Origin of the sequence: Roseateles flavus (genome assembly GCF_039872765.1) — a bacterium.
Lineage (GTDB): Bacteria > Pseudomonadota > Gammaproteobacteria > Burkholderiales > Burkholderiaceae_C > Roseateles_B > Roseateles_B flavus.
In genome coordinates, this window is the sequence record NZ_JBDPZC010000001.1 from 728736 (window position 1) to 785045 (window position 56310).

The following is a 56310-nucleotide window of genomic DNA, read 5'->3' on the forward strand; positions in this document are numbered from 1 at the left end:
GCCGCCTGGGCGAGGGCAAGCTGCTGATCACCAGCAGCCACGGCCTGCAGTTCCTGGTGCCGGACCGCTTCGCGCTGGACCGGCATTCGAGGAAGCTGCTGGAGCGATTCCTCTGACCGGGGCCTGAACGGGCGCCCGCGCAGCCGGCGCCTCAGCAGAACACGCGCGCCGCGGCGCTGAGCCGCTCGGTGCGTTCCTTGAGCTCGCCCGAGGCCGTCACCGACTGCTGCACCAGGGCCGCGTTCTGGCCCGTCATGTGGTCCAGCTGGGCCACGGCCTGGCTGATCTGCGCCAGGCCCTGGGCCTGCTCCTGCGTGGAGAGGCTGATGCCGGCGATGAGGACCGCCAGGTCCTTCACCTCCTCGACGATGCCCTGCATGGTCTGGCCGGCCTCGGTGACCACATGGGCCCCGGCACTGACCTGCTCGGCGCTGCTGGCAATCATGCCGCGGATCTCGCGGGCGGCCTCGCCCGCACGCTGGGCCAGCCCCCGCACCTCGCTGGCCACCACGGCAAAGCCGCGGCCCTGCTCGCCGGCGCGGGCCGCCTCGACGGCGGCGTTGAGGGCCAGGATATTGGTCTGGAAGGCAATGCTGTCGATCAGGCCGATGATGGGCGCGATGCGCCGGCTGGATTCGCTGATGCCGTTCATGGTCTGCACCATGGTGGTCATCTGCTCGCCGCCCAGGCGCGCATTCTCCCGGGCCTCGGCGATCAGCTGGGCCGCCCGCGCAGCGGAGGCGGCATTGGCGCTCACGGCGGCGCTGAGCTGGTCCATGGAGGCGGCCGTCTGCTGCAGCTGGGCGGCGGCCGCCTCGGTGCGTGCATGCAGGTCCTGGTGGCCCACGCGCATCTCGTGGCTGGCGGCGTCCATGCCGCGGGTCTGGTGCTGGACATCCCCGCTCAGGGCCTTCAGGTTCAGCCCGACCTGGTTGAGGGCGCGCAGGGCCTTGCCCAGGGCGTCGCTGCGGGCGGGCTGGCGCATCTCCTCGACCCGACCGGAGGCCAGGGCCTGGACCTGTGCATTCAGCTGCAGCACGGGGCGCACCAGCTGCCATTCCTGCCAGGCCGAGGCCAGCAGGGCCAGCAGGCCGCTGCCCATCGCGAGCAGCAGCAGGGCGCTGCCGCCCAGTCCGGCCAGCGCGGCAGCCGCCAGGCCGCCCAGCCACAGCGCGGCCAGTGGCAGCAGGCAGCGGGCGCGCCAGGACAGGGTGTGGGCCAGGGCCGCGGGACTGAACCGGGTGCGCGGCAGCACCCAGCCCTGGTGCAGGCGAGGCGTCCGGGCACTGCCCTTGCGCAGGGTCGCGTAGAGCGCTTCCGCAGCCTGCACCTCGCTCGCCTGCGGCCGGGTCCGCACGGACACATAGCCCAGCAGGCGGCCCTCGCGCTGCAGGGGCGTGACATTGGCCTTGACCCAGTAGTGGTCGCCGTTCTTGCGCCGGTTCTTGACGATGCCGCTCCAGGCCTGGCCGGCCTTGAGGCTTCGCCAGAGGTCGTCAAAGGCTTCGGGCGGCATGTCCGGGTGGCGGACAAGGTTGTGGGGCTGGCCCAGCAGCTCCTCGATGCCGAAGCCGCTGGCCTCGCTGAAGGCCGCATTGGCGTAGGTGATGCGCCCCTGGGGGTCCGTCACCGACATCAGGGTGGCATCGTGCGGGATCTCGTGGACTTGCTGCGTGACAGGCAGGTTCTGGCGCATGGGACTTCCTTGGAAGGCGCCATGCTAGGCAGCGCTCTGCCCGCACTCCATGATCTGGTGCAAGTTTCCAGAGGCAGACCACGGCCCCGCGTGGCTGCGCCGTGGCGCAGGTCACGCTTGGCCGGGCAGGGCGGGGGCGCCTTCAGTCCAGCCGGAAGACGGAGATCGCCTCCGACAGCTGATGCGCCTGCTCGCGCATGGACTGCGCCGCCGCCGCAGATTCCTCCACCAGGGCGGCGTTCTGCTGCGTCATCTGGTCCAGCTGGGCCACGGCCTGGTTGACCTGCTGGATGCCGTCGCGCTGCTCCGCGGAGGCGGCGGCGATCTCGCCGATCAAGTCGGAGACCCGGCTGACGCTGGCCGTGATGTCCTGCATGGCCTGCCCGGTCTGCTGCACCAGCTCCGCGCCCTGCTCGACATTGCCCATGGAGGTGCCGATGAGGGTCTTGATCTCGCGCGCCGCCTCGGCGCTGCGCTGGGCCAGGGAGCGCACCTCGCCGGCCACCACCGCGAAGCCGCGGCCCTGCTCCCCGGCGCGGGCGGCTTCCACGGCGGCATTCAGGGCCAGGATGTTGGTCTGGAAGGCGATGCCGTCGATCACGCCGATGATGTCGCCGATCTTGCGCGAGCTGTCGGTGATGCGCTGCATGCTCTGCGTCACCTGGTCCACCACCTGACCGCCGCGCTGGGCGGCCTGGGCGGCCGAGACGGCCAGCTGGTTGGCCTGGCGCGCGGTGTCGGCGGACTGGCTGACGGCGCCGTTCATCTCCTCCATCGAGCTGGCGGTCTGCTCCAGGTTGGAGGCCGTCTGCTCGGTGCGGGCGGAGAGGTCGTGGTTGCCCTGGGCGATCTCGCCGGCGGCCGTGTTGATGGAGTCGCCGGCGGCGCGCAGCTGCGCCATGGTGCCCCGCAGGGCGTCGACCATGTGCTGCAGCTGGCCCAGCAGGCTGGCCTCGGCAGCGGAGCCTGCGCTGCCCCGCAAGTCGCCGTCGGCCACGGCCCGCATGGCGGCGATGGCTGCGCTGGGCTCGCCGCCCAGCTGCTGCAGCACGCTGCGGGTGATGGCCCAGCCGACCAGGCCCACGCCCGCCAGGACCAGGGCTCCCAGGCCTAGGCGTCCCAGGGCAGCGCTCCAGACCTGGCTGGTGACGTCATCGAGGTACAGGCCGGAGCCAACCATCCAGTTCCATTCCGGAATGGCCATCACCAGCTGCAGCTTGGGCACGGGCTCGGTCTTGCCGGGGCGGGGGAACTGGGTCAGCACGTAGGCGCGGCCGTCGCGGCTGGCCCGCATGCTGTCCACCAGTTGCTGGATGATGTCGTTGCCGGCGCCGTCCTTGACCTTGCCCACCATGTTCTGGCCGATCCAGTCCGGCTTGGTCGGGTGCATCACACTGACGCCGTCCAGCGTCCAGGCGTAGAAGTACTCGGTCTTGCCGTCGGCGCCGCCGTAGCGGGCGCTGCGGATCACCTCCTTGGCGATGGCCTGGGCCTCGGCCTGGCTCATCTTGCCGCTGGCGGCCTGCTGGCGGTAGTTCTCGACGACCTGGTGGACCGACTGGACCGCCGTCTGCAGCATCTCGCGGCGGCTGCCATTGATTTCGACATGGGTCTGGTAGATGGTGAGCAGCAGCAGCACCAGCACGCCCAGCATGGCGCTGACGGTGAGCAGGGCGATGCGGCGCCGGAAGGACCATTGGTTCAGCATGAGAGTCTCCTGTCCGCTCCTTGCCGTCGAGTGCGGCGTCCTACCGAGCGGTCGAATAAGTGTGAGCTACTTTCGTATTTGCTTGAAATGTTGAGAACGGTTGCATCGCCCATGCTGCGACGAATTGCACAGCGGCGCTAGAATTGACGTTTACGTAAACGTAAACTGGCACCCGGCGCCGATGATGCTGGGCGCCGGCCTGGACGCGCCCCCGAAGCCCGGCGCGCAGGCGTTCGACAACTTGCCTCGGAGACTGAGATGAACCTGCCCGGCCTGAATTTCCAACTTGGTGAAGACATCGACGCGCTGCGCGACGCCGTGCGCGACTTTGCGCAGGCCGAGATCGCCCCGCGTGCCGCCGAGATCGACCACAAGGACCAGTTCCCCATGGACCTGTGGCGCAAGATGGGCGAGCTGGGCGTGCTGGGCATCACCGTGCCGGAGCAGTACGGCGGGGCCAACATGGGCTACCTGGCTCACATGGTCGCGATGGAGGAGATCAGCCGTGCCAGCGCCTCGGTGGGCCTGTCCTACGGCGCGCACAGCAATCTGTGCGTCAACCAGATCAACCGCAACGGCAACGAGGCCCAGAAGCAGAAGTACCTGCCCAAGCTGATCAGTGGCGAGCACGTGGGCGCGCTGGCCATGAGCGAGCCGGGCGCCGGCTCCGACGTCATCAGCATGAAGCTCAAGGCTGAAGACAAGGGCGGCTACTACCTGCTCAACGGCACCAAGATGTGGATCACCAACGGCCCCGACGCCGACACCCTGGTGGTCTACGCCAAGACCGAGCCCGAGCTGGGCGCGCGCGGCGTCACGGCCTTCCTGATCGAGAAGGGCATGAAGGGCTTCTCCATCGCCCAGAAGCTGGACAAGCTGGGCATGCGCGGCAGCCACACCGGCGAGCTGGTCTTCGAGAACGTGGAAGTGCCGGCCGAGAACGTGCTGGGGGCCGTCAACAGCGGCGCCAAGGTGCTGATGTCCGGCCTGGACTACGAGCGCGCCGTGCTGACCGGCGGCCCGCTGGGCATCATGCAGTCCGTGATGGACAACGTGATCCCCTACATCCACGACCGCAAGCAGTTCGGCCAGAGCATCGGCGAGTTCCAGCTCATCCAGGGCAAGGTCGCCGACATGTACACCGTGCTGCAGGCCGCCCGCTCCTTCGCCTACACCGTGGCCAAGAACCTGGACATGCTGGGCACGGACCACGTGCGCCAGGTGCGCAAGGACTGCGCCTCGGTGATCCTGTGGACCGCCGAGAAGGCCACCTGGATGGCCGGCGAGGGCGTGCAGATCTTCGGCGGCAACGGCTACATCAACGAGTACCCGCTGGGCCGCCTGTGGCGCGATGCCAAGCTGTACGAGATCGGCGCCGGCACCAGCGAGATCCGCCGCATGCTGATCGGCCGCGAGCTGTTCGCCGAGACGATGTGACGCCCGCCCGGGGCCCCGGCAAGGTCCCGGAACGAAGTCAGCCTTGCCCAATGGGCAGGGCTGGTCCGCCCCACGATTCGACAATGCGGCCATGAGCACCGAACTGCAAGAACTGCTGGACAGCAACAAGCGCTGGGCCCTCGACACCGAAACACGCGAGCCCGGCTTCTTCTCCCGTCTTCTCAAGCAGCAGACGCCCGAATACCTGTGGATCGGTTGCGCCGACAGCCGCGTGCCGGCCAACGAGCTGGTCAACCTGCTGCCGGGCGAGCTCTTCGTGCATCGCAATGTCGCGAACGTGGTGGTGCATTCCGACCTCAACTGCCTCTCGGTGATGCAGTTCGCCGTCGATGCGCTGAAGGTCAAGCACATCATCGTGGTGGGCCATTCCAACTGCGGCGGCGTCAAGGCCGCGCTGCTGGACCAGCGCGTAGGCCTGGTCGACAACTGGCTTCGCCATGTGCAGGACGTGCGCAACCATCACATGGAATGGCTGGAAAGCCTGGACGAGCGCCAGCGCGTCAACGCCCTGTGCGAACTCAATGTGCTGGAGCAGGCCCGCAATGCCTGCCAGACCACCGTCGTGCAGGACGCCTGGGCACGCGGCCAGGAGATCGTGGTGCACGGCTGGGTCTACGGCCTGCACAACGGTCTGCTGGAAGACCTCCGCATCACGGTGGGGGCGCCCGAGCAGCTGGCTTCGGCCTTCCAGAAGGCCTTGACCGCGGTCAAGAAGCGCTACGAAGCGGCCCGCGTAAGCTGAGCGCCTGTCCCTAGCCCGCCCCAGCCCCGCCATGTTTCCCCAGCAGCTCACCGACTCCCGCGCCCACCAGATCGCGCAGGCCCTGCTGGGCGGCTTCAACAAGCACTACCGACTCTTCCGCGCCACCACGGCCGAGGCCAAGAAGCGCTTCGAGCGGGCGGACTGGCACGGCCAGCAGCGGGCGCAGGCGCAGCGCATCGAGTTCTACGACAAGCGGGTGGACGAATGCGTGGAGCTGCTGGAGCAGCAGTTCCAGGTCAGCCAGCTGCCCATGGCCGTGTGGCAGCAGGTCAAGCTGCACTACATCGGCCTGCTGACCAACCACCTGCAGCCCGAGCTGGCCGAGACCTTCTTCAACTCGGCCTGCACGCGCATCCTGCACCACGCCTACTTCCACAACGACTTCATCTTCGTGCGGCCCGCGGTCTCGACCGAGTACATCGAGAACGAGGAGCCCGCCGCCACGCCCACCTTCCGCTGCTACTACCCCACGCGGGAGACGCTGCGCGAGACGATGATCCGCATCGTCCACAACTTCCAGCTGGCGCGCGACTTCGAGGACCTGGGTCGCGATGTCGACGGCGTCCTCAATGCCGTGCAGCGCGAGCTGGGGCTGTTCCGCTGGCGGACCAATTTCCAGATCCAGGTGCTGTCCAGCCTGTTCTACCGGAACAAGGGCGCCTACCTGGTCGGCAAGATCATCAACGGCTTCACCGAGACGCCCTTCGCGCTGCCCATCCTGCACAACCAGCGTGGCCTGCTGGAGATCGATGCCGCGCTCTTCGGCGAGGACGACCTGTTGATGCTCTTCAGCTTCGCCCGCGCCTACTTCATGGTGGACATGGAGGTGCCCAGCGCCTACGTGCAGTTCCTGCGCTCGCTGATGCCGCGCAAGCCGCGGGCCGAGCTCTACAGCGCCATCGGCCTGCAAAAGCACGGCAAGAACCTCTTCTACCGCGACTTCCTCAACCACCTGCGCCACTCCAGCGACAAGTTCCGCATCGCCCCCGGCATCAAGGGCATGGTGATGCTGGTCTTCGACCTGCCCAGCTACCCCTTCGTCTTCAAGCTGATCAAGGACTACTTCCCGCCGCAGAAGGAGACCACGCGCGAGCTCATCCAGAGCAAGTACCTGCTGGTCAAGCAGCACGACCGCGTGGGCCGCATGGCGGACACCCTGGAGTACAGCAACGTCGCCTTCCCGCGCTACCGCTTCGAGGAAGAGCTGATCCGCGAGCTCAAGACCTTCTGCCCCAGCCTGATCGAGGAGAAGGGCGACGACCTCATCCTCAAGCACGTCTACATCGAGCGCCGCATGGTGCCGCTGAACATCTACATCCAGGAGGCCACGCCGCCGCAGCTGGAGCATGCCGTGGTCGAGTACGGCAATGCCATCAAGGACCTGGTGGCTGCCAACATCTTCCCTGGCGACATGCTCTGGAAGAACTTCGGCGTGACCCGCCACGGCAAGGTGGTGTTCTACGACTACGACGAGATCGAATACCTCACCGACTGCAACTTCCGCAAGGTGCCCACGCCGCGCACCGAGGAGGAGGAGCTGTCCGGCGAGGTCTGGTATGCCGTCGGCCCGCGCGACGTCTTCCCCGAGACCTTCGGCCCCTTCCTGCTGGGCCATCCCGGCGTGCGCGAGCTCTTCATGCGCCACCACGCCGACCTGCTCGATGCCGGCTTCTGGCAGGGCCACAAGGAGCGCATCCTGGCCGGCCATGTGCACGACGTCTTTCCCTACGAGGCGCACAAGCGCTTCCAAGCCCAGCGCGCAGGCGCAGCGGTGCTGGCCCCGCCGGCCGATCCGCTGGACCGCGAGCTGCCCATCCAATAACCCCTTGAGTCCATTCCAGGAGAGCCTCCATGTCCGACTCCATCGTCATCGTCTCCGCCGCCCGCACGCCCATCGGTGGCCTGCTGGGTGACTTCTCCAACCTCGCCGGCTGGGAGCTGGGCGCCGTGGCCATCAAGGCCGCCGTGGAGCGCGCCGGCGTGCCCGCCGATGCCATCCAGGAAGCCTTCATGGGCAACTGCCTGATGGCCGGCCAGGGCCAGGCCCCCGCTCGCCAGGCCGTGCTGAAGGCCGGCCTGCCGCAGTCTGTCGGTGCCGTGACCCTGTCCAAGATGTGCGGCGCCGGCATGCGCGCCGTCATGTTCGCGCACGACACCCTGAAGGCCGAGAGCGCCGACATCCTCATCGCCGGCGGCATGGAGTCCATGACCAATGCCCCGCACCTGATGTTCGCGCGCAAGGGCGTGAAGTACGGCGCCGCGCAGATGTACGACCACATGGCCCTGGACGGCCTGGAAGACGCCTACGAGCGCGGCAAGGCCATGGGCGTGTTCGCCGAGCAGTGCGTCAGCAAGTACGCCTTCAGCCGCGAGGCGCAGGACCAGTTCGCCATCGCCTCCACCGAGCGCTCCAAGAAGGCCAACGAGGACGGCAGCTTCGCCTGGGAAATGGCCCCTGTGACCCTGGCCGGCAAGGCCGGTGACGTGGTCATCAGCCGGGACGAGCAGCCCTTCAAGGCCAAGCTGGACAAGATCCCCGGCCTGAAGCCCGCCTTCAAGAAGGACGGCACCATCACCGCCGCCACCTCCTCCAGCATCTCCGACGGGGCTGCCGCCCTGGTGCTGATGCGCGAGAGCACCGCCGCCAAGATGGGCCTGACGCCCGTCGCTCGCATCGTGGGCACGGCCGTGCATGCCAACGCCCCCGAGTGGTTCACCACGGCCCCGGTCGGTGCCATCCAGAAGCTGCTGGCCAAGAACGGCTGGGACGCCAAGAGCGTGGACCTCTGGGAAGTCAACGAGGCCTTCGCCGCCGTGACCATGGCCGCCATGGCCGAGTTCAAGCTGCCGCACGAGATCGTCAACGTCAACGGCGGTGCCGTGGCCCTGGGCCACCCCATCGGCGCCTCGGGTGCCCGCATCCTGGTGACCCTGCTGGGCGCGCTGAAGCACCGCGGCCTGAAGCGCGGCGTGGCCTCGCTGTGCATCGGCGGCGGTGAAGCGACGGCCGTGGGCGTCGAGATCCTGTGAATCTCGACGCAGGCCGTCGTGCCGTGGGCGGCGAGCTGATCTGAAACTGAGGGTCGGGTCTTGCCCCCGGCCCCACGAGGCGCGGCTGCCGGCTGGGTCCGGCCCGCGCCTTCCTTTTGGCGCCCGTCGAGGCGACCTTCATGAAGCATGTCCTGATCATCGGTGCCTCCCGCGGCCTGGGCCTGGAGTTCGTGCGCCAGTACCGCGAGGCGGGCGACCGCGTCGTCGCGACGGCCCGAAGTGACGAGGGCCTGGCCGCCCTCCAGGCCCTGGGCGCCAAGGCGCTGCGGCTGGACGTGGCCAGCGTGGCCAGCTGCGCCGGCCTGGCCTGGCAGATCGACGGCGAGGCCTTTGACGAGGTCGTGCTCAATGCCGGCGTCTTCGGGGCGCGCACCGACGGCCTGGTCACCCCGGCGGAGGCCGACTTCGACCAAGTCATGCACACCAATGTGCTGGGCCCCATGCGCCTGCTGCCGCAGCTGCTGGACAGCCTGGCGCCGCAAGCGCGCGTGGCGATGATCTCGTCCATCATGGGCTCGCTGGCATTGAGGGAGAACAGCCATGGCTGGCTCTACCGTGCCTCCAAGGCCGCGCTGAACTCGGTGATGCGGGACGCCGCCCTGGAACTCGCGGGCCGCGCCATCTGCGTGAGCCTGCATCCCGGCTGGGTGCGCACCGACATGGGCGGCGCCGGCGCCGACATCGACCCTGCCACCAGCATCGGCGGCATGCGCGCCTTGCTGGCCCGGCTGCAGCCGTCCGACAATGGCGGCTTCTTCAATTTCGACGGCCAGCCCCTGGCCTGGTGAGGCGCTCACGAGGCGCCTCGTCCTCGTTTCCCGACGATCCACGGATCTCCCGATTTCCCAGCCCCCCGGAGTACCCCTCTCATGCTGCTCAGTGAAGACCATCGTGCCGTGCAGGACGCCGTGCGCGCCTTTGTGCAAGACCAGATCGCGCCCAAGGCGGCCGAGTGGGACAAGAGCCATCACTTCCCGGCCGAGGAGCTGAAAGGCCTGGCCGCGCTGGGCTGCTACGGCGTGGCCGTGCCCACCGAGTACGACGGCGCGGGCCTGGACTACCTGGCCCTGGCCATCATCCTGGAAGAGATCGGCGCGGGCGACGGCGCCACGTCCACCGTGGTCAGCGTCAACAACTGCCCGGTGTGCTCGATCCTGATGGCCTTTGCCAACGAGGAGCAGAAGCAGGAGTTCCTCAAGCCCCTGGCTCGCGGCGACATGCTGGGGGCCTTCTGCCTCACCGAGCCGCATGTGGGCTCCGAGGCTGGCGGCCTCAAGACCACGGCCGTGCGCGATGGCGACGACTACGTGCTCAACGGCGTCAAGCAGTTCATCACCAGCGGCAAGAACGGCGACGTGGCCATCGTGATGGCTGTCACCGACAAGGCCGCCGGCAAGAAGGGCATCAGTGCCTTCCTGGTGCCCACGAAGACGCCGGGCTACACGGTGGCCCGCATCGAGGACAAGATGGGCCAGCACGCCAGCGACACCGCCCAGATCCTGTTCGAGAACTGCCGCATCCCCGTGCGCTACCGTCTGGGCGAGGAAGGGCAGGGCCTGAAGATCGCGCTGTCGGGCCTGGAGGGCGGCCGCATCGGCATCGCCAGCCAGAGCGTGGGCATGGCCCGCGCGGCCTTCGAGGCGGCGCTGAAGTACAGCAAGGAGCGCGTGGCCTTCGGCGTGCCCATCTTCGAGCACCAGGCCATGCAGCACAAGCTGGCCGACATGGCCACGCAGATCGAGGCCGCGCGCCAGCTGATCTGGCACGCCGCCAGCCTGAAGGACGCCGGCCAGCCCTGCCTGAAGGAGGCGGCCATGGCCAAGCTCTTCGCTTCGGAGATGGCCGAGAAGGTCTGCTCCGCGGCCATCCAGATCCACGGCGGCTACGGCTATGTCAGCGATTTCCCTGTCGAGCGCATCTACCGCGATGTGCGCGTGACCCAGATCTACGAAGGCACTTCCGAGGTCCAGAAGATCCTGATCGGGCGTGCCCTGGTCTGAACGGTGAGGGGCACGCGCGGGGAGCGAAAGCCCGGGCTGCGCGCGCAAGGGAAATGGCCTAAGGTCGCGGCATGAGTGAATCGCCCTTTGCCGGGCGGCCTGCCCCGGCCCGCCCGCCCCTCCAGTTCTACTTCGACTTCTCCTCGCCGTATTCCTACGTCGCCTCGGAGTGGGTCAATGCCGTGGCCGCGCGCCACGGCCGCACCGTGCAGTGGCATGCCATCCTGCTGGGCGTGACCTTCCAGGCCGCCGAGCTGAAGCCGCCGGTGGCCCATCCCATCAAGCGCGACTATTCGCTGCGGGACTTCGAACGCTCCGCCCATTTCGCGGGCCTGCCTTACCGGCAGCCCGAGCACTTCCCGATCGCCACGCACAACGCGGCGCGTGTCTTCTGGTGGCTGCATGACACCCAGGGTGCACAGCAGGCCGTGAGCTTCGCGCGGGCCGGGCTGCGGGCCTACTTCACCCGCGGTGTGGTGCTCAGCGACGCGGCCCAGCTCAGGGCCCTGGTGACGGAGCTGGGCCTGGACGCCCAGGCCGCCGAGGCCGCCTGGCAGGACGAGCATTGGAAGCAGCGCCTGCGCGCGGTGAACGAGGCCGCGGTGGCCGCGGGCGTGTTCGGCGCGCCCTTCTTCCTCATCGACGGCGAGCCCTTCTGGGGCAATGACCGCCAGCCCCAGATCGAGCGCTGGCTGGCCAGCGGGCCCTTCACCCGCCTCTGAACGCGAAGCCAGGAAAAGGAACGGCAGCCCGAGGGCTGCCGTTCTTGCCTGGGCCGGGGGCCTTCAGCCCTTGGCCTGCCGCCGGGCCTCCAGGTCGGCCCAGAGGTTGTCCGCCATGCGCGTGGCCTCGCTGCGCTGGGACTCGTTGAGCTGCTGGTAGTCCTTGGTGCCCACGAACCAGTCGGCGCTGAGCGTGTCGCCCGAGCGCCGCGCGACCAGGTTCCAGGCCGCCGCATCCAGGGGCCGCTTCTCCAGCAGGTAGGACTCCGAGATGATGGCCGCCGCATGCAGATTGCCTCGCACATAGGCCTGGCGCAGCGCTTCGCGGGCGGCCTCGCGGTAGGGATAGCCGGGCTCGTGCTCGGGATCCTGCGGCTTGCCGTCCAGCGCGAAGAGGTAGCGCTCGGCCAGGTGCGTGAGCGCCTGCCGGTCTCCGCCGTTGGCCGCCTGGCGCAGCTCGGCCAGGCTCATCTGGTAGTAGCGCTGGTCGATGTGATAGCCCAGCTTGCGCAGGGCTTCAGCTTCGGCGCGCTGCTGCGGGGTCTCGACCTGGATGTCGGGCGGCGGCATGCCGGGCACCGTGCCCGGCGAGCCGCCCTGGCCCGCGGCCAGCCAGACCTGCTGACCGTTGGCGCCGGCGCCCTGCGCCTGGGCGCCGCTGGCCGGCATGGGGCGGAACAGGTCGGCCAGACCGGTGTTGAGCCCCGCATTGCGCTGGGCCGCCTCGGCCTTGGCGCGAGCCTGGGCTTCCTCGGCGCGCGCCGCCTCGCGCTCGTCCAGCCAGTGCCAGCCGGCCAGCGTGAGCCCGGTGGCCGCCAGGGCAGCCAGGACCAGATGCTTGGGGCTCATGACCGGGCTCCTTACAGGCTCAGGCAGCGGCTCAGGCCGTTGGCGTAGCCGTAGCGCGCGTAGTAGTCACGCTGCGAGGGCGAGCCGTGGGTGGAGTAGTCCGCCGCGGCACGGGCCGAGCGCACGGCCGACTCGATGAAGGCCGGATAGCCCAGCGAGGTCTGCGCGTACTTGGCGAAGGTGCCGGCCACGCAGTCGGCCTGGAGCTCCTGCATGGGGGCCTGCTTGTAGATGCCGCGGGTGAACTGGATGCTGTGGCCCCACTCGTGCGCGATGATGAACTTGGCCACGTAGTTGCCGTAGCTGTTCTCCTGACCCTGCAGGAACCTCACCCCCACGCTGATGGTGTAGGGGCCGCAGGCCACGGCATTGCCGGGGATGCCCTCGCCGCAGGCATTGCGGTCCACGTACACGGTGGGCCGTGCATAGCCGCCCAGCTGGCCGCGGATCTCGGTGGCCGAGTTCTGGATGTAGGTGTTGTTGACGGTGGCGGCCTGGGCTCCCAGTGCTCCCAGGACCAGCGCCGCAGCGACGCCCAGGGTGCGGGCGATGGGGGACTTCAGAAGTTTCGTGTGCATATCTGCCTCGTACAGATGGATGGATGGTTCAGGCCTTGCGGCCCGGCTTGTTATGGACGCGCATGCCGCACAACTTCTGCACGCGCGATCCGGAGTGTGGTGGCCGCCGGGGCCGATGGACTCGGGGTTTGCCTGCAGACATCCGGCGCAACCCTATTGGCAGTTCTTCCAGGGTGGCCGCCCGTTCCCACGGGCCCTGCCGGGGTGGCTCAGCGCTTGAGCGAGGCCGCCGGCGCCAGCAGCCGCTGCCACACCAGGGGATGCCACAGGCCCCGCTCGCGCAGCGGCATGCCCTCGGGCAGGTCCGGGTTGGGCAGGCGGAACCAGAGGCGCTTGTCGAGCTGGGCGCGCTGCAGCTGCGGGCCTAGATGGGCGTCGAACAGGGCCGCGAAGCTGCCGTCGGCCAGGCTCTGCGCCCAGCCCTCACGCAGGCGCCGGGCCAGGGCGGGCTGGCGGGCGTTGACGAAGAAGCCGTAGACGGAGGGATAGGCGAGGCACCAGCGGTCCAGCACCAGGAGGTCCGGGTGCGCCTCGACGATGGCGTGCGCTTCATCGGCGGCCAGCAGGAAGATGTCGAAGCGGCGCAGTCGCAGCATGGCCGGGAAGGCCTCCAGGGTCTGCACGGCCTCCAGCTTGAAGCCATTGCCGGCCAGCACCCGCACATCGGGCCAGTGGCTGACCTGGCCGTAGCGGTAGGTCCGCAGCGCCATCGGGTGACGCAGGCCCTCGAACTCGCCGCGTCGCTCGGCCAGCACCACCGGCAGGCGCACACCGTTGACACCGCGGCGCAGGCAGATGGGAATGCTCAGGCCGGCGTCCTGACGGCTGCGCGAGCACATGCTGGCCCAGACGTCGAGGTCGCCAGCGCGGAGCTGGGCCAGGGCGCGGCTCTGCGTGGTGGCACTGCCGTCGGCCCGCAGCGCGTAGGGGCCGTGGCTGGCCAGAGTGCGGTCCAGCAGCAGGCGCAGGACCTGGAGGCGGTAAGGTGGCGTGGACTCGTCACCATCGGCCATGTTGTGCCGGATCAGCAGGGGCGGCTGCGCCTGCGCGCCGGGGGCCATGCCGGCAGCGCAGGCCGCCAGCAGCAACTGGCGCCTGAGCGGGACAGGGCAGGGGTGGGCGGTACACGGCATGGCGAGGACTTCCGGCCGGCAGCATAGCCCGTGCCCGCCGCCTGCCGCCCGTGCCGAGTCAAGGGACTGCGGACTTGTACCGCCCCCCGTGCAGCGGCGTGCGGGCTTCGCGAGCCGGCCTGCCTTCGCGGGCGCATGCCGCGAGGCGTCAGCATGCGCCCGCGAAGGTCCGGCCTGCGTCGGGGCCGATAAACTGCGGGGTCTGCCAGGGCACACCAGAGGCCCATGCCATGTGGCGACGCGTCCAGGGCACAGCGGAGTGCATGCGCCTGCAGTGGGTCAAGACCTGGCCCTGCAGGCCGATGGCACGCAGTCAACAGCAACAAGACATTGGGGGGAATCCATGCAAGAAGGCAAGGCATCGCCGTGGGCGACGGCCGGGCTGGCATTCGCCAGCGCCTGGGTCATCGGCGGGCTGCTGTCCGCCTGCGGAGGCGGCGGTCCGTCTGTGGACACGACGCAGCAGCTGTCCCTGCAGCTGCAAACGCCATCGCTGCCCAGTGGCAGCGTGCAGGTCCGCGAATGGCGGCTCGTCAACGAGGGGCCGGCGGAGGTCGCGGAGGTCTTCGTCGCCGTCAGCGATGAAGCCCGGGTGCGCCAGGTGCGATGGGATTGCGAATCCACCGCGGCGGCCGTGCGCTGCGAGGTCCAGTCCGATGGCCGCCTGCGTGTGGCGAAGCTGGGCGCGGGGGCCCGCGTGAGCCTGCGGCAGTCGGTGAAGACGGAGGCGGGGCTGAGTGCCGAACTGCCCTTCGAGGCCCACCTGCAGGGTGGTGGCGGCAGTGTGGCCACCAGCCGGCACATCACCCGGTGGCGTTCCTTTGACCTCGCGGTCACGGCCGGTACACCGGTGGAGGAGATGCAGGGCGAGACGCGTGTGCAGCACTACGAGTTCACCTTGCGCAATGCGGGGCCGGACGATGCACTCGACGTGACGTGGACGCATCAGCCGCTGCCGAAGATGCAACTGCTCGACCTGAAGTGTGCAGGCTCGGAACAGGGCTTGTGCCCGTCCTCCATGACGCCGCAGGCGGCGCTGGCGCGTGTGCCCAAGGGCGCGACGGTGCAGCTGCGAGCGACTTATGCCGTCGAGCCTCAGGCCTCCAGCGGGGTCTGGTCCAGGGTCGAAGCGGCCGGGGAACTGCGCACCGACAACAACGCGCTTGCGCTGGATGTCGCTGGCCGTGAGATGCCCGCCTTCCAGGTTGTCAGTTTCGGGGGCCAGCGCATGGCTGCCTTGATCCACTGGAGAGGGACTGGGATGTCCTTGCAGACCGGCGATCAGGTGCAAGCGGTCGACGTCAAGGCGGACCTGACAGGCGCGGTGTTCCAGTACTGGGACATCAAGACGCCCACGGGCGTGCAGACGCACGCCATGCCGCTGGTCATCAGGAGTGATGTGCTGCTTGCCAGTCATGAAACCCAGGGAGGCGCCGAGATGTATGTCGGCCTGCGCAACCCTGTTCGCTCGCTGGACGCACTGGAAGGGGCTGTGCTGAACCTCCTGGGCACGGAGGTCGGCCCAGTCGGGCAGTTGCTGGGCGCCCAAGCCAGGCAAGGAAAGTTCTCCGGCCAGCAGTTCACCTTGTGCCAGGGCGATGCCGGGATCTCCGTGGACGCTTGCCCGGCATCGCTTCGAAAGACGTATTCGGTGAGCCTTGTGGGCGACGAGCTTGAGTTGTTGTCAGGGACCGAGGTGATCCACGCGCGGGCAAGCAGGCTGCGCAATGGAAGCATCCTGCTGTTTCGCTCCGAACGGGATCGGGCGACAGGGGCGCAGCACGTGTGGCTGGGGCTGTCCTACGTGTCCGGTCTGCCCGACTGGACTTCAAACTGCACCAGCAACGACAACCGGGGCTTGGCCCTCGGAAACTTCGTCAGCCCAGATCGACTGGGGCTCGACATTGGAAGCTTTGCTGACAAGGGCTGGGTCGATGGCCGCCGCGGCAGCGTGACCGTGAGCAGAAGCTTGGGCGTTGGCATTCCGCTCATGTGGAAACTGCGCATGCAAGAGGACCCATCCATCAACTGGCAAGTCACCGAGGGCCAACTGGACGGTCTGGCCACTCCAGGCCTGGCGGAAGGTGTCTTGCAGGTGGATGAGGGCCACTACCTGATGGACCCCGCTGCCGCATTCCGCCAGAGTGGCAAGGTCTGGGGTGCCGTGAGCGACTGCCGCATGGTGCTGTTGGGCCAGCCCGGCAGTGCCCTGGCAGGGCGCTGGACGCTGAAGCTGTAAGCTCCGGCGCACCAGCAGACAGGCGCTCCTGAGCGCCTGCCGTCGGGCTCACAACTCCGCCACGCCCTTGATCCGGATCGGCGCCGCGCTGGCCACCGGGCCGGCGTCCTGCACCTTGCCCTGCAGCCGGTCCAGCAGGTCCTTCCACTGGGCCCGTGCCGTCACCACATTGGCCAGCTTCACATGGCCATAGCCGCGGATCTTCTCCGGCAGGCGCGCCAGGGCCAGCATCAGCTCGTAGCGCGGCTTCTCCAGTCCGGGCTGCAGCAGCGGCAGGATCTCGCGGCGCAGCAGCTGCTCGTAGTCGGCCAGCAGCTGGCGCTCCATGCGGCGTTCCTCGGTCTTGCCGAAGATGTCCAGCCAGCCGCCGCGCAGGCCCTTGAACCTGGCCAGTACTTTCAGCGCCGAGAAGGTCCAGCTGCCCAGCTCGATCTTCTTCGCGCGGCCGTCGGCGCCCGGCTTGGAGACCAGGGGCGGGGCCATGTGGAAGGAGAGGCGGTCGAAGGACTGGAACTGCTCCTTCAGCGCCTGCTCGAAGCGGCCGTCGGTGTAGAGGCGGGCGACCTCGTACTCGTCCTTGATGGCCATGAGCTTGGCCAGGTAGCGGGCCACGGCCTTGGAGAGCCGCTCGCCCTGGCCCAGCTCGCCCAGGCGGCCTTCGGCCAGGCGGATCTCCTGCACGAGGGCGAGGTAGCGCTGCGCGTAGGCGGCGTCCTGGTAGTCGGTGAGGAAGGCCAGGCGGCGGGCGATCAGGCCGTCCTCGCCATCGAGCTTGTCCTGGCCCAGCAGCAGCTGCACCGGCGTGCCGTCGGGCTGGCCGGCCAGGCGGCGCAGGGCTTCGGGCGCAGCGATGGCCAGGCGGCCCAGCGCGAAGGCGGTCTTGTTGCCGTCCACGGCCACGCCGTTGAGCTCGATGGCGCGCATCAGGGCCGCAAAGCTCACCGGGATCAGGCCGCGCTGCCAGCAGGCGCCCAGCATGATGATGTTGCTGGGCATGGTGTCGCCCATCAGCGTCTGGGCGATGGACTGTGCGTCGATCGTGTCCAGCAGATCAAGCTGGCCCCCGACGGCATGCTGCATCTTCGCGAGCAAGCCCTGACCCTGCAAGCTGGCATCCGGGTTGCGCACGAAGGCCGCGGTCGGCAGCTCATGCGTGTTGGCCAGGATCACGGTGCGGCCGGGCTTGACGGTGCCCAGCGCGTCGGGCGAGGCGCCCACCACCATGTCGCAGGCCAGCAGCACGTCGGCCTGCTGGGTGTCGATGCGGACCTGGTTGAGCAGGTCCTGCGTCGGCGCCACGCGCACGAAGGACAGCACCGAGCCGCCCTTCTGCGCGAAGCCCATGAAATCGAGCACCGAGGCCTGCTTGCCTTCGAGGTGCGCCGCCATCGACACGAGCGCACCGACGGTCACCACGCCGGTGCCGCCCACGCCGGTCACGAGCATGTCGAAGGGGCCCGTCCACTGCCAGGCGGCGGGGGGCTGGATGGCGCTGATTTCGCGGGCGAGGTCGGCGGCGGTGAAGCCCGAGCCGACCTTCTTCTTCAGCTGCGCGCCATGCACCGAGACGAAGCTCGGGCAGAAGCCGTTGACGCAGCTGAAGTCCTTGTTGCAGCTGCTCTGCTCGATGGCGCGCTTGCGGCCCCAGTCGGTCTCGACGGGCACGACGGAGAGGCAGTTGCTGGCCTGGCCGCAGTCCCCGCAGCCCTCGCAGACGGCCTCGTTGATGAAGACGCGCTTGGGCGGGTCGTAGAACTCGCCCTTCTTGCGGCGGCGGCGCTTCTCGGCGGCGCAGGTCTGGTCGTAGATCAGCACGGTCACGCCCTCGATCTCGCGCAGCTCGCGCTGCACGGCGTCGAGGTCGGCGCGTGGATGGAAGGTGGTCTTGGGCGGGAAGAGGCTCTCGTGGCCGAGGTACTTCTCCGGCTCGTCGGACACCACCGCCAGGCGCTTCACGCCCTCGGCCTCCACCTGGCGCGCGATCTGGGGCACGCTGGTCGTGCCGTCCACCGGCTGGCCGCCGGTCATGGCGACGGCGTCGTTGTAGAGGATCTTGTAGGTGATGTTGGCCCGCGCGGCGATGGCCTGGCGGATGGCCAGGTAGCCGGAGTGGTAGTAGGTGCCGTCGCCCAGGTTCTGGAAGACGTGCTTCTCGGTGGTGAAGCGGCTGTGCGCGGCCCAGTCCACGCCCTCGGCGCCCATCTGGATCAGGCCGGAGGTGCCGCGCTCCATCCAGCTGGCCATGAAGTGGCAGCCGATGCCGGCCAGCGCGCGCGAGCCCTCGGGCAGCTTGGTGCTGGTGTTGTGCGGGCAGCCCGAGCAGAAGTAGGGCTGGCGGCGCACGCCGTCGGCTTCGTTGGAGAGCAGGCAGGGCGTGAGGAAGTCCACCACGAGGTGGCGGCGGTCCAGGGCTGGGTTCAGGCGGGCCAGCCAGTCGGCCACGGTGGCCATGATGCGCGAGGGGCGCAGCTCGCCAAGGGCCGAGAGCACGGCGGCCCCGTGTTCATCGGTCTTGCCGACCACACGCGGGCGCTGGGCATCGGGCAGGTGGTACAGCAGCTCCTTGATCTGGCGCTCGACCACCGGGGCCTTCTCCTCGATCACCAGCATGTCGGTGAGGCCCTGCGCGAACTCGCGCATCCGCGTCGGTTCAAGCGGGAAGACGAGGCCCACCTTGTAGACGCGCACGCCGGCCGCGGCCAGGGCGTTGGGGTCCAGGTCCAGGCGGCGCAGCACTTCCATGAAGTCGTAGTGCGCCTTGCCCACGGTCACGATGCCCAGCGTGGCGCGCGGGCTGGTGACGATGTGCTTGTCGATGGAATTCAGCTTGGCAAAGGCCAGCACGGCGTCCAGCTTGTGGGCCAGGCGCGATTCCAGGTCCAGCGAGGGCAGGTCGACCTGGCGGATGTGCAGGTTCGTCGGCGCCACGTAATCGACCGGCAGCTCGAAGTCCAGCGGCACGCGGTCCAGGTCGACGGTCATGCCGGACTCGACGACCTCCGAGATGGCCTTGAAGCCCACCCAGGCGCCCGAGAAGCGCGACAGCGCCCAGCCGTACAGACCGAACTGCAGGTACTCCGCCACATTGGCCGGATGCACGATGGGCATGCTCCAGGCCTGCAGGGCGAGGTCGCTCTGGTGCGGGGTGGAGGAGGAGACGCAGCCGTGGTCGTCGCCACAGACCACGAGCACACCGCCCTGTGTGGAGGTGCCGTAGACGTTGCCGTGCTTGAGTGCATCGCCCGAGCGGTCCACGCCGGGGCCTTTGCCGTACCACATCGCGAAGACGCCATCGACCGTGCGCTTCGGGTCCAGCGCCACGCGCTGCACGCCCAGGCAGGCGGTGGCGGCGAGGTCTTCATTGATGGCGGGCAGGAAGTTCACCTGCGCGGCCTCGAGGAACTTCTTCGCCTTCCACAGCTGCTGGTCGACCATGCCCAGCGGCGAGCCGCGGTAGCCGGAGACGAAGCCGGCGGTCTTCAGCCCGTTGCGCTCGTCCAGGGCCTTCTGGGCCAGCAGCAGGCGCACCAGGGCCTGGGTGCCGGTCAGGAAGACCTGGCCGCTGCCGGCGCTGAGGTTGTCGGAGAGCTTGTAGGGGCGCAATGCGGGGCCGGCGGGCTCGGCAGGGCTCGCGGTTGGGGTGAGTGCATCGGACATGGGCGTCTCCTGGCGCGGGAATCTTTGAGGGAAAACTGCGCGAGATTTTTGGCGAGCCCAGGCAGTGTTTGTTTCTTCAATTCCCCCTGTCAAGCGGGTGGGTGAGAGAATTCATCTCAAGGAGGCTCGCTATGGAGTCAGAACGTTTCGATCGGGCCACGCGCCAGATTCTGGAGGCCCTGCAGGCCGATGCGCGGCTCTCCACGCAGGCCCTGGCGGAGCGAGTGGGGCTGTCCGCCACGCCGGTCTGGCGGCGGGTCAAGGAGCTGGAGGACAGCGGTGTGATCCGCCGCCATGTCGCCCTGGTGGACCGCGAGAAGCTGGGCCTGTCGATCTGCGTGCTGGCCAATGTCAGCCTGGTGCGGCACAGCGAGGGTGCGGTGGAGCAGTTCGAGCAGCTCGTGCAGACCAGCCGCGAGATCATCGAATGCCACGGCATCACCGGCGAGGCCGACTACGTCATCAAGGTCGTGGTCCCCGACATGAAGGCCTACGACCAGTTCCTGCAGAGCAAGGTCTTCAAGGTGCCCGGCGTGGCCAGCGTGCGCAGCAATGTGGTGCTGCGCGAGGTGAAGTACGAGACGGCGCTGCCGGTGATTTGAGCGCGGTCCCGGGCGGGCGGCCGCTCCCCGCCGTCCCGGGGTCAGGTGGTGCCACTTACGATTCCTTGCCGTTCCTGCGGGCAAGGCGGGGCAGGCCCCTGTCCAATCGAGGCTGAAGGCAGTTCGGCCATTTCTGGAGGTGTCGCATGTTCACGGTCTACGGTCTTGCGGGGCGGGTCGTCAGCGGGGATATCGAGCAGCTGGCGCGCTCCGACGCCGTGCAGTCCCTCGCGCGGGTGCGCGCCGCGACGGCGGTCGGGCGCGGTGCCGAGGTGGCCGGGGCAGCGCTCGAGCGTGTGCAGGCCGGGGGGCCGACGCCCTTCGGCGGCCTGCCGGCCGGCATTCGCCAGGCACTGGCCCAGTATGAGGAGCCGCCCAGCCGCGAGCAGCCGCTGTCGCAGGTGCGAGCGGTCATGAGCAGCCCGGCCTTCTGCCTGCCCCTGCAGATGAGCATCGACGACGCCTGGCAGGCCCTGCAGCAGCGCGGCCTGAGCCAGGCGCCCGTGCTGGGCGCGGACGGGCGCCCCGTGGGCCTGCTGCTGCGGGGCGAGCTCCTGCCGCCTTCGCTGATGGGCTCGGCCGACCTGCCCAATCCCTGGCACTGGCAGCACTTGCTGACCGAGACGGTGCAGGAGCACATGCTGTCGCCGGTGCCCTGCGCGAGCCCGCAGACCTCGCTGCGCCAGCTGGCGCGCCTGCTGCTGGAACTGCACCTGCCAGGCCTGCCGGTGCTGGATGAGGCCGGCGCGGTGCAGGGCTTTGTGTCCCGCAGCGATCTGCTCAAGGCCCTGGTGCACGAGCCGCCGCTGGACCTCTGGGGCTAGTCGGCCTGGCCGCCGGCCCATGCGCGGCCGTGCATGTTCCACGCCCTGCGATGATTCGGAATGCAAACGGTTGCTGTCCGTGAAATGCGCCGCTGCGCTGGCGCTTGACGATATGTAACTGGTTTGTAACCATTCGTGGGCGCATCTGAATCGAGTCAGTTCCTGAAGTCTCGGCAGTCCCTGCCGGGAGTCAATGAAATCGTTTGACTCTGATGCATGCATTGATTGGCGCCGCGGATACATGTGGCCCGTCCCAGGGGAGTAGTCTGGAGACCCGCACCATGCGAGAAAACTTTCCCGTCACCCAGCAGGAATACCCGTTCCCTGAGGGCGTGACGCTTCTGTCCACCACGGACGCCAGCAGCCACATCACCTATGCCAACGGGGCGTTCGTGGAGGTGAGCGGCTACAGCCGCGAAGAGCTGATCGGCCAGGCGCATAACCTGGTGCGCCACCCCGACATGCCCAAGGAGGCCTTTGCCGACATGTGGGCCACGCTGCGGGCGGGCCTCTCCTGGACTGCGCTCGTCAAGAACCGCCGCAAGGATGGCGACCACTACTGGGTGCGCGCCAATGCGACGCCGGTGGTGCGCGGCGGGCGCGTCACGGGCTATATGTCCGTGCGCACCAAGCCGGAAGCGGCCGAGGTGCGGGCCGCCGAGCAGCTCTACCGGCGCTTTCGCGAAGGGCGTGCGGGCGGACTGCGCTTTCACCGCGGGCTGCTGCTGCGCAGCGGGCCGCTGGCGGCACTGAATCTGTTCCAGACTTTGTCGGTCCGTGGCCGCGTGATGCTGGGCCTGCTGATGGCCCTGCTGCCTGTGGGCCTGGGCATCGCCCTGGGGGCCACCGCCTGGGTGCAGGCCCTGCTGGTGCTGCTGGGGCTGCTGCCGGCCTGGGCCTGGATGGAGCAGCAGCTGGTGGCGCCGCTGCGCACCATCGCCGAGCAGGCGCAGACGGTGGCCAGCGGCCAGCCCGGGCGCATGCGGCAGCTGGACCGCCTGGACGACATCGGCATGATTCTTCGCTCGGTGAACCAGGCCGGGCTGAACCTGCGCTCGGTGGTGGATGACGTGTCCGGGCAGGTCGATGGCCTGGCCCAGGCCAGTCGCGAAATCGCCGAGGGCAATCTGGACCTCAGCGCCCGTACCGAAGCGCAGGCCAGCAATCTGCAGCAGACGGCCAGCTCCATGGAGCAGATGACGGGCACGGTCAAGCAGAGTGCCGAGAATGCGCGGACGGCCAGTGGTCTGGCCAACCAGGCCCGCGAGGCGGCCGAGCGGGGCGGCGACATCGTCACCGGCGTGGCCGGCACCATGCAGCAGATCACCCATGCCAGCCAGCGCATTGGCGACATCATCGGCGTGATCGATGGCATCGCATTCCAGACCAACATCCTGGCGCTCAATGCCGCGGTGGAAGCCGCGCGGGCGGGTGAGCAGGGGCGTGGCTTCGCGGTGGTGGCCTCCGAGGTCCGCAGCCTGGCCCAGCGCAGCGCGGAGGCCGCCAAGGAGGTCAAGCGCCTGATCGCCGATTCGGTCGAGAAGGTGGAGGCCGGCAACGCCCAGGTGACGGGTGCGTTGGGCGCCATGCAGGGCATCGTCGACCAGGTGCGCCAGGTCACGACCCTGATCGACGAGATCTCCACCGCCACGGGCGAGCAGAGCCAGGGGATCGGGCAGGTCAATGGCGCGGTCACGGAACTGGATCGCATGACCCAGCAGAACGCCGCGCTGGTCGAGCAAAGCGCCGCGGCCGCCAGCAGCCTGCGCCTGCAGGCCGAGGCCCTCACCGAGGCCTGTGCCGTCTTCCAGGCCTGAGCCTGAGCCGGGACCTGCGCCCGGTGGCGGCCCTCAGCGCCGCTGCCGGGCCTGCATCCAGCCGGGGTACTCGGCGGCCGGCATGGCCACGGCATAGAGCCAGCCCTGGGCGGAGTGCACGCCGATATCGCGCAGGAAGGCCTCCTGGGCGATGGTCTCCACGCCCTCGGCCACGATGCTCAGCCGCAGCTCCTTGGCCACGCTGACCACGGACTTCATCAGCGCCTCGCTGCGCTCCTGCTCGGGGCCGGACTTCAGGAAAGAGCGGTCCAGCTTGATCACGTCGATGGGCAGGCGCGCCAGCATGGCCAGCGAGGAGAAGCCGGTGCCGAAGTCATCCAGGTAGACCTTGAAGCCCAGCTGGCGGCACTCCTGCATGAAGGCCGCGGTGCGCTGCTGGTCGCCGATGACGCTGCTCTCGGTCAGCTCCACGTCCAGCAGGCCATGGGCCGCGCGCTGGCATTCCGAGAGCCAGCGAAGCAGGTCGGCGTCCTGGAACTGGCGCGCGCTGATGTTGACCGCGATGCGCGTGGGCAGGCCCTGGGCGCGCCACTGCGCGGCCTGCGAGGCGGCACTGACGATGACCCAGCGCCCGATGGCGGCGATCTGGCCGTTGTCCTCGGCGCGGGCGATGAAGAGGTCGGGGCGGATCAGCCCGCGCTTGGGATGGCGCCAGCGCAGCAGGGCCTCCACGCCCAGGCAGTGCCCGGTGCGCAGGTCCAGCTTGGGCTGGTAGTGCAGCTCCAGCTGCTGCAGCTCCAGGGCCTTGCGCAGGTGATGGTCCAGCCACAGGCGCTCGCGGGCGCGCTGCTGCATGCGGGGGTCGTAGACGCGCTGGGTGCGGCCGCCGTCCTCCTGCGCGCTGTGCAGGGCGGTGTCGGCATTGCGCAGCAGCTCTTCCAGTTCGGCGCCATGCATGGGATGACAGGCAATGCCGATGCTCACCGGCACCACCAGCTCCGTGCGCTTGAGGCTCAGCGGCTGGGTGAAGCGCTGCAGCACCATGCGGCCCAGGCGCTGCATCTCCTCGATGCCACCGGGGCCGGGCATCAGCACCATGAACTCGACGCCCAGCGAGCGGGCCACCACGGCCGGCGCGGGCAGCAGGGTCTTGAGTGCGCTGGCGACGGCGACCAGGACCTCGTCGGCGCCGTCGGGCCCGAAGTTGTCGCGCAGCAGGCTGAAGTCGCGCGGCTTGATGGCCAGCAGGCCGAACTCCTCGCGGCGCTCGATCAGGCTCAGCAGCCGCTCGCGCAGGGCGTAGCGGCTCATCAGGCCGGTGAGCTCGTCCTCGTAGACCAGGGTGTGCAGGACTTCGTTCTGGAGGTCCTGGCCGTCGCTGCCGGACTCGGCGCCGCTGTCAGGGCCGAGGTCGGTGCCGCACAGCACCAGCTGGCGGCGGGCCGGGCCGGCGCTGTGCAGGCGCTGGATCTGCCACAGGTAGCGGTGCTCGCCCTCCGGCGTGGGGCAGCTGAGCTCGTCCTGCCACAACGGGTCGGGCTGGCTGGCGGCCTTGGCGAGCTGGTCCAGCAAGGGGGCAGGGAGTGAGCGCAGGCTGTTGACCGCGCAGCCCCGCAGCTGGCTCGGACGCAGGCCGGTGAGCATGCCGAAGCCGGCGTTGGCCTGGCTGATGCGGCCCTGCTCATCCACCAGTGCCAGGGCCAGACCCAGCAGCTCGCTCAGCGCGTGGTCCAGCGGCCCGGCATCGCGCGGGAGGCGCTCGGAAGCGATGGGGGAGGGACTCATGTACCGCTGGATGTCCGTGCTGGCCGATGTGTCTGCAGTATCGCCCGCGATGCAAAGGCGATGTGTGTGATTTGTCGTGCAATTGCCGGCTTTCAGGGGGGCGGGCGCGGCTTGTCGCACGACTACCATGTGCCCCTGCGGCCACCGGCACTGGCGTGCGCCGCTTCAGGGAACAGCAACAACACGGTCATGTCAGAAGTTCAGAACCGTCCGGCGCCCGCCGTCGACCCCTCCTTGCACAGCGAGCTGAGCGCCGAGGCCTTGCGTGTGCTGCACAAGGTGGTCGAGGAGCTCCCCGATGCCTGCGAGCGCCTGCGCTACGTGCAGCAGATGACGGAGCAGGCGGCCGACAAGGTCTTGAGCCTGGTCGAGAAGGCGCAGGAGGACGCCGGCGAGGTGGGCAAGAAGGGGCAGGACCTGGCCGAGGCCCTGGAGCGCCTGGCCTCGTCCGAGGACATGAGCGTGGACCGTGCCCGGGCGATGATGCGGCTGTGCGCGGCCTACGCCCGCCAGGCCGGCGGCTTTGCCGAGCGCGAGCAGGCCTTGCACACTGAGCTGATGCTGGCCCAGGGCTTCCAGGACCTGTCGGGGCAGGTGATCAACAAGGTCATCGGCATGCTGGACCGGGTGGAGAGCCCGCTGCAGCAGTTGCTGTCCAGCTCCGAGCCCCCGCTCGTGGCCGAGGAGGCCTGCGTGGGCTCCAGTGCGACCCTGGAGGGCGTGCAGACGCCCGACAAGGCCCTGAAGCAGGACGACGTGGACGACCTGCTGGCTTCTCTGGGGTTCTGAGCGGGCGCCTCACCCCCTGGGTCTTCAGGCCAGGGCTGGCGTCTGCCAGTGGCGGGGCTGCAGGCCGTAGTAGTCCGCCAGCAGGGCGTAGAGGCGCGGATGGTGCTGTGCCATCAGCTCGCCCTGCTCGAAGAAGCTTTCGCTGGCCACGGCGAAGAACTCGGCCTCGTCCGTGGCGGCATAGGGATCCAGCAGGCAGGGCAGACCCTGAGCGAGGGCCTGTTTGAGCGCCTGGAATTCGACCTGCATCACCGCGGCCCAGTGCGCATGGGCTTCGCGGCTGCCCAGGGGCGGCGCTCCATTGGCGCGGCCGTTGGCCTGGTCCAGCTGGTGGGCGAATTCATGGATCACCACATTGCGGCCATCGTCCGGTACCCGGGCGCCGGCCACCACGTCCTGCCAGGACAGGATCACCTGCCCCTGCTGCCAGGATTCGCCGCTGAGCCACTCGCGCCGCTCCATCTGCACGCCGGCGCCGAGGTCATGCACCCGCTGCAACGCGAAGGCCGCCGGGTAGAGCAGCACCTGGCTCAGCTGGGGATAGACCCCCCGCGCATGGCCCAGCAAGGGCAGGCAGGCCTGCGCCGCGATGAGCACCTTCATGGCGGTGCTGACCTTGAGGCCCCCGCAGCCGATGATGGGCTTTTCCGCGACAAAAACCTGCACCAGCTGCTGCAGCCGGCGTTGCTGGGGCGGCGTCAGGCGGCGGTACAGGGGCCACTCGCGGCGCAGCAGGCTGCGCCAGGCGGCGGGAAACGGCGCCTGCATCCGGCGCTGGCGCTGCTGCCGGCGCCACCAGGGAGGCAGCAGGAGCAGGCCCAGGGCGAACAGGCCCAGGAGACCGAGGAGAAGCAGCGACATGAGGGCCCCGGGGAAATGGCGTGGAAGCCTGCAGATGGGGTCGCCCGGCGACTCTGCAAGCCCGCACCCCGGGCCGGCGCGAAGGCGTGTCAGCGTCGCGTGGGCCGGCGGCGGCCGGGACGTCCTGCGATATGTGCGGCGTCGTCGCCACACTTTGTGACAGCTGCGGGCTTTTGGGGGCTTCCACTAGGGGGGTGATCCGGGCCTGCTGCCAGAATTCGGCCCAGGCGCCTTTGCGCGAGCCTGTCCTTGCCTGCCTGTCATCTGTCTTGCACATGAGTTCGGCACACTGGCGGGCGGCACGGGGCGAGGCCGGGCGCCTGTGCGCCTGACCGGGTGGCGAGCGGGCCGCGGCTGCTGCGGGCCGCAGGCCTGACCCGCCGGACCCGTTGTTGTCGGAGTGGCTCCTGCATGCGGTTTTTTGTGCTGAGTCCTGTGAGCGAAAACGTTTGGCTTCCTGAGAAATCGAGAAGTAAAACGTTTGCGCTTGATTTGATTTCTGTTGTGTGCACTTGACTCGCCGGTCGGCATGGGCTTGGGCGGGTCTCCGGATTTTTTCATTCTTCCTTGAGGAGTTGTCGGCATGAACGACTTGCATTGGTCTCGCTTTTCCCGCACGGCGCTGAGCGTCGCGGTGGCCATCGTGGCTGCCGCCCCGGCGCTGGCGCAGAACACCACGGCTGCCGTGGGTGGGCGCGTGATGTCGCCCGATGGCAAGCCGGTCGCGGGCGCGACCGTGCTCATCGTGCACACCGAGTCGGGCTCGACCAACACCATGGTCACGGATGCCGAGGGCCGCTACTCGGCCCGCGGCCTGCGCGCCGGCGGTCCCTACGTCATCACCGTGACCAAGGGCAGCGACAGCAACCAGCGCCAGGGCGTCTTCCTGGCCCTGGCTGAGACCACTGCGATCGACCTCACCGTCGGCCCGGCCCAGAACCAGCTGGCGCAGGTCACGATCTCGGGCTCCAGCACCAAGATCAACTCGGCCACCATGGGCTCCGGCACCAACCTGACCGGTGCTGATCTGGCCCAGCAGTTCTCCATGCAGCGCAATCTGCAGGACTACGCCCGCCTGGATCCCCGCATCGCGCAGACCAACAAGGAAAACGGCGAGATCTCTGCCGCAGGCCAGAACAACCGCTTCAACTCCATCACGGTGGACGGCGTGTCCATCAGCGACACCTTCGGCCTGGAAGCCAACAACCTGCCGACGATGAAGCAGCCGGTGTCGATGGATGCCATCGACTCGGTGCAGATCAACCTGTCCAACTACGATGTCACGCAGAAGGGCTACACGGGCGCGAACGTCAATGCGGTGACCAAGTCGGGCACCAACACCTTCAAGGGCACGGCCACCTACGCCTACCGCGATCAGGACTTGGCCGGTCGCCGCTGGAACCGTCCGCCCACCGACACCTTCACCCGCCTGACCCCGTTCAAGGAAAGGCTGTACGGCTTCACCCTGGGTGGCCCCATCATCAAGGACAAGCTGTTCTTCTTCACCGCCTATGAAGAGCAGCACAACTCCATCTCCTCGCCCGCCTACGGCCCGGCCGGCTCGACGAATGCGACCGCGGTGAATATCACCCAGGCCCAGATCACTGAAGCCCAGAAGATCATGAAGGACGTCTACAAGGTGGACGCCGGCAGCCTGGACAACGTCAGCGGCCTGGAACTGAGCGTCAAGGACGTGCTGGTCAAGCTGGACTGGAACATCAACGACAAGCACCGCGCCAACGTTCGCTACACCAAGACCGAGCAGAACGAGCCGACCCTGCCGGGCTTCAGCACGAACCAGCTGGCGCTGAGCTCCTACTGGTACCGCGAGCGCAAGACCATCGAGACCGTGATGGCCCAGCTGTTCAGCGACTGGACGGAGGACTTCTCCACCGAGCTGAAGGTCTCGAACCGCGACTACGAGAAGGCCACGCTGAGCGACACCAACCTGCCGCAGATCAACCTGGTCTGGACCAATGGCAGCAGCCGCACGCTGAATCTGGGCACCGAGCGCAGCCGTCACCTCAACAATCTGAAGACCAAGACGCTGGACGCCTACTTCGCCGGCAACCTGTTCGTGGGCGACCATGAAATCAAGGGCGGTGCCGACCTGTCGCGCAATGAGATGTTCAACGTCTTCCTGCAGGACGCCCGCGGCAACTACACCTTCTCCGGCAACGGCGCCCCCGGCTCTGCCACCGACCCGCTGACGCTGCTGCGCAATGGCACGCCGACGTCCTACTCGGTGCAGCTGCCCTTCGCCGGCAAGTCGATCGACGACTCGATCGCCAACTGGACCCTGACCAACATCGGCTTCTTCCTCCAGGACACCTGGAAGATCAACAAGAAGCTGAACATCACGGCCGGTGTCCGCGTCGATCAAGTCAAGACGGACGACCGCCCGGTGGCCAATGCCGCCGCCGCGCTGCCCGTGATCCCCGGCAATGCTGCGACCAATGTGCGCCAGTCCGGCGGCTTCGGCCTGGACAACACCGCCAACGTGGATGGCCAGAAGCTGGTGCAGCCCCGCCTGGGCTTCAACTACCAGCTGGACACCGTGGACCAGCGCAAGTCGCAGATCCGTGGTGGCGTGGGTCTGTTCCAGGGCGCGGCAGCCAATGTGTGGCTGACCAACCCGTACCAGAACGTCGGCGCCACGGCGATCTACAACTGCGGCACCGGCACCACGCCGTGCCCGGCCGGCCTGCGCTTCAACCCGGACGGCTCCAGCCAGCCTTCGCTGACGGGCTCGCCCCAGGCCAACGTCGACTTCGTCGAGAAGGGCCTGTCGCAACCCTCCGTGTGGAAGCTGAACCTGGCCTGGGACGGCCAGCTGCCCTGGTACGGTCTGGAAGCCGGCGTGGAATGGCTGCACACCAAGGTCAAGCAGGGCCTGTACTACCAGCACCTGAATCTGGGTACCGTGACTGCTTACGCACCGGACGGCCGCGAGATGTACTGGAACGCCGCCGGTCGCAGCGAAGCCTGCTGGACGGCCGGTACGGAGTCGGTGAACTCGTCCTGCGGTTCGCGCTTCAAGGCGCTGGCCAACGCCAACTACAGCAACGTGCTGCTGGCGTCCTCGACCAACAAGGGCGACGGCGACACCCTGACCCTGCAGCTTTCGCAACGCGTGAACAGCAACCTGCGCTGGTCCGTGGCCTACACGCGCACCGCCGCGACGGAAGTCAGCCCGCTGGCCTCCTCGGTCTCGAGCTCGAGCTGGAACAACCGTGCCAACTTCAATCCCAATGAAAACGTGGCGGCCAACTCGCAGTACCTGATCCGTGATCGCATCAGCGCTGCCGTGAACTTCAGCAAGGCCTTTGTCGACAACTACAAGACCACGCTGGGCGTGTTCTATGAAGGTCGTGCCGGCAAGCCCTACAGCTGGGTCTACCGCAATGACATGAACGGCGACGGTCGCTCGCGCAATGACCTGATGTACATCCCGAAGGGCCCGGGCTCGGGCGAGGTGGCGTTCCGCCTGCCGGGCCAGACCGTGGCGGCCTCCGGCGCTGCGGCTGAAGCGGCCTTCTGGGACGTGGTCAACGGCGACAAGTCCCTGCGCAATGCCAAGGGTGGCGTGGTCGGTCGCAACGCTGCCTTCGCGCCCTGGGTCAACAACTTCGACCTGCGCCTGTCGCAGGAAGTGCGCGGCATCACCGCTGGTGGCAAGGGCGTGATCACCCTGGACATCATGAACGTCGGCAACCTGCTGAACCGTCGCTGGGGCCAGGTGTCCGAGGCTGCATTCCCGTCCACCCGCAGCTTCGTGAACTTCGCCGGCATCACGCCTGACGGCAAGATGGTGTATGCCGTCGCCACGCCGGATCCGCTGGTCACGCCGACCGATGCCGCCGGCCGTACCCGCCTGGCGCAGTGGGGCATGAACCTGACCGCCCGCTACGAGTTCTGATCCTGTGGGCCGGCAGCCGCCGGCCCATGCTCAGCGCATCGGCAAGGCCGCAGCTCGCAAGGGCTGCGGCCTTTTTCCATGGCCGCGCCCTCAGGGCTGGGGCGCCCTGGGCAGGCCCAGCGTACGGATCGCCGCATCGATGGCCTGCATCGTGGCGTCCGGGGTCTTCTTGCTGCACATCATGTGGCGCTGCAGACCCGCCGGCAGGTCCGGGAAGTTCAGCGCCCCGAGCTTCTTGCTGACCTCGCCGTGGCGGGTCAGCCAGAGGTAGTCCTCGCGGTCCATGAACATGTAGTCGGCACGGCCGGCACCCAGCATGCGGGTGAGCTGCACGGGCGTCACGGTGGCGCGCAGCGGCGGGGGCGTCTGCTGGCGGATGAGGGCATCGAGCTCGCCGCCATAGGAGATGCCGTCGACCACCGCCATGTGCAGCGTGGGGTCCGCCAGCAGGCTGGCCAGGCTGCGATGGGCGCGCACCGCGGCCGCGGAGCGCGGGCCGACCAGCACCACATGCGGCAGGTCCTGGGACATGGGCAGGCTGAAGCGCGCGTAGGCCTCGCGCTCCGGCAGCTTGTACCAGCCGGGAGAGCACAGGGGGCGGTCATTGGCCTGCAGTTCCAGCTGGATGCGCTTGAGCGGGGCCTCCTCCATCTGCACGGCGATGCCGGCGGTCGACAGCACCGAACGCGACTGCTCGATCAGCAAGCCCTTGGGCTGGCGGTCCTCGGTGTATGAGTAGGGCGGCTTGTCGCGGTAGAGCAGGGTCAGCGGGCGATCGTCCTGCGCCAGGGTCGGACGCGCGAGCAGCAGCAGTCCGGCGAGGGCGAGGGGGCGACGGGCGAGCTTCATGCGTCCTCTTCTTCGACCGCGTCCCAGCTGTCCCGGCTGGATCGGCCCTTGCGCGCGGCCTTCTTCTCCTGGGCCAGGCGTTCGCGCTCGGCATCGGCGATGGCGGCGGTGGCGGCCCAGGACTTGAACTCCTCGGGCGTTTCCAGGGTGATGCGACCCAGCACGCCCTGGCGGAACTCGTACATGAGGATCTCGGCGGCTTTCTGCATGTTGACGCGGCCACCGCCCAGCACGGCGCCGCGCTTGCGGCCGATGGCCTCCAGCAGCTCGTCGTCCTTGAGGGACTCGATGGAGCCTTCGAGCCGGTAGCGCGCCTGCAGCAGCGGCGCGTAGTTCAGGCGCAGGTAGTCCAGCAGCTCCAGCGCCACCTCCTCCTCGTCCAGCGCATTGCGCCCGACGGCGCCGCTCGCGGCAAGGTTGTAGCCGCTCTCCGGAATGCTGATGCGCGGCCACAGCATGCCGGGGGTGTCGAAGAGGTAGGCGTCCTGGTCCAGCGTGATCCGCTGCTCGACCTTGGTGATGCCGGGTTCGTCCCCCGTCTTGGCGGACTTCTTGCCCACCAGCGTGTTGATCAGCGTGGACTTGCCCACATTGGGAATGCCGCAGATCAGGATGCGCAGGGGCTTGCTCATGCCGCCGCGCAGCGGTGCCAGCTCGCGGCAGGCGGCGACGAGGGCCTTGGCCGGCGCCTTGTTGCCGGCGTCCAGCGGCAGGGCGCGGATGCCGGGCAGGGCGTTGTAGTGGTCCAGCCAGAGCTGGGTGCGGGCGGGATCGGCGAGGTCCTGCTTGTTCAGCAGTTTGAGGCTGGGCTTGCCATCGGTCAGCGAGGCCAGCAAGGGGTTGGCGCTGGAGCCGGGCAGGCGCGCGTCGATGAGCTCAATGACGACATCGATGCCCTGCTTCATGCGCTCCTTGATGGCCTTGCGCGTGGCGTGCATGTGGCCCGGAAACCATTGGATGGCCATGCTGAGGTGTCTTTCCTGTGTCGCGGTACGGGGGGGTCTGGCCGCTATTGTCCCGTAGCCGGGAGAGGGGGCGGGAGTCCTTCGCTCGCGTATGCCGGAGCGAATGCCGTGGCCCCGACGTGCAGCGGCGCTTCCCCCTCGGTGGGGCGCAGCGGCGCCTGGCGGGGCAGGTCCAGGATGAAGCAGGTGCCCTGGCCCGGGCTGCTCTGCACGCGCAGCCGACCGCCGAAGAGCTGCTCGACGATGTTGTAGCTGATGGACAGGCCCAGTCCCGTGCCCCCACGGCCGAGCTTGGTGGTGAAGAAGGGCTCGAAGACCCGGTGCAGCAGCTCGGGGGCGATGCCCTGGCCGTCGTCGGCGAATTCCAGCGCCAGCCAGCCAGAGTCGGTGCTGCGCGCGCGGATCGTCATCACACCTTCGCGGGAGCTGTCCTCGAAGGCATGGAGCAGGGCATTGTTGATGAAGTTGCTGAGCACCTGGCCCAGGGGGCCGGGGTAGGCGTCGATCTCCAGCCCGGGCGGGATGTCGATCTCCACGCGATGGCCCGCCTTGCGCACCACGCCCATCATCGTGGCGACGACGTCCGTGACGGTGAGGGCCAGGTCGAACACGCGCCGCTGCTCGCTGGTGCGGTCCACGGCCACCTGCTTGAAGCTGGCCACGAGACCGGCCGCCGTCTGCAGGCCGCGGTGGATCAGCTGCGCCGCCTGCCGTGCGTCGTCGAGGTAGCGAACCAGGCTGCTGCGGCGCAGGGCGTTGGCGCTCATGGCGGCCTCGATCTCGTCGGTCTTGTTCTGCAGCGTGCCCGCCATCAGCAGGGAATTGCCGATGGGCGTGTTGAGCTCATGGGCCACGCCCGCCACCAGGGCGCCCAGCGCCGCCAGCTTCTCCTGGGCGGCCAGCTGCTTCTGCGCGTCACCGAGGTCGCTGTAGGCTCGGGCGTTGTCCAGAGCGATGGCGGTGTAGGCGCTGAGCGTGCGGAACACCAGTCGCTCCATCTCGCCGTAGGCATTCTGCAGCGGCGACTGGATGGTCATCACGCCCAGCACGCGGTCCCCCACGGTCAGCGGCGCGAAGAGCGCGCTGAGGGTGCGCATGGTGCCGGGCACCTGGCTGGGGTCGGACCCGTCCGGAGCCAGGGCCACCAGCAGCTCGCGGCGCTCGCGCAGCGCGCGAGCCGCGTTGCTCTCCTCGGCATCGAGCCTGATGCGGTGGGGCGGCAGGTGCTGGCCGTGCTCCACGTCGAAGACCGAGCTCATGGTGAGCCCGTCGGCGTCGATCAGGTAGACGGCGATGCTGCGCGCATCCAGCAGGGCATGGACATGGCGCTCTAGCACCGCGAACACCGAGGGCGCGTCCAGCTTGGTGGTGATCTCCTGGCCGATGGCCCCCAGGCGCGCCAGCGTGCCGCTGGTCTGCTGAGCCATCTCCGCCCGCTGAGCCTCTGCATGGGCCAGGGCGCGGTGGTGGGCGGACTCTGCCCGCTCGCTTTCCGTCATGTAGCGCAGCTGCATGGCGAGCATGCGCCCGGTGACGTCCTGGCCATGCATGCGCTCGCGCAGCGCGCCGGCCCGCACGGCCGCCTGGTAGGCCGCCTCGAAACGGCCCAGGTCGGCATTGGTCTGGGCCTGCAGGTCCAGCAGCTCGATCGGCGGAGCGTAGTGCTGGATGCCGGAGGCGGCGGCCAGGGCCTGGTCCAGGTGCCCGGCGGCCTGCACCAGCTGCCCGGCATCCGGCTGCTGGCGGTGGCGCTCCCGCGCGATCTGGGCCAGGACCATGTGGGCCATGACCTGGAGGTCGCCGACCTGCGCGTGGCGCGCGTCGTCCAGGCCGGACTGGGCGACCTGCTGGGCTTCGTCCAGCCGGCTCAGGCGCATCAGGGCCAGGGCGCGGCTGCGGCGCAGGTCCATGGCCAGGTCCCGGGACTCGGCGCGGGACTCCAGCGCATCCAGGCGCTCCAGCGCTTCGGTGTACTGCTGCTGGTCGAGCGCGAGTTCGGCCCGGTAGCGCAGTGAGATCGCGTAATAGCGGGAGGCCTGCAGCGGCCGCAGGGTCTGCTCGGCTTCGTCCAGTCGCTGCCGGGCCAGGTCCAGCCGGCCCAGGTGACGCAGCGCCTCGCCCACCTGGCTCTGGCAACTGCCGACGGCGCTGGGCCAGCCCGTGGGCAGGGCCAGGTCCAGTCCGCGCTGCACCCACTCCAGGGCGGCGTCATGGTCATTGAGGCTGGTGAAGGCGTTGCCGATATTGCCGGCCGCGATGATGGCCAGGTGCAGTTGCCCGCTGGACAGGGCCAGCTGGTGGCAGCGCACATAGGCCTCGATGGCCTGGGCGTAGTCGCTGCGCCGAAAGGCGCGGGTCGCCCGCAACTGCTGCAGCGCCGCCTGCACATAGGCAGGACCGTCGGAGGCCTGCTGCAGCCGTGCGTCGATGTCTGGTTCGGGCTCCTGTCCGCGCAGGACCTGCAGGCGTGCCAGCACGGCGCGGTAGTAGGTTTCGCGCGCCTGATCGCCGGCCTGCCGCGCCCACTCGGCGGCTCGGCGCAGGCACTGGTCGCGTTCGGCGAAGTTGCCCGTGCCGGTGGCGATGCCGGCCTGCACGCCCTGCAGGTCCGCCGCCAGAACGAGGCTGGGTGCGTCCTGCTCCGGCAAGCTTGCCAGCAGCGCCGAGGCTTCCGGAAGGCGGGCCTGCAGGCGCAGCAGGTCGGCCTGGGTCAGTCGGGCAAGCCAGTGCTCCTGCAGGCTCAGGGCTTTCCCGCTCCTCTCGCTTTCCCGCGTGGCGATGGCAAGACAGTCCTGGGCCTGGTGGCTGTCTCGCTCCCGCAACTGCCAGGCCAGGTGGATGCAAGAAGACGTTTCAGTGGGCAGCAGATGCAAGACGCCCTGGGCATACCAGGGCTGCAAGGCATCGTCTGTGTCGTACAGGGCGTCGAACTCACCGGGCATGACACGCGGGACCTGTGGGCTGCGAAAGACCTGCATCTTGCCTGAGTCCACCGCCCCCGCAAACGTATGCCGCAGGGGGTGGCTCCCCCTGCGCGGCGCAAGCCGGTGATCTTTGGCGAATCGTGCCCGGTCCGACCGCCTGTCGCCCGCTTGTGCGATTTGCGATTCGAAGGCGGCGCAGCAAGCGGGGGAAATATGGATGTCAGATTTGACAGGTAGCCCCGCTAATAGCGCTGGCTAGCATCCGCTCCCACCTGCTAGGCACGGCTGTTGGAGGTATGGCGGTCGCGTGGAGCAAGGGCGCCGACAAGGCGCCCGGATGCGAGCTATCCCTGGTCGATGGCGCGTATTCCGGACTTGTCGGCAAGGCTGGGCGCCCTCACCCAGGCGCTCACGTCGACGAGGACCGGTCCATGGCCCCACCAGGTCAGACTGGATACACCAGGGGAAAACCCCTGACAACAAGCAAAGAGAGAGCAAGATGAGCAAGCAAATGAAGACGGCGCTGAAGGGCGCTTTCGCCCTGGCCGCCGTCACCCTGGCTGTGCAAGCCATGGCCGCCGACCGTGAAGAGCTGAACCTGCAGGTCAGCAATGGTGGACAGAACGCGCTGCGTACGTCCAGCAACGGCCAGTCCAACGCCGCCGCCGCCCTGGGCCTGGCCGCCGACGAGCTGAAGTCCGTCGCCAGCAAGACCTACGCCAGCGGCCGCGTGGTGACCCGTCACCAGCAGATGTTCCAGGGCGTGCCCGTCTGGGGCGAAGCCATCGTTGAACACAACGACGGCGCCACCAGCAGCTTCTCTGGTGCCCGCATCCGCAACATCACCAACGACCTGGCTCACGGCCGCCCCACCCTGAACCAGAACGCCATCCTGGCCCAGCTGAAGGCCCAGGCCCGTGCCAACGGCCAGACCGAGAACGAGCAGGCCAAGCTGTACGTCAAGCTGGATGACAGCGGCAAGGCCCGCCTGGTCTACCACGTCAGCTTCCTGACCGGCCACGCTGTCGGCAAGCCTGAGCGTCCCAACTTCCTGGTCGACGCCAACACCGGTGAAGTCCTGCAGCAGTGGGAAGGCATCCACCACGCCAACGGCACCGGCCCTGGCGGCAACCAGAAGACCGGCCAGTACGAGTACGGCACCACCGCCGGCAAGGGCTACCTGGACGTCACGCAGAGCGGCTCCACCTGCTCGCTGAACAGCACGAACGTTGCCACCGTCAACCTGAACGGCGGCACCTCGGGCACGACTCCGCACAGCTTCACCTGCCCCCGCAACACGGTGAAGGCCATCAACGGCGCCTTCTCGCCGATGAACGACGCCCACTACTTCGGCAATGTCATCTTCAACATGTACACGCAATGGCTGGGTGTCCGCCCCATCAGCCAGAAGCTGCTGATGAAGGTGCACTACAGCTCCAGCTACGAGAACGCCTTCTGGGACGGCTCGGCCATGCACTTCGGTGACGGCGCCTCGACCTTCTACCCGCTGGTCTCCCTGGACGTCGCCTCGCACGAAGTCAGCCACGGCTTCACCGAGCAGAACTCGGGCCTGGTGTACTCCGGCATGTCCGGCGGCATGAACGAAGCCTTCTCCGACATGGCCGGCGAAGCCGCTGAGTACTACATGAAGGGCTCGAACGACTGGAAGGTCGGCTACGAGATCTTCAAGGGCACCGGCGCGCTGCGTTACATGGACGACCCCACCAAGGACGGCCGCTCCATCGACAACGCCAGCAAGTACACCAGCGGTCTGGACGTGCACTACAGCTCGGGCGTGTACAACAAGGCCTTCTACCTGCTGGCCACCAAGGCTGGCTGGAACACCCGCAAGGCCTTCGAAGTCTTCGCTGACGCCAACCGCCTGTACTGGACGGCCAACAGCACCTTCAACGCCGGCGCTTGCGGCGTGGAGAAGGCTGCCACCAGCCGCGGCTACACCACGGCTGACGTCACCGCGGCCTTCAGCGCTGTCGGCGTGAGCTGCTCGGGCACCGGTACCACCGCCACCCCGCTGACCAACAACGTCGCTGTGACCGGCATCAGCCTGTCCACCGGCGCGTCCAAGCTGTACAGCATCGTGGTTCCGGCCGGCAAGGCCAGCCTGACCATCAAGCTGTCCGGCGGCACGGGTGACGGCGACATCTACGCTCGCATGACCACGGCGCCCACCACGACTTCCTACACCAAGAAGTCCGATGGCAGCACCAACACCGAGACCATCACCTTCACCTCGCCGGCTGCCGGTACCTACTACATCCTGGTCAACGCTTACTCCACCGTGAGCAGCACCAGCCTGAAGGCCACGTACTGATCGGTCACGATCCCTACGCGGAATGAAAACGCCGGGCAGCCGCCCGGCGTTTTTTCTTGGCCCGCGAGACCAGCGAAGGCAAGACCTGACCCCGGCGCCGACGCCAGCCAGCCGCCCATGAAAAAGGCCCTCGATCGCTCGAGGGCCTTCGTACTTGCAGCGCCTGGGAGGGCTCAGTCGTCGTTCTTGAAGACCAGCTTCACTTCGTGCGTCTGCTTCTCGCCGCCGGCCTCGAAGCGCCAGTCCATCAGGGCCGTGGTCACGGCGCGGTCGAAGACACGGCGCGGCTCGGCTTCGATGATGTCCACGCCGGACACCTTGCCATCGGCCTCGATGCTCAGCTTGGCCTTGACGGTGCCGGCGCTGATGCCCTTCTGGGCGGCTTCACGCGGGAACTCCGGTGCAACCTTCTTGATCAGCTTGGGCGAGGCCTGGGCGCCGATGGCGAGCAGCAGGGCGGCGACGGCCGGCAGGAACTTGGCGCTGAGGGACAGGGTGTTCTTCTTCATGTGAGTCTCTGGAGTGCTACTACGGGAAAAGGGGACAGGCGGGTTCAGGCGCGGAAGAATCCGACCGCGCTGAGCAGGCGGCTGGAGCTGTCGCGCAGGGCTTCGGTGGAGCGGCTGAGTTCCTCGACCAGGGTGGAGTTCTGCTGCGTGGCGCGGTCCAGCTCGTTCATGGCGCCGTTCACCACGCCCACGCCGCTGGCCTGCTCCTGGGCCGAATGCGAGATCTCCTCGATCAGCTGGCCCATGTTGTTGACTTCGTCGACCACGCTGCGGATGGTCGCGCCGGCGTTGTTGACCAGGGCCGTGCCGTTTTCCACCTTGACGGAGGATTCCTGGATGAGCACCTTGATCTCCTTGGCGGCCTGCGCGCTGCGCGAGGCCAGGGCGCGGACCTCCGAAGCCACGACGGCAAAGCCCTTGCCGTGGTCGCCCGCACGCGCGGCCTCCACCGCCGCGTTCAGGGCGAGGATGTTGGTCTGGAAGGCGATGCCGTCGATCACGCCGATGATGTCGCCGATCTTGCGCGAGCTGGTGCTGATCTCTTCCATGGTGGACACCACCTGGGCCACCACCTGGCCGCCGGCCGAGGCCGACTGGCGGGCCTTGCCGGCGATGCCGGCGGCCTTGCGCGTCAGTTCGCTGGCGCCGGTGAGGTTGGCGGCGATCTGCTCGACAGAGGCCGCCGTGTTCTGCAGGCTGGCCGCCGAACGCGCGGTGCGGTCCGAGAGGTTGCCATTGCTGTTGGCGATGGCGCTGGAGTTCTGCGCCACCTCGCCGGCGGCATCGGACACGCTGCTCACCACGCCGGACAGCGCTTCCTGCATGTCCTGCATGGCCTGCAGCATCTGGCCCAGCTCATCGCGGCCGCTGGCCTGGATGCGGTAGGACAGGTCGCCCGAGCTGATGGCCTGCGCGGCGTCCTTGGCCTGGCGCGCCGGCACGATGATGGAGCGCGAGATGGCCACGCCACCGCCGCCGCCCACCAGCACCGCCACCACGACCAGGCCCAGGGTGATGGCCACCGAGCGGCTGGCCAGCGCGGAGCCGGACTCCGCCAGCGAGCGGGCGCTCTCGAACTTGGCCTCGACCAGGCTCTTCAGGCCTTCCTGGTAGGCCTGCTGGGCCGGGCGCACGTCGGTGATCAGGCTTTCGCGGGCCTCGTCGGGGCTGCCGTCGGCCTGCACTTTGAGGAACTTGCTCACGGAGGCCAGGAAGCGCGCCTGGCGTTCCTTGACCTGGGCGACGATGTCGCGCTCCTTGTCGTCGTCGACCTGGGCCTGCAGCTCGCCGAGGTGCGTCTCCAGGTTCTGCATGGCGCCGTCGATGGCCGCCTTCTGCTTCTTGATCTGGCGGGCCTCGTCCAGCAGCAGCAGGTCGCGCGAGGCGCGGGCGATGATGTTGACGTCACTCTCCAGCGCATTGGCGGCGGCGATCTTGACCAGGCTGGAGTTGGCCGTGCGGTCCAGGTCCTTGGCGAGGTGGTTGGCATTGGCCGCACCGTAGGCGCCAATGGCCATGAGCAGCAGGATCAGCAGCGCGTAGCTCACGGCCAGACGCTGGCCGATGCGCAGATGGGACAGGAATTGCATCAGGTGACCTCAGAAACGTCGATTCGGACCGGGCTGCGCATGCAAGGCGCCAGACATCTCGGCGCCAGAAGCGGTCCCGGCGCGGGCAGGCGCCCGGCCTGGGAACCCGCCTGGCATGGCAGCGAACCCGGTCGCCGCTTCCGGACCCCTGCTCGACGGAGGGGCCGGAAAAACGGCAGCGCGAAGTGTCAGCGCTGGGTCAGTTCTTGGATCATCGCAAGCGGGCGCGGACGTGAACGAATCCGCGCCAAACCGCTGCAATACCACTTCGCCCCTCGGCGCTTCCGGCCGACCGGGCCGATGCCTAGGGGTTTGTGCCCATGTCGTTGGTCAGGGCCTGGACCTGCTGGGCACTGAGGGCCCCCGCCTGCTGGCCCCAGCTGTTGCGCACATGGTTCAGCAGCGCGGCGAGCTGCTCGGCATTGAAGCTGCCGGCAAAGGGCGGCATGCCGAAGGGGTGCGGGTGCTCGGGCGTTGCCGGAGCGAAGCCGCCCTGCTGCACCAGGCGCAGCAGGTTGACGGGCGAGTCCTGCATCACCAGGCGGCTGCCCTTCAGCGGCGGATAGACGCCCGGCCGCCCCTGGCCCTGCTCGCCGTGGCAGGACTGACAGTGGGCCTTGTACAGCTCGGCCCCCAGCAGGCCTTGCGCCGCGGGCGCGGGGGAGGGCTCCGGCATGCGCCGGGCCACCGGCTCGGCAGGCAGGGCCTTCAGGTAGCGGGCCATGGCGGCAAGGTCGTCCGCGCTCAGGTGACGGGTGCTGCCCATGACCACCTCGGCCATGGGCCCCTGCGCGATGCCCTGCGCCGCGACACCGCTGCGCAGCCAGGCCTCGATCTCGCCCGGGGACCAGGCCTGCACGCCGGCCTCATCCGCGCGGTGCAGGGACGGCGCATACCAGCCCAGGCCGCGCAGCAGGCCGCCGTCGAAGCGGTCCAGGGACTGAGGCGCGCCCAGTGCATTGCGGCTGCCGTGGCAGGCGTTGCAGTGGGCCAGGCCCTGGCTGAGATAGGCCCCGCGGTTCCAGGCAGCGTCCTGGCTGGCGTCGGGGGTGAAGGTGGCCGGGCGAAAGAAGAGGGCCCGCCATACGGCCAGCGCCGGCTGCGTGCCATAGGGCCATCGAAGGGCCGACGGGCGGGACGGTGCCGTCACCGGGGCCTGTGCCTGGAAATGGCTCAGCAGGGCATCGCTGTCGGCGCGCGTGAGGAGGGTGTAGCTGGTGTAGGGGAAGGCCGGGCTCAGCAGGCGACCGTCACGGCCGCGGCCTTCGTGCAGGGCGCGCCAGAAGTCATCCGGCGACCAGCGGCCCAGGCCCGTCTCGGCGTCGGGCGTGAGGTTGCTGCTGTAGACCGTGCCGAAGGGCGTGGGGACGGCGCGCCCGCCGGCCAGCGGCGCGCCGCCCGGGGCGGTATGGCAAGCGGCGCAGTTGCCCACGCGGGCGAGATAGGCGCCGCGGGCCTGCTGTTCTGCGAGGGGCAGGGCCTGCATGGACGCAGTCGGCGCGGGCAGCGGCGCCGGCCGGTTGGCCTGCCATACCCAGAAGGCAAGACCTGACCCCAGCAGTGCCAGTCCCCCCAGCAGCCGGAGGACCCAGGGCAGGCGGCGCGTCAAGGCAGGCCTCCGCACTGCAGGGGCAGCTTCTCGTCCGAGGCGGGGGCGGGCTTGGCGCCGGTGGGCACGGCCTGCGCGGACAGCCAGTCGGCCACGGCGCGGATGTCTTCCGGATCGAGCCGGCGGGCGATGTCCGCCATGCAGTCGGGCGTTCGTGAGCGGCGCTCGCCCTGGCGCCAGGCGGCGAGCTGGGCCAGGAGGTAGTCCCGTGGAAGGCCCAGCAGGCCGGGCACGCCGGGCTGGCGGCCCAGCAGGGCCTCGCCGTGGCATTGCTGGCAGGCCGGCAGCTTGCGCTGCGCATGGCCTTGGCGGACGAGCGTCTGGGCCCGCAGCTGGTCCGCCGGGGCCATGGCTGGCGGCTGGGGCGGCGGGTAGGGCAGGTCAAGGCTGGCGAAATGGGTGGCGATGGCCTGCAGGTAGTCGTCGCTGAGCGGCGCCAGCAGGGTGTTCATGGGGCCGTACTGCCGCCGGCCTTCGCGAAAGCTCAGCAGCTGCTGGTAGAGGTAGCCGGCCGGCTTGCCCGCCAGCCGCGGGTAGTAGCCGTCACGCCCTGCACGACCCTGGGGGCCGTGGCAGCCGGTGCAGGCCAGCAGGCGCTGGGCCATGCTGTCCTCGAACGGAGGCGGAGTCTGTGCCTGGGCGGCGGAGGCCAGCAGGGCCAGCGCCGCCAGCGCCGGGCGCCATCGCGCCGTCCAGGGGCGTGCCGTGGTCCGCATCAGATCGGGGCCGGCCGCGAGCCGAAGATGGCCGAGCCCACGCGCACCAGGGTCGCGCCCTCCAGCACGGCGGCTTCCAGGTCGGCGCTCATGCCCATGCTGAGGGTGTCCATGTCCAGGCCCTGGCCCTGCAGCCGGCGCAGCAGCTCGGCCAGCTGCCGATGGGGCCGGCGCTGGGCCTCGAGGTCGCCGGCGGGCTCCGGGATGGCCATCAGGCCACGCAGCCGCAGGCGCGGCAGCTGGGCGATCTGCGCGGCCAGGGCGGGCACCTCCTCGGGCCTCAGGCCGCTCTTGCTGGCCTCGCCGCTGATGTTGACCTGCAGGCAGACCTGCAGCGGCGCCAGGCCCTCGGGGCGCTGCTCCGAGAGGCGCTGAGCGATCTTGAGCCGGTCCACCGTGTGCACCCAGTCGAAGGACTCGGCCACCACGCGGGTCTTGTTGCTCTGCAGGGGACCGATCAGGTGCCACTCGATGCCAGCACGCAGGTCCGCCAGCGCGGCGATCTTGTCCAGGGCCTCCTGCACGTAGTTCTCGCCGAAGGCCCGCTCGCCGGCCGCATGGGCCTCGCGCACGGCGGCCGCGTCAAAGGTCTTGCTGACCACCAGCAGGCGGACGGCCGACGGGGGCCTTGCCCCATCCGTGCAGGCTTTGGCAAGCCGGCGGTGCACTTCTTGAATGTTCTCTTTGATCGTCGCCATAATGGCCTACGCTTATCGCCCACACCATGGACATCACACAACTGCTGGCATTCTCGGTCAAGAACAAGGCCTCCGATCTTCACCTCTCTGCCGGGCTGCCGCCCATGATCCGTGTGCACGGAGACGTGCGACGCATCAACGTCGAGGCGCTGGAGCACCGCCAGGTGCACGACATGGTGTACGACATCATGAACGACGCCCAGCGCAAGAACTACGAAGAGACGCTGGAGTGCGACTTCTCCTTCGAGATCCAGGGCCTGGCCCGCTTCCGGGTCAATGCCTTCAACCAGAACCGCGGCGCCGGCGCCGTGTTCCGGACGATTCCCTCCAAGATCCTGACGCTGGAGCAGCTCAACGCGCCCAAGGTCTTCGCCGACCTGGCCCTGAAGCCGCGCGGCCTGGTGCTGGTGACCGGCCCCACGGGCTCGGGCAAGTCGACCACCCTGGCCGGCATGGTCAACCACCTCAACGAGAACGAGTACGGGCACATCCTGACCATCGAGGACCCGATCGAATTCGTGCACGAGTCCAAGAAGTGCCTGATCAACCAGCGCGAGGTCGGCCCGCACACCCTCAGCTTCGCCAACGCCCTGCGCTCCGCCCTTCGCGAGGATCCTGACGCCGTGCTGGTGGGCGAGTTGCGGGACCTCGAAACCATCCGCCTGGCCCTGACCGCGGCCGAGACGGGCCACCTGGTCTTCGGCACCCTGCACACCAGCTCCGCCGCCAAGACCATCGACCGTATCGTCGACGTCTTCCCCGCGGCCGAAAAGGAGATGGTCCGGGCCATGGTCTCGGAGTCCCTGGTGGCCGTGATCTCCCAGACCCTGTGCAAGCTCAAGGACGGCAGCGGCCGCGTGGCGGCGCACGAGATCATGCTGGGCACCTCAGCCGTGCGCAATCTGATCCGCGAGAACAAGGTGGCCCAGATGTACTCGGCCATCCAGACCGGCAACTCGCAGGGCATGCAGACCCTGGACCAGAACCTCGCCGACCTGGTGCGCCGCAACGTGATCTCGCCGGCCGAGGCCCGAGCCAAGGCCAAGTTCCCCGAGAACTTCCCCGGATGAGCATCCGGAGGCGGCCCCGGCCGGGCTGCCCTCGGCGAACCGCGAGCGGCGTCCTGCCGAGGCGGCCCTGGCCCAGTGGCCGGAGGCCGCGCGGCGAGACATTCCGTCACCCCTGAACCGCGCGTCCTGTTGCAAGATGCGCGCCGCTTTGGCCCCCGGAGGGCATGGAAGGACACCCCAGCATGGAACGCGATCAGGCCTCGAAATTCATCAACGACCTGCTGCGGCTGATGGTCTCCCGCAAGGGCTCCGACCTGTTCCTGACGGCGGATTTCCCGCCGGCCATCAAGGTGGACGGCAAGGTGACCAAGGTCTCGCCTCAGCCGCTCAGCGGCCAGCACACCCTGCAGCTGGCGCGCTCGATCATGAACGACAAGCAGGCGGCCGACTTCGAGAAGCACAAGGAGTGCAACTTCGCGATCTCGCCGCAGGGCATCGGCCGCTTCCGGGTCAACGCCTACCTGCAGCAAGGGCACGTGGCGCTGGTGCTGCGGACGATTCCGCAGAACCTGCCCAGCATCGAGTCCCTGGACCTGCCGCCCATCCTCAAGGACGTGGTGCTCACCAAGCGCGGCCTGGTGATCGTGGTGGGGGCCACTGGCTCGGGCAAGAGCACGACGCTCGCCGCGATGATCGACCATCGCAACGAGACGACCTACGGCCACATCATCACCATCGAGGACCCGGTGGAGTTCGTGCATCCGCACAAGAACTGCATCGTCAGCCAGCGCGAACTGGGCCTGGACACCGACAACTGGGACATCGCGCTGAAGAACACGCTGCGCCAGGCGCCCGACGTCATCCTCATGGGCGAAATCCGCGACCGCGAGACCATGGAGCATGCCGTGGCCTTCGCCGAGACGGGCCACCTGTGCATGGCCACCCTGCACGCCAACAGCGCCAACCAGGCCCTGGACCGCATCATCAACTTCTTCCCCGAGGAGCGGCGCGCCCAGCTGCTGATGGACCTCTCGCTCAATCTGCGATCCATCGTCTCGCAGCGGCTGCTGCCGCGCCGCGAGGGCAAGGGGCGCATCGCCGCCGTGGAGATTCTGCTCAACACCCCGCTGATCTCGGACATGATCTTCAAGGGCGAGGTGGGCGAGATCAAGGAAATCATGAAGCGCTCGCGCGAGCAGGGCATGCAGACCTTCGACCAGGCCCTGTTCGACCTCTACGAATTCGGCCGCATCAACTACGAAGACGCCCTGCGCAACGCCGATTCCGTCAACGACCTGCGCCTGCAGATCAAGCTCAACAGCGAGCGCGCCCGCAGCGGCGAGCTCAGCCAAGGCACCGAACACCTCACCATCCTCTGAGCACAGCAGCCATGGCCGACAGCATCAACACCACGCGCAGCTACGAACCGGCGGCGCCCCGCCGCGCCGCCTTCATCGGCCTGGGGGTGATGGGCCTGCCCATGGCGGGCCACCTGGCCCGAGCCGGCCATGCCGTGACCGTCTACAACCGCAGCGCGGCCAAGGCGCAGGCCTGGGTGGCCGAGTTCGGGGGGGCTTTGGCCGACACGCCGGCGCAGGCCGCGCGCGAGGCCGATGTGGTCTTCGTCTGCGTCGGCAACGACGACGACCTGCGCTCCGTGCTGCTGGGCGAGGCCGGCGCCTTCGCCGGCATGAAGCCGGGCGCCATCCTCGTGGACCACACCACGGCCTCTGCCGAGGTGGCGCGGGAGATGCATGCCGTGGCGCGCTCGCGCGGCCTTCATTTTGTCGATGCGCCCGTGTCCGGCGGCCAGGCCGGCGCCGTCAATGGCCAGCTGACGGTCATGTGCGGGGGTGACGCCGAGCCCTTCGAAGCCATGAAGCCCGTCGCCCTGGCTTTCTCGCGTGCCGTGACCCGCGTGGGCGAGCCGGGCGCCGGCCAGCTCGCCAAGATGGTCAACCAGATTTGCATCGCCGGCCTGGTCCAGGGCCTGGCCGAGGCCATCGCCTTTGGCGGCCGCGCGGGCCTGGACATGAAGCAGGTGCTCGAGGTGATCGGCAAGGGCGCGGCCCAGAGCTGGCAGTTGGACAACCGCGGCAAGACCATGGTCGACGACCAGTTCAACTTCGGCTTCGCCGTGGACTGGATGCGCAAGGATCTCGGCCTCGTCCTGGACGAAGCCCGCCGCAACGGCGCCAAGCTGCCCGTGACCGCCCTCGTGGACCAGTTCTACGCCGACGTGCAGGGCATGGGTGGCGGCCGCTGGGACACCTCCAGCCTGATCAAGCGCCTGCGCTGAGCAGCCCGGCGAGCAGCCGGCGCAAGGGCCTCTTCGCCACCCGATTCACAACCGGAAGCCCAAACGGAGAGCGCTCGGCGCAGCCGGCGCTCGCCCCGCACGAACGCCGCTGATCCGGCTTTGCCGGGCAGTCGGTGTGGCCCCCTGGGGGGCGCGCGAAGCGCGTAGGGGGTTACCTCGATTCGTTGGGCTTCGGTGGCTTGGGTGTCGTGCGGGCCAGTTCCTCTTCGGAAATGATCTCGTACATGCGCACCACCTTCTTCACGCCGGCAACGCCCCGGGCGATCTCGGTCGCGCGGTGGGCCTCGCGTTCGGTCACGCGGCCCAGCATGAAGACTTCGCCGCGTTCCACGACCACGTAGAAGGCGTTGGAAATCAGGTCGCGGGCGTCGACCAGGCTGGCCTTGATCTTGCCAGCGATGAGCACGTCGTTGGAGCGCGCGCTCAGCGAGCTGATGAAGCCCACCTGCAGCTCATTCGCCACGCGCCCGACGTTCTCCACTTCGGCAACGATGCGCTCGGCCTCGGCCTTGTCTTCCTCGTTGCGGGTCTCGCCGGTCAGCAGCACCACGCGGTTGTAGCTGTTGATGTTGATGTGGACGCGGTCGCCGAGCTTGTCCGCCAGGCGCTTGCCGGCCTTGAGCTCGATGCCCTGGTCCTCCAGCTGGGTGCCCGAGGTGCGGCGGTCGGTGGCCACCAGGGCCGTGCCGACCATGCCGCCCACCATCAGGGGCGCGCAGGCCGTCAGCAGGCCGCAGCCCAGCGCGACGACAAGGGGCAGCGCACGAAGGGCGCGATGGGCGCGATGGGCGCGCAGTAGGCGCGAAGGGTTTGCTTGCATGGTTCAGCCTCGGGGGTCAGGTCTTGATTCGATCAGCCGCGACCGGATCAGCAAAAAGTCATTCCTCGATGCCCAGCAGCTGGGCGTCGATGGCATCGCAAAGGCAGTGGCACAGCAGCCGGTAGCCCTCGGCGACGCGGGCGAAGCGGCTGTGGGGCAGGCGCAGCTGGACGTCGGTGTCCAGCAGGGCGGCGCGCAGCGCTTCGTCCTGGCTGCCGCTGAGCAGCACCACGCTCATGTCCTGGGCATGGGCCGCATCCAAGAGGGGCACCAGGCTCTGGCCGCTCCCGCTGGGGTTGTCGATCAGCAGCAGCAGGTCGCCGGGGTGGCCGAGGGTCTGGATCTGGCGCGCGAGGGCGGCAGCCTCATCCAGCGGGCCCGGACCCTGGTGCAGCAGCGCGTTGATGGCGAGGGCCGCCAGGCCGGGGCGATCCTGTTCGAAGCGGCCGGTCAGAAGCGCGGCCAGATAGCCGGCATCCTGCGCAGCCAGGCCGGCGCCGGCGCACAGCAGGCGGCCGCCACCGGTGATGCCGTCGACCAGCATCTGGGACGCGAGGGCCATGGGGCGCGAGAGCGGCTCGGCAACCTGGTAGAGCAGGTCGGCACTCTCGAAGAACTGTTGTTGGATGCGTTGTTCAAGCATTGGCGCGAATGATAAGCCAGCGTCTGGCCCGGCACGGGGCTACCCCGCATCGAAAGCGGCCTGCAGCCAGAGCAGCTGGGCGCCGTCGATGGCGACGACGTCGAAGCGGCAGGGCGGCGGCTGGCGATAACGCTGCAGATAGTGCTGGGCAGCCAGCAGGATGCGACGGCGCTTGCTGGCACCGATGGAGGCGGCCGCGCCGCCATGCGAGGCCGAGCGGCGCGCACGCACCTCCACGAAGACCAGGCTGCCGGTGGGGTCCTGCAGGATGAGGTCGATCTCGCCGCCCGGGGCGTGAGGGCCGCGCGCCACCCGATAATTGCGCTCCAGCAGCCGCATGCCCTGCGCCTGCAGATGCCGCAGCGCCCGCTGCTCGGCCTCTGCACCGCGTGCCTGGCGGCTTTCGCCGCCCCCACCCTGGGGCGGTCCCGACTTGAAGGCGCTCCACTTGAACATCGATGCCTCTTTGCTGATGCAGGCCGCCCGCGCGGCGGCTGGTGGCCAGCAGTATCCGGCCGGCACCCTCTACCTGGTGCCCACGCCCATCGGCAATCTGGCGGATGTCAGCCTGCGCTGCCTGCATGTGCTGGCCCTGGTGGATGCCGTGGCCTGCGAGGACACCCGCGTCAGCGGCCAGCTGCTGCACCACCTGGGCCTGCACAAGCCGCTGCTCAGCTTGCACCAGCACAACGAGCAGTCGGCCTCGGCCGCACTGGTGGCGCGGCTGCAGGCGGGGGAGCGCATCGCCTATGTGTCGGATGCAGGCACGCCGGCGGTGTCTGATCCCGGCGCGGTGCTGGTGGCCGCCGTGGCAAGGGCCGGCCTGCGCGTGATGCCTCTGCCCGGACCCTCGGCCGTGGTGACGGCCCTGAGCGCCGCGGGTGATGCGCGCGCCCAGGGCTTTGCCTTTGCGGGCTTTCTGCCGCCCAAGGGTCAGGAGCGGCGCACGCGCCTGCAAGCCCTGCTGGGATCGGCACAGAGCCAGGTGCTGTTCGAGGCGCCGCATCGCATTGCCAACCTGCTGGACCTGCTGGCGGAGTTGGCACCGGCACAGACGCTCAGCGTCTGCCGGGAGCTCACCAAGCAGTTCGAGACCGTGCACACCGGCCCCGCAGCCGACATGCCGGCCTGGCTGGCCGCCGATGCCCAGCGCGAGCGCGGCGAGTTCGTGCTGGTGCTGCATGCGGAGCCGCCGCAGGCTGTTGCCGAGGCGTTGCCGCCGGAGGTCGCACGCATGCTGGAGCGTCTGATGCAGGAGCTGCCGCTGAAGCAGGCCGTGCAGATCGCGACCGATCTCAGCGGCCTGCCGCGCAACAGCCTTTATGAAGCCGGCCTGCAGATGAAGAAGGCCGCCGAGGCCTGACGACGCAGGACCCGGGCGGCCTGTGCAGGCAAGCTTGGCGCTCGGTCGCTCAGCGCGTGAGCCCGCCGGCCAGCCAGAGGCCTCGAGCACCCGCCAGCCGGGCCGGTGGCCGCATGGCGGCCACGGCGTCCGGCGCGGAGGCGCGCGATAGGGGTCGCAGGGTGGGCCGGTCAGCCATCCACCCAGCCATCCACTCAACGATCCGCACAGGGATCCGCTCAAGCGGCCGTCAGGCGGCCCGGGCCGCGCTGCATCCAGGGGCGCACCCGTGGCTCATGCCGAGAGCCGCTCAGTTGCCGGGAGCGCTGGCGGTCTTGGCGTTGTGCTTGGCGTGGTGGATGTCCTTGTTGGCGGCATCCTGCATGCGGTGCAGGCGGCGGCGCTCGTGCTTGGTGACGGTGCCGTCGGACTTGGCATTGGCTTCGGCCTGGTTGATGCGGCCCTGCTCGCGCTCCAGGCGCTGGGTCTCGCGGGCGGTCAGTGTGCCGGAGGCGGCGCCCTGGGCGATGCGGGCCTGCTGCCGGGCTTCGCGCTGGTCGGCGCGCGGGGTGGACGGCGTCGTGGGCTCTTGGGCCTGGACGCTGAGGGCTGCGGCGCTGCCGAGGGCGAGAACGGTGATCAGGCGGGTCATCGAGGTCGAGAAGCTCATCGTGTCACTCCTTGGAGGGTTTGGGTTTCTGGGGTGTCACCGGCACCGCGCCGGCTGTGAGGTGACAACGCCGGCCCTTGCGCCGGCGGTGACAGCGCTCGTGTAAAGAACGGTGAAAGCGCAGCTTGCCGGTGCGAAGGCATAAGTGCATCGGCAGAAGGGGTGAAAGCCCGCATGGGGGCGGCGAGGGGATGCGCTCCTACAATGGCTCGCATGATTTCGCGCGAACCCACCATCGCCCGTCTGGCGACCGCCCGCAGCCAGCTGCTGGAACCCTTCGGCCTCACCGAGGCGACGCTCGCCAAAGCCTTGCGGCTGATCACCGAGCATCGTGTCGATGACGCGGACCTGTACTTCCAGACCACCCGCGCCGAGGGCTGGAGCCTGGAGGAGGGCATCGTGAAGAGCGGCAGCTTCTCCATCGACCAGGGCGTGGGTGTGCGCGCCGTGGCCGGTGAGAAGACCGCCTTCGCCTACTCGGACGACATCTCCGAGAACGCCCTCCTGGACGCCGCCCGCACCGTGCGTACCATCGCCGCGGCCGGCCAGAGCCGCCGCGTCAAGGTGCCGGGCGAGCCGGTGATCGCCGCCAGCCGTTCGCTCTATGGTGACGCCGACCCCATCGCCAGCCTGGACAGCACCGAGAAGGTCGCCCTGCTGGAGCGCGCCGAACGCATGGCCCGCGCCCGCGACCCGCGCATCGTGCAGGTGATGGCAGGCCTGGCCGCCGAGCACGACGTGGTGCTGATCGCCCGCGCCGATGGCACCCTGGCCGCCGATGTGCGCCCGCTGGTGCGCCTGTCCATCACCGTGATCGCCGAGCAGGGTGATCGCCGCGAGGTGGGCACGGGCGGCGGCGGCGGCCGCTTCGGCCTGGCCTATTTCACCGACGAGATGATCGCCTCCTACGCCGAGGACGCCGTCAAGGCCGCGCTGACCAACCTCGAGTCCCGCCCGGCCCCGGCCGGCGAGATGACCGTGGTCCTCGGCCCGGGCTGGCCTGGCGTGCTGCTGCACGAGGCCGTGGGCCATGGCCTGGAGGGCGACTTCAACCGCAAGGGCTCCAGCGCCTTCGCCGGCCGCATCGGCCAGCGGGTGGCCGCCAAGGGCGTGACGGTGCTGGACGACGGCACGCTGGCGGACCGCCGCGGTTCGCTCAACGTGGACGACGAGGGCCATCCTTCGCAGGCCAATGTGCTGATCGAGGACGGCATCCTCAAGGGCTACATCCAGGACGCCATGAACGCCCGCCTGATGAAGGTGGCCCCGACCGGCAACGGCCGCCGCGAGAGCTACGCCCACCTGCCCATGCCCCGCATGACCAACACCTACATGCTGGGCGGGGACAAGGACCCGGCCGAGATCATCGCCAGCATCGACAAGGGCCTGTACGCCACCAACTTCGGCGGCGGCCAGGTCGACATCACCAGCGGCAAGTTCGTTTTCTCGGCAAGCGAGGCTTTCTGGGTCGAGAAGGGCCAGATCCAGTACCCGGTCAAGGGCGCGACCATCATCGGCAACGGCCCGGACGCGCTGACCCGCGTCAGCATGATCGGCAATGACATGGCCCTCGATACCGGCGTGGGCGTCTGCGGCAAGGAGGGCCAGAGCGTGCCCGTGGGCGTCGGCCAGCCGACCCTGCGCATCGACGGCCTGACTGTGGGCGGCACGGCCTGACCGGGGCGCCGGTCCGGGCTTGATTCGACGCAAGATGCAGCGCAAGGACAACAAGCGCGGGCTTGACGCCCTCGCGCCGCAGCAGGCAGTATTCGCCACCATGCACTCGCCGAAGTTTTACTTTGCCTTCTTTTGGTTCTCGCACCGCACCGGCGGAGGAGAGGCGAACGCGTAACCCACCAGACACGCAACGAATCTCTAAAGACCGCCGGGCCTCCCCCGGCGGTTTTTTTTTGCCTCGCGTCGTCGGTCCCCACAGCAGAACAAGCAGAAAGCCTGACCATGAATGCCAAGACCCCCAGCTCGCCCTCGTCTGCCGCGCACCAGGCGGAGCGCTGGTACTCGCCGCAGGACAAGACCAGCCAGACCGACGACGAACGCATCCGCGACATCACCCCGCTGCCGCCGCCCGAGCACCTGATCCGCTTCTTCCCCATCAGCGGCACGCCCATGGAGAAGCTGGTCGTGGGCACGCGCCAGGCCATCCGGCGCATCATGCAGCGCAAGGACGACCGCCTGCTGGTCATCATCGGCCCCTGCTCCATCCATGACCCGGCCGCCGCGCTGGAGTACGCCCGCCGCCTGATGGTGGAGCGCCAGAAGTACGCCGACACGCTGGAGATCGTGATGCGCGTCTACTTCGAGAAGCCGCGCACCACGGTGGGCTGGAAGGGCCTGATCAACGACCCCTACCTCGACGAGAGCTACCGCATCGACGAGGGCCTGCGCATCGCCCGCCAGCTGCTGCTGGAAATCAACCGCCTGGGCATGCCGGCGGCCTCGGAGTTCCTGGACGTGATCTCGCCGCAGTACATCGGCGACCTGATCTCCTGGGGCGCGATCGGCGCCCGCACGACGGAGAGCCAGGTGCACCGCGAGCTGGCCTCCGGCCTGTCGGCGCCGATCGGCTTCAAGAACGGCACGGACGGCAATATCAAGATCGCCACCGACGCCATCCAGGCCGCGGCGCGCCCGCACCATTTCCTGTCGGTCCACAAGAACGGCCAGGTGGCCATCGTCGAGACCAAGGGCAACAAGGACTGCCACGTGATCCTGCGTGGCGGCAAGGCGCCCAACTACGACGCCGAGAGCGTGGCCGCCGCCTGCAAGGACCTGGCCGCGTCCAAGCTGGACACCACGCTGATGGTGGACTGCTCGCATGCCAACAGCTCCAAGCAGCACCTGCGCCAGCTGGAGGTGGCCCGTGACATCGGCGCCCAGGTGGCGGGCGGCAGCAACCAGATCTTCGGCGTGATGGTGGAGAGTCACCTGCACGACGGCGCCCAGAAGTTCACGCCGGGCAAGGACGACCCCGCCAAGCTGGAGTACGGCAAGAGCATCACCGATGCCTGCCTGGGCTGGGACGATTCGCTGGCCGTGCTGGAGGTGTTGTCCGAAGCCGTCAAGGCGTCCCGCGGCTGAGGTCCCTCGGCTAGGATGCTTGCCACAGGAGGCTCAAGCCATGCGCAGTGAAGTCCAGGTCGTGTACGGCCCCGGCGAGGAAGTCCATCTCACGGTCGATGCGGCCGAGGTTCTCAGCTTTGACGCCGCGCGCCAGTGGCTGGACGAGCAGTTCGTCAAGCACGGCTGCGAGCCCATGCGGGGTTCGGGCAAGGTGCTGATCGCCGACAAGATCCTGGGCGTGGCGGCGGCCGTCGGTGCGGCCGCGCTGCGCGATCCGGCCTTCGGGCTGGACTTCGCCCGCGCGGCCTCCGGCGCCCTCAGCAAAGCCCTGGTCAAGGTGGATGTGGCGAAGCTGGCGGTCTCGTTCTGAGCGGCGCTGCCGGCCGGGCGCCGGCCCTCAAGACCTGACCCTGCAGCGGCCTGCCTGCCTGCCTGCCCACATGGCCTGCGGCCGGACTCAGCCCCCGAGCTGCGGCACCGGCAGCTGCCAGCCGTAATGCAGGGAGGCCAGTCGAAGGCCGGCCACGCTGATCATGCCCAGCATGAAGGCCAGGTCGCGCTTCAGGCCGACGCGATGCAGCAGCTGGTACAGCGCAATGCCGGCCAGCGCCGCGGTGGCGTAGATGTCCTGGCGCAGCAGCAGGGGCACCTGGCCGCTGAGCAGGTCCCGCACCACGCCGCCGCCGGTGGCTGTCAGCACGCCCATCAGCAGCACGGGCACGGGCGGGAGGTGGCAGTCCTCGGCGATCTCGGCACCGCACAGCGCGAAGACGGCCAGGCCCAGGGCATCGGCGATCTTCAGGGCCTGCAGCGCGCTGGGCGGCAGCGGGCCGGTGAAGAGGGTGGCCAGGGCGGCCACCACGATGACCGTGAGGTAACGGCTGTCCTTCATCCAGAAGACCGGGTGGCGGTTCAGCAGCAGGTCGCGCAGCGTGCCGCCGCCCACCGCGGTGATGGAGGCCAGCACCAGCAGGCCGAAGAGGTCCAGTCCCGCACGCATGGCAGCCAGGGCACCCGTGATGGCGAAGACGGCCACGCCGGCCAGGTCGAACCAGTAGAGCATCGCGGCAGTGTACTGAGCGGTGACGATTTTCAAGAGAGGCTCTTGAACTTGCCGTGGCCGCCCCCAGATGGCCTAGCGCACGGCGGCTCCGGGTGAGGAGGCCGCCTTCTCCACTGACCACACATTGCCACGCCATGGACAAGCACACTCATTCCTTCCAGGCCGAAGTCAAGCAGATCCTGCACCTGGTGACGCACTCCCTGTATTCGAACAAGGAGATCTTCCTTCGCGAGCTGGTCTCCAACGCCTCGGATGCCTGCGACAAGCTGCGCTTCGAAGCCCTGGACAATGCCGCGCTCTACGAGGACGCGCCGAACCTGGAAGTGCGCGTCAGCTTCGACGCCGAAGCCCGCACCATCACCATCAGCGACAACGGCATCGGCATGAGCGCCGAGGAGGCCGTGGCCCACCTGGGCACCATCGCCAAGAGCGGCACGCGCGAATTCATGTCCCGCCTGGAGGGCGACCAGAAGAAGGACGCCAACCTGATCGGCCAGTTCGGCGTGGGCTTCTACTCCGGCTTTATCGTGGCCGACCGCATCACCGTGGAAAGCCGCCGCGCCGGGCTGAAGGCCGAGGACGGCGTGCGCTGGAGCTCGGAAGGCACGGGCGAGTTCGAGGTCGAGGCCATCACCAAGGCCGGCCGCGGCACGGACGTGATCCTGCACCTGCGCGAGGGCGAGGAGGAATTCCTCAAGACCTGGCGCCTGAAGTCCATCATCGGCAAGTACTCCGACCACATCTCCCTGCCCATCCTGATGCGCAAGGAAGAGTGGGATGCCGAGAAGGGCGAGCAGCAGCTCACCGACCAGTGGGAAAGCGTCAACAAGGCCTCGGCCCTGTGGACCCGCAGCAAGAGCGAGGTCACCCAGGAGCAGTACGAGGACTTCTACAAGCAGATCTCCTACGACACCGAGGCCCCGCTGGCCTACACGCACAACCGGGTCGAAGGCCGCAGCGAGTACACCCAGCTGCTCTACATCCCCAAGAAGGCCCCCTTCGACCTCTGGAACCGCGACAAGCGCGGCGGCGTGAAGCTCTACGTCAAGCGCGTCTTCATCATGGACGACGCCGAGGCGCTGATGCCCGTCTACCTGCGCTTCGTGAAGGGCGTGATCGACTCCGCCGACCTGCCGCTCAACGTCAGCCGCGAGCTGCTGCAGGAAAGCCGCGACGTGAAGGCCATCCGCGAGGGCTCGACCAAGCGCGTGCTGTCCATGCTCGAGTCCCTGGCGAACAGCGAGGATGCCGCCGAGCGCGAGAAGTACGCCGCCTTCTGGAAGGACTTCGGTCAGGTGCTCAAGGAAGGCCTGGGTGAGGACCACCAGAACCAGGAGCGCCTGGCCAAGCTGCTGCGCTTCGCCTCCACCCATGCCGACGAGGGGGTGAGCCTGGCGGACTACGTCGCCCGCATGAAGGACGGCCAGGAGGAGATCTACTACATCACGGCAGACAGTCTGGCCGCCGCCAAGAACAGCCCGCAGCTGGAGGTCTTCCGCAAGAAGGGCATCGAGGTGCTGCTGCTGGTCGATCGCGTCGACGAGTGGATGCTCTCCCACCTGTACGAGTTCGAGGGCAAGTCCCTGCAGTCCGTGGCCAAGGGCGCCATCGACCTGGGCAAGCTGCAGGACGCAGAGGAGAAGAAGAAGGCCGAGGAGGCCGCCGAGGCCTTCAAGCCTCTGCTGGAGAAGCTCAAGACCGCTCTGCAGGGTCGTGCCAAGGACGTGCGCGTGAGCACCCGCCTGGTCGATTCACCCGCCTGCATCGTGGTCGAGGCGGGCGACATGTCCGGCCACCTGGCCCGCCTGCTCAAGCAGGCCGGGCAGGCCGCGCCCGCCTCGCTGCCCACGCTGGAGATCAACGCCGAGCACGCCCTGGTGAAGATGCTCGACGGCAGCGACCGTTTCGATGACCTCGCCCAGATCCTCTTCGATCAGGCCGTGCTGGCCGAGGGCGGGCATCTGGAAGATCCGGCGGCCTATGTGAAGCGCGTGAATGCGCTGCTGATGGCTTGATCAGGCCGCTCGGGCAAGACCTGGCCCTCCGGGGTCAGGTCTTGCCCTGTCAGGAGAAGCTGTCGCCGTCGAGATGGAAGTCATCGTCGTCGTCCTTGAACGAGGGCGGCGCCGGGGTCTCTTCGGCGGACTGCATGGCCTCCAGCTGCTCCGCCAGCTTGGCCACCTGGTCGTTCCAGTAGTTGGGCGTGCCGAACCAGGGGAAAGCCAGCGGGAAGGCCGGATCGCCCCAGCGGCGGGCCAGCCAGGCGCTGTGGTGGATCATGCGCAGCGTGCGCAGCGGCTCGATCAGGCGGCGCTCGCGCCAGTCGAATTCGCGGATGGATTCATAGCCGTCCATCAGTGCGTCCCACTGCCAGCGTGCGGTGGCCTCGTCGCCGCTGAGCAGCATCCACAGGTCCTGCACGGCGGGGCCGGTGACGGCGTCGTCCAGGTCCACGAAATGCGGGCCGTGGTCGGGCGTCCAGAGGATGTTGCCGGGGTGGCAGTCGCCGTGCAGGCGCAGCTGCCGGGCATCGCCCAGTGCTTCGAAGGCCCGCGCGATGTGGGTCAGGCACTCCTGCACGACGCGGTCCCAGCGCGGGGCGATCTCGGGCGGCAGCACGCCCTGGTCCATCAGCCAGGCGCGCGCGGTTTCGCCGGGCTCGGCGCCCCACCAGCGCACGCGGTGCGCGAAGGGCTGCCGCGCACCGACCTCATGCAGGCGCGCCAGCAGGCGGCCGATCCAGCGCAGCACCTCCACA

At 68.7% G+C, this 56310-nt stretch carries 46 protein-coding genes (2 of these 46 running past the window's edge); 24 read left to right on the forward strand and 22 right to left on the reverse strand.

Translation table 11 applies throughout. From position 1 onward, the window contains the following. A protein-coding gene (locus ABDJ40_RS03280; protein WP_347606018.1) for a cyanophycin metabolism-associated DUF1854 family protein crosses the window boundary here: on the forward strand, nucleotides 1–116 show its 3' end. Its footprint begins 355 nt before the window's first position; only the last 116 of its 471 coding nucleotides appear in the window; its start codon lies beyond the left edge, outside the window; its stop codon occupies nucleotides 114–116. Between the two features lie 35 nt (nucleotides 117–151). Here the strand turns inward: ABDJ40_RS03280 and ABDJ40_RS03285 are convergent, their stop codons facing one another. Both ABDJ40_RS03285 and ABDJ40_RS03290 read right to left on the reverse strand, forming a co-directional pair. Then, nucleotides 152–1696: a methyl-accepting chemotaxis protein gene (locus ABDJ40_RS03285; protein WP_347606021.1), complete on the reverse strand. Its 1545-nt coding sequence runs from the start codon at nucleotides 1694–1696 to the stop codon at nucleotides 152–154. A 142-nt stretch (nucleotides 1697–1838) separates the two neighbouring features. Next, the gene (locus tag ABDJ40_RS03290) at nucleotides 1839–3404 is read right to left on the reverse strand and encodes a methyl-accepting chemotaxis protein (RefSeq protein WP_347606024.1); all 1566 of its coding nucleotides are present in this window, start codon (nucleotides 3402–3404) and stop codon (nucleotides 1839–1841) included. 258 nt (nucleotides 3405–3662) lie between these two features. On the opposite strand from ABDJ40_RS03290, the gene ABDJ40_RS03295 reads away from it, so the two are divergent. The 7 genes from ABDJ40_RS03295 (at nucleotide 3663) to ABDJ40_RS03325 (ending at nucleotide 11398) form a co-directional block, all read left to right on the forward strand. Then, entirely contained in the window at nucleotides 3663–4841 is a 1179-nt protein-coding gene (locus ABDJ40_RS03295; RefSeq protein WP_269631850.1) for an isovaleryl-CoA dehydrogenase, read from the forward strand. A gap of 91 nt (nucleotides 4842–4932) precedes the next feature. Further along, nucleotides 4933–5604, forward strand: a complete 672-nt coding sequence (gene can / locus ABDJ40_RS03300) for a carbonate dehydratase (protein ID WP_347606027.1) — start codon at nucleotides 4933–4935, stop codon at nucleotides 5602–5604. 31 nt (nucleotides 5605–5635) lie between these two features. Next, on the forward strand, nucleotides 5636–7447 hold the full coding sequence (gene aceK / locus ABDJ40_RS03305) for a bifunctional isocitrate dehydrogenase kinase/phosphatase (protein WP_347606030.1): 1812 nt from the start codon (nucleotides 5636–5638) through the stop codon (nucleotides 7445–7447). A gap of 29 nt (nucleotides 7448–7476) precedes the next feature. Next, entirely contained in the window at nucleotides 7477–8655 is a 1179-nt protein-coding gene (locus ABDJ40_RS03310) for an acetyl-CoA C-acyltransferase (protein ID WP_347606033.1), read from the forward strand. A gap of 140 nt (nucleotides 8656–8795) precedes the next feature. Continuing rightward, on the forward strand, nucleotides 8796–9464 hold the full coding sequence (locus tag ABDJ40_RS03315; RefSeq protein WP_347606036.1) for an SDR family oxidoreductase: 669 nt from the start codon (nucleotides 8796–8798) through the stop codon (nucleotides 9462–9464). An 81-nt stretch (nucleotides 9465–9545) separates the two neighbouring features. Beyond that, nucleotides 9546–10676: an acyl-CoA dehydrogenase family protein gene (locus ABDJ40_RS03320; protein ID WP_347606039.1), complete on the forward strand. Its 1131-nt coding sequence runs from the start codon at nucleotides 9546–9548 to the stop codon at nucleotides 10674–10676. Nucleotides 10677–10747: 71 nt separating this feature from the next. Then, entirely contained in the window at nucleotides 10748–11398 is a 651-nt protein-coding gene (locus ABDJ40_RS03325; protein ID WP_347606042.1) for a 2-hydroxychromene-2-carboxylate isomerase, read from the forward strand. A 63-nt stretch (nucleotides 11399–11461) separates the two neighbouring features. Here the strand turns inward: ABDJ40_RS03325 and ABDJ40_RS03330 are convergent, their stop codons facing one another. The 3 genes from ABDJ40_RS03330 to ABDJ40_RS03340 form a co-directional block, all read right to left on the reverse strand. After that, nucleotides 11462–12247, reverse strand: coding sequence for a hypothetical protein (locus tag ABDJ40_RS03330; RefSeq protein ID WP_347606045.1), 786 nt, complete (start codon nucleotides 12245–12247; stop codon nucleotides 11462–11464). 11 nt (nucleotides 12248–12258) lie between these two features. Then, the gene (locus tag ABDJ40_RS03335; RefSeq protein WP_269631843.1) at nucleotides 12259–12825 is read right to left on the reverse strand and encodes a hypothetical protein; all 567 of its coding nucleotides are present in this window, start codon (nucleotides 12823–12825) and stop codon (nucleotides 12259–12261) included. A 209-nt stretch (nucleotides 12826–13034) separates the two neighbouring features. Further along, complete coding sequence (locus ABDJ40_RS03340; RefSeq protein WP_347606049.1) at nucleotides 13035–13958, reverse strand: hypothetical protein; 924 nt, start codon at nucleotides 13956–13958, stop codon at nucleotides 13035–13037. A gap of 343 nt (nucleotides 13959–14301) precedes the next feature. Between ABDJ40_RS03340 and ABDJ40_RS03345 the strand changes: the two genes are divergently transcribed. Then, complete coding sequence (locus tag ABDJ40_RS03345) at nucleotides 14302–16197, forward strand: hypothetical protein (RefSeq protein ID WP_347606052.1); 1896 nt, start codon at nucleotides 14302–14304, stop codon at nucleotides 16195–16197. A gap of 48 nt (nucleotides 16198–16245) precedes the next feature. On the opposite strand, the gene ABDJ40_RS03350 is transcribed toward ABDJ40_RS03345, so the two are convergent. Then, complete coding sequence (locus ABDJ40_RS03350) at nucleotides 16246–19854, reverse strand: indolepyruvate ferredoxin oxidoreductase family protein (RefSeq protein ID WP_347606055.1); 3609 nt, start codon at nucleotides 19852–19854, stop codon at nucleotides 16246–16248. 131 nt (nucleotides 19855–19985) lie between these two features. On the opposite strand from ABDJ40_RS03350, the gene ABDJ40_RS03355 reads away from it, so the two are divergent. The 3 genes from ABDJ40_RS03355 (at nucleotide 19986) to ABDJ40_RS03365 (ending at nucleotide 23097) form a co-directional block, all read left to right on the forward strand. After that, a complete protein-coding gene (locus ABDJ40_RS03355; protein WP_347606058.1) occupies nucleotides 19986–20456 on the forward strand; it encodes an Lrp/AsnC family transcriptional regulator in 471 nt (156 codons plus the stop codon). Nucleotides 20457–20602: 146 nt separating this feature from the next. Beyond that, nucleotides 20603–21280, forward strand: coding sequence for a CBS domain-containing protein (locus ABDJ40_RS03360; protein WP_347606061.1), 678 nt, complete (start codon nucleotides 20603–20605; stop codon nucleotides 21278–21280). A 281-nt stretch (nucleotides 21281–21561) separates the two neighbouring features. After that, the gene (locus ABDJ40_RS03365; RefSeq protein WP_347606064.1) at nucleotides 21562–23097 is read left to right on the forward strand and encodes a methyl-accepting chemotaxis protein; all 1536 of its coding nucleotides are present in this window, start codon (nucleotides 21562–21564) and stop codon (nucleotides 23095–23097) included. Nucleotides 23098–23130: 33 nt separating this feature from the next. Here the strand turns inward: ABDJ40_RS03365 and ABDJ40_RS03370 are convergent, their stop codons facing one another. Continuing rightward, entirely contained in the window at nucleotides 23131–24843 is a 1713-nt protein-coding gene (locus ABDJ40_RS03370; protein ID WP_269631837.1) for a putative bifunctional diguanylate cyclase/phosphodiesterase, read from the reverse strand. 189 nt (nucleotides 24844–25032) lie between these two features. Between ABDJ40_RS03370 and ABDJ40_RS03375 the strand changes: the two genes are divergently transcribed. Further along, nucleotides 25033–25632 carry a protein phosphatase CheZ gene (locus ABDJ40_RS03375; RefSeq protein WP_347606069.1) on the forward strand — a complete coding sequence of 200 codons (600 nt, stop codon included), beginning with the start codon at nucleotides 25033–25035 and terminating at the stop codon, nucleotides 25630–25632. Between the two features lie 24 nt (nucleotides 25633–25656). On the opposite strand, the gene ABDJ40_RS03380 is transcribed toward ABDJ40_RS03375, so the two are convergent. Further along, nucleotides 25657–26493, reverse strand: a complete 837-nt coding sequence (locus ABDJ40_RS03380) for a M90 family metallopeptidase (protein ID WP_347606072.1) — start codon at nucleotides 26491–26493, stop codon at nucleotides 25657–25659. Nucleotides 26494–27076: 583 nt separating this feature from the next. Between ABDJ40_RS03380 and ABDJ40_RS03385 the strand changes: the two genes are divergently transcribed. After that, complete coding sequence (locus ABDJ40_RS03385) at nucleotides 27077–30412, forward strand: TonB-dependent receptor (RefSeq protein WP_347606075.1); 3336 nt, start codon at nucleotides 27077–27079, stop codon at nucleotides 30410–30412. A 90-nt stretch (nucleotides 30413–30502) separates the two neighbouring features. On the opposite strand, the gene ABDJ40_RS03390 is transcribed toward ABDJ40_RS03385, so the two are convergent. Genes ABDJ40_RS03390 through ABDJ40_RS03400 form a run of 3 tightly spaced genes read right to left on the reverse strand, consistent with a single transcriptional unit; the run spans nucleotide 30503 to nucleotide 35204 of the window. Further along, the gene (locus ABDJ40_RS03390; protein ID WP_347606078.1) at nucleotides 30503–31261 is read right to left on the reverse strand and encodes a substrate-binding periplasmic protein; all 759 of its coding nucleotides are present in this window, start codon (nucleotides 31259–31261) and stop codon (nucleotides 30503–30505) included. Next, nucleotides 31258–32226, reverse strand: a complete 969-nt coding sequence (gene ylqF / locus ABDJ40_RS03395; protein ID WP_347606081.1) for a ribosome biogenesis GTPase YlqF — start codon at nucleotides 32224–32226, stop codon at nucleotides 31258–31260. Before ylqF ends, ABDJ40_RS03390 begins: the two co-directional genes overlap by 4 nt. A gap of 44 nt (nucleotides 32227–32270) precedes the next feature. Then, nucleotides 32271–35204 carry an ATP-binding protein gene (locus ABDJ40_RS03400; RefSeq protein ID WP_347606084.1) on the reverse strand — a complete coding sequence of 978 codons (2934 nt, stop codon included), beginning with the start codon at nucleotides 35202–35204 and terminating at the stop codon, nucleotides 32271–32273. A 445-nt stretch (nucleotides 35205–35649) separates the two neighbouring features. On the opposite strand from ABDJ40_RS03400, the gene ABDJ40_RS03405 reads away from it, so the two are divergent. Then, a complete protein-coding gene (locus tag ABDJ40_RS03405; protein WP_347606087.1) occupies nucleotides 35650–37482 on the forward strand; it encodes a M4 family metallopeptidase in 1833 nt (610 codons plus the stop codon). Between the two features lie 173 nt (nucleotides 37483–37655). Here ABDJ40_RS03405 and ABDJ40_RS03410 read toward each other — a convergent pair whose 3' ends face one another. The 5 genes from ABDJ40_RS03410 to ABDJ40_RS03430 all read right to left on the reverse strand — a co-directional run bounded on the left by ABDJ40_RS03410 (nucleotide 37656) and on the right by ABDJ40_RS03430 (nucleotide 42603). Further along, nucleotides 37656–37991: a TonB family protein gene (locus tag ABDJ40_RS03410; RefSeq protein WP_347606090.1), complete on the reverse strand. Its 336-nt coding sequence runs from the start codon at nucleotides 37989–37991 to the stop codon at nucleotides 37656–37658. A gap of 44 nt (nucleotides 37992–38035) precedes the next feature. Further along, nucleotides 38036–39580, reverse strand: coding sequence for a methyl-accepting chemotaxis protein (locus tag ABDJ40_RS03415; RefSeq protein ID WP_269631828.1), 1545 nt, complete (start codon nucleotides 39578–39580; stop codon nucleotides 38036–38038). Between the two features lie 304 nt (nucleotides 39581–39884). After that, complete coding sequence (locus ABDJ40_RS03420) at nucleotides 39885–41189, reverse strand: c-type cytochrome (RefSeq protein WP_347606093.1); 1305 nt, start codon at nucleotides 41187–41189, stop codon at nucleotides 39885–39887. Next, nucleotides 41186–41905 (reverse strand): c-type cytochrome, encoded by a 720-nt coding sequence (locus ABDJ40_RS03425; RefSeq protein WP_347606096.1) that lies wholly within the window; start codon nucleotides 41903–41905, stop codon nucleotides 41186–41188. The genes ABDJ40_RS03420 and ABDJ40_RS03425 overlap by 4 nt, the downstream gene beginning before the upstream one ends. After that, the gene (locus tag ABDJ40_RS03430; RefSeq protein WP_347606099.1) at nucleotides 41905–42603 is read right to left on the reverse strand and encodes a YggS family pyridoxal phosphate-dependent enzyme; all 699 of its coding nucleotides are present in this window, start codon (nucleotides 42601–42603) and stop codon (nucleotides 41905–41907) included. The genes ABDJ40_RS03425 and ABDJ40_RS03430 overlap by 1 nt, the downstream gene beginning before the upstream one ends. A gap of 26 nt (nucleotides 42604–42629) precedes the next feature. On the opposite strand from ABDJ40_RS03430, the gene ABDJ40_RS03435 reads away from it, so the two are divergent. From ABDJ40_RS03435 to ABDJ40_RS03445, 3 genes are all read left to right on the forward strand, one after another. Beyond that, nucleotides 42630–43673 (forward strand): type IV pilus twitching motility protein PilT, encoded by a 1044-nt coding sequence (locus tag ABDJ40_RS03435; RefSeq protein ID WP_183103698.1) that lies wholly within the window; start codon nucleotides 42630–42632, stop codon nucleotides 43671–43673. Nucleotides 43674–43855: 182 nt separating this feature from the next. Beyond that, nucleotides 43856–44992: a PilT/PilU family type 4a pilus ATPase gene (locus ABDJ40_RS03440; protein WP_269631824.1), complete on the forward strand. Its 1137-nt coding sequence runs from the start codon at nucleotides 43856–43858 to the stop codon at nucleotides 44990–44992. Between the two features lie 11 nt (nucleotides 44993–45003). Continuing rightward, nucleotides 45004–45912, forward strand: a complete 909-nt coding sequence (locus ABDJ40_RS03445; protein WP_347606103.1) for an NAD(P)-dependent oxidoreductase — start codon at nucleotides 45004–45006, stop codon at nucleotides 45910–45912. Between the two features lie 172 nt (nucleotides 45913–46084). Here the strand turns inward: ABDJ40_RS03445 and ABDJ40_RS03450 are convergent, their stop codons facing one another. Genes ABDJ40_RS03450 through ABDJ40_RS03460 form a run of 3 tightly spaced genes read right to left on the reverse strand, consistent with a single transcriptional unit; the run spans nucleotide 46085 to nucleotide 47852 of the window. Next, nucleotides 46085–46753: a BON domain-containing protein gene (locus tag ABDJ40_RS03450; RefSeq protein WP_347606106.1), complete on the reverse strand. Its 669-nt coding sequence runs from the start codon at nucleotides 46751–46753 to the stop codon at nucleotides 46085–46087. 58 nt (nucleotides 46754–46811) lie between these two features. Next, nucleotides 46812–47396, reverse strand: a complete 585-nt coding sequence (locus ABDJ40_RS03455) for an SIS domain-containing protein (RefSeq protein WP_347606109.1) — start codon at nucleotides 47394–47396, stop codon at nucleotides 46812–46814. 39 nt (nucleotides 47397–47435) lie between these two features. Next, the gene (locus ABDJ40_RS03460) at nucleotides 47436–47852 is read right to left on the reverse strand and encodes a YraN family protein (RefSeq protein ID WP_347606112.1); all 417 of its coding nucleotides are present in this window, start codon (nucleotides 47850–47852) and stop codon (nucleotides 47436–47438) included. On the opposite strand from ABDJ40_RS03460, the gene rsmI reads away from it, so the two are divergent. Next, nucleotides 47845–48759 carry a 16S rRNA (cytidine(1402)-2'-O)-methyltransferase gene (gene rsmI / locus ABDJ40_RS03465; RefSeq protein ID WP_347606115.1) on the forward strand — a complete coding sequence of 305 codons (915 nt, stop codon included), beginning with the start codon at nucleotides 47845–47847 and terminating at the stop codon, nucleotides 48757–48759. The two genes, ABDJ40_RS03460 and rsmI, sit on opposite strands and share 8 nt — an antisense overlap. A 289-nt stretch (nucleotides 48760–49048) precedes the next feature. Here the strand turns inward: rsmI and ABDJ40_RS03470 are convergent, their stop codons facing one another. After that, nucleotides 49049–49408: a hypothetical protein gene (locus ABDJ40_RS03470; RefSeq protein ID WP_269631817.1), complete on the reverse strand. Its 360-nt coding sequence runs from the start codon at nucleotides 49406–49408 to the stop codon at nucleotides 49049–49051. A gap of 213 nt (nucleotides 49409–49621) precedes the next feature. Between ABDJ40_RS03470 and tldD the strand changes: the two genes are divergently transcribed. The 4 genes from tldD (at nucleotide 49622) to ABDJ40_RS03490 (ending at nucleotide 52859) form a co-directional block, all read left to right on the forward strand. Beyond that, the gene (gene tldD, locus ABDJ40_RS03475) at nucleotides 49622–51085 is read left to right on the forward strand and encodes a metalloprotease TldD (protein WP_347606119.1); all 1464 of its coding nucleotides are present in this window, start codon (nucleotides 49622–49624) and stop codon (nucleotides 51083–51085) included. A 34-nt stretch (nucleotides 51086–51119) separates the two neighbouring features. After that, nucleotides 51120–51260, forward strand: coding sequence for a hypothetical protein (locus tag ABDJ40_RS03480; RefSeq protein WP_269631815.1), 141 nt, complete (start codon nucleotides 51120–51122; stop codon nucleotides 51258–51260). Between the two features lie 107 nt (nucleotides 51261–51367). Continuing rightward, complete coding sequence (locus tag ABDJ40_RS03485) at nucleotides 51368–52507, forward strand: 3-deoxy-7-phosphoheptulonate synthase (protein WP_269631814.1); 1140 nt, start codon at nucleotides 51368–51370, stop codon at nucleotides 52505–52507. 40 nt (nucleotides 52508–52547) lie between these two features. Further along, on the forward strand, nucleotides 52548–52859 hold the full coding sequence (locus tag ABDJ40_RS03490) for a hypothetical protein (RefSeq protein ID WP_269631813.1): 312 nt from the start codon (nucleotides 52548–52550) through the stop codon (nucleotides 52857–52859). Between the two features lie 87 nt (nucleotides 52860–52946). On the opposite strand, the gene ABDJ40_RS03495 is transcribed toward ABDJ40_RS03490, so the two are convergent. Continuing rightward, nucleotides 52947–53585, reverse strand: a complete 639-nt coding sequence (locus ABDJ40_RS03495) for a trimeric intracellular cation channel family protein (protein WP_347606125.1) — start codon at nucleotides 53583–53585, stop codon at nucleotides 52947–52949. 101 nt (nucleotides 53586–53686) lie between these two features. Between ABDJ40_RS03495 and htpG the strand changes: the two genes are divergently transcribed. Continuing rightward, a complete protein-coding gene (gene htpG / locus ABDJ40_RS03500; RefSeq protein WP_347606128.1) occupies nucleotides 53687–55567 on the forward strand; it encodes a molecular chaperone HtpG in 1881 nt (626 codons plus the stop codon). A gap of 49 nt (nucleotides 55568–55616) precedes the next feature. Here the strand turns inward: htpG and ABDJ40_RS03505 are convergent, their stop codons facing one another. Beyond that, nucleotides 55617–56310, reverse strand: partial view of a serine/threonine protein kinase gene (locus tag ABDJ40_RS03505; protein WP_347606131.1) — the 3' portion only. 407 nt of this gene lie beyond the right edge of the window; the window shows 694 of its 1101 coding nt (coding positions 408–1101); its start codon lies beyond the right edge, outside the window — the gene reads right to left on this strand; its stop codon occupies nucleotides 55617–55619.

Excerpts from the sequence above, each read along its gene's own strand:
- ABDJ40_RS03285 (WP_347606021.1), bottom strand. The coding sequence starts at position 1,696 with ATGCGCCAGAACCTGCCTGTCACGCAGCAAGTCCACGAGATCCCGCAC.
- ABDJ40_RS03290 (WP_347606024.1), bottom strand. The coding sequence starts at position 3,404 with ATGCTGAACCAATGGTCCTTCCGGCGCCGCATCGCCCTGCTCACCGTC.
- ABDJ40_RS03295 (WP_269631850.1), top strand. The coding sequence starts at position 3,663 with ATGAACCTGCCCGGCCTGAATTTCCAACTTGGTGAAGACATCGACGCG.
- can (WP_347606027.1), top strand. The coding sequence starts at position 4,933 with ATGAGCACCGAACTGCAAGAACTGCTGGACAGCAACAAGCGCTGGGCC.
- aceK (WP_347606030.1), top strand. The coding sequence starts at position 5,636 with ATGTTTCCCCAGCAGCTCACCGACTCCCGCGCCCACCAGATCGCGCAG.
- ABDJ40_RS03310 (WP_347606033.1), top strand. The coding sequence starts at position 7,477 with ATGTCCGACTCCATCGTCATCGTCTCCGCCGCCCGCACGCCCATCGGT.
- ABDJ40_RS03315 (WP_347606036.1), top strand. The coding sequence starts at position 8,796 with ATGAAGCATGTCCTGATCATCGGTGCCTCCCGCGGCCTGGGCCTGGAG.
- ABDJ40_RS03320 (WP_347606039.1), top strand. The coding sequence starts at position 9,546 with ATGCTGCTCAGTGAAGACCATCGTGCCGTGCAGGACGCCGTGCGCGCC.
- ABDJ40_RS03325 (WP_347606042.1), top strand. The coding sequence starts at position 10,748 with ATGAGTGAATCGCCCTTTGCCGGGCGGCCTGCCCCGGCCCGCCCGCCC.
- ABDJ40_RS03330 (WP_347606045.1), bottom strand. The coding sequence starts at position 12,247 with ATGAGCCCCAAGCATCTGGTCCTGGCTGCCCTGGCGGCCACCGGGCTC.
- ABDJ40_RS03335 (WP_269631843.1), bottom strand. The coding sequence starts at position 12,825 with ATGCACACGAAACTTCTGAAGTCCCCCATCGCCCGCACCCTGGGCGTC.
- ABDJ40_RS03340 (WP_347606049.1), bottom strand. The coding sequence starts at position 13,958 with ATGCCGTGTACCGCCCACCCCTGCCCTGTCCCGCTCAGGCGCCAGTTG.
- ABDJ40_RS03345 (WP_347606052.1), top strand. The coding sequence starts at position 14,302 with ATGCAAGAAGGCAAGGCATCGCCGTGGGCGACGGCCGGGCTGGCATTC.
- ABDJ40_RS03350 (WP_347606055.1), bottom strand. The coding sequence starts at position 19,854 with ATGTCCGATGCACTCACCCCAACCGCGAGCCCTGCCGAGCCCGCCGGC.
- ABDJ40_RS03355 (WP_347606058.1), top strand. The coding sequence starts at position 19,986 with ATGGAGTCAGAACGTTTCGATCGGGCCACGCGCCAGATTCTGGAGGCC.
- ABDJ40_RS03360 (WP_347606061.1), top strand. The coding sequence starts at position 20,603 with ATGTTCACGGTCTACGGTCTTGCGGGGCGGGTCGTCAGCGGGGATATC.
- ABDJ40_RS03365 (WP_347606064.1), top strand. The coding sequence starts at position 21,562 with ATGCGAGAAAACTTTCCCGTCACCCAGCAGGAATACCCGTTCCCTGAG.
- ABDJ40_RS03370 (WP_269631837.1), bottom strand. The coding sequence starts at position 24,843 with ATGAGTCCCTCCCCCATCGCTTCCGAGCGCCTCCCGCGCGATGCCGGG.
- ABDJ40_RS03375 (WP_347606069.1), top strand. The coding sequence starts at position 25,033 with ATGTCAGAAGTTCAGAACCGTCCGGCGCCCGCCGTCGACCCCTCCTTG.
- ABDJ40_RS03380 (WP_347606072.1), bottom strand. The coding sequence starts at position 26,493 with ATGTCGCTGCTTCTCCTCGGTCTCCTGGGCCTGTTCGCCCTGGGCCTG.
- ABDJ40_RS03385 (WP_347606075.1), top strand. The coding sequence starts at position 27,077 with ATGAACGACTTGCATTGGTCTCGCTTTTCCCGCACGGCGCTGAGCGTC.
- ABDJ40_RS03390 (WP_347606078.1), bottom strand. The coding sequence starts at position 31,261 with ATGAAGCTCGCCCGTCGCCCCCTCGCCCTCGCCGGACTGCTGCTGCTC.
- ylqF (WP_347606081.1), bottom strand. The coding sequence starts at position 32,226 with ATGGCCATCCAATGGTTTCCGGGCCACATGCACGCCACGCGCAAGGCC.
- ABDJ40_RS03400 (WP_347606084.1), bottom strand. The coding sequence starts at position 35,204 with ATGCAGGTCTTTCGCAGCCCACAGGTCCCGCGTGTCATGCCCGGTGAG.
- ABDJ40_RS03405 (WP_347606087.1), top strand. The coding sequence starts at position 35,650 with ATGAGCAAGCAAATGAAGACGGCGCTGAAGGGCGCTTTCGCCCTGGCC.
- ABDJ40_RS03410 (WP_347606090.1), bottom strand. The coding sequence starts at position 37,991 with ATGAAGAAGAACACCCTGTCCCTCAGCGCCAAGTTCCTGCCGGCCGTC.
- ABDJ40_RS03415 (WP_269631828.1), bottom strand. The coding sequence starts at position 39,580 with ATGCAATTCCTGTCCCATCTGCGCATCGGCCAGCGTCTGGCCGTGAGC.
- ABDJ40_RS03425 (WP_347606096.1), bottom strand. The coding sequence starts at position 41,905 with ATGCGGACCACGGCACGCCCCTGGACGGCGCGATGGCGCCCGGCGCTG.
- ABDJ40_RS03430 (WP_347606099.1), bottom strand. The coding sequence starts at position 42,603 with ATGGCGACGATCAAAGAGAACATTCAAGAAGTGCACCGCCGGCTTGCC.
- ABDJ40_RS03435 (WP_183103698.1), top strand. The coding sequence starts at position 42,630 with ATGGACATCACACAACTGCTGGCATTCTCGGTCAAGAACAAGGCCTCC.
- ABDJ40_RS03440 (WP_269631824.1), top strand. The coding sequence starts at position 43,856 with ATGGAACGCGATCAGGCCTCGAAATTCATCAACGACCTGCTGCGGCTG.
- ABDJ40_RS03445 (WP_347606103.1), top strand. The coding sequence starts at position 45,004 with ATGGCCGACAGCATCAACACCACGCGCAGCTACGAACCGGCGGCGCCC.
- ABDJ40_RS03450 (WP_347606106.1), bottom strand. The coding sequence starts at position 46,753 with ATGCAAGCAAACCCTTCGCGCCTACTGCGCGCCCATCGCGCCCATCGC.
- ABDJ40_RS03455 (WP_347606109.1), bottom strand. The coding sequence starts at position 47,396 with ATGCTTGAACAACGCATCCAACAACAGTTCTTCGAGAGTGCCGACCTG.
- ABDJ40_RS03460 (WP_347606112.1), bottom strand. The coding sequence starts at position 47,852 with ATGTTCAAGTGGAGCGCCTTCAAGTCGGGACCGCCCCAGGGTGGGGGC.
- ABDJ40_RS03470 (WP_269631817.1), bottom strand. The coding sequence starts at position 49,408 with ATGAGCTTCTCGACCTCGATGACCCGCCTGATCACCGTTCTCGCCCTC.
- tldD (WP_347606119.1), top strand. The coding sequence starts at position 49,622 with ATGATTTCGCGCGAACCCACCATCGCCCGTCTGGCGACCGCCCGCAGC.
- ABDJ40_RS03480 (WP_269631815.1), top strand. The coding sequence starts at position 51,120 with ATGCAGCGCAAGGACAACAAGCGCGGGCTTGACGCCCTCGCGCCGCAG.
- ABDJ40_RS03485 (WP_269631814.1), top strand. The coding sequence starts at position 51,368 with ATGAATGCCAAGACCCCCAGCTCGCCCTCGTCTGCCGCGCACCAGGCG.
- ABDJ40_RS03490 (WP_269631813.1), top strand. The coding sequence starts at position 52,548 with ATGCGCAGTGAAGTCCAGGTCGTGTACGGCCCCGGCGAGGAAGTCCAT.
- htpG (WP_347606128.1), top strand. The coding sequence starts at position 53,687 with ATGGACAAGCACACTCATTCCTTCCAGGCCGAAGTCAAGCAGATCCTG.